General features: G+C 59.4%; 52 protein-coding genes and 1 tRNA gene (1 of these 53 cut by a window edge). 29 read left to right on the top strand and 24 right to left on the bottom strand.

All coding sequences use genetic code 11. The features are described 5' to 3' along the window. A protein-coding gene (locus tag IM313_RS12645; protein WP_192971728.1) for a LysR family transcriptional regulator crosses the window boundary here: on the top strand, positions 1-304 show its 3' end. The gene continues 584 nt to the left of window position 1, outside the view; 304 of the gene's 888 nt are visible here — the last part of the coding sequence; its start codon lies beyond the left edge, outside the window; the stop codon is at positions 302-304. Here IM313_RS12645 and IM313_RS12650 read toward each other — a convergent pair. After that, on the bottom strand, positions 301-708 hold the full coding sequence (locus IM313_RS12650) for a MarR family winged helix-turn-helix transcriptional regulator (protein ID WP_028014232.1): 408 nt from the start codon (positions 706-708) through the stop codon (positions 301-303). The genes IM313_RS12645 and IM313_RS12650 overlap by 4 nt on opposite strands. Before the next feature lie 173 nt (positions 709-881). Here IM313_RS12650 and IM313_RS12655 point away from each other — a divergent pair, with 173 nt between their 5' ends. From IM313_RS12655 to IM313_RS12665, 3 genes are read left to right on the top strand one after another with little or no spacing between them, the layout of a single operon-like run. Continuing rightward, positions 882-1484, top strand: a complete 603-nt coding sequence (locus tag IM313_RS12655) for a non-oxidative hydroxyarylic acid decarboxylases subunit B (RefSeq protein WP_028014231.1) — start codon at positions 882-884, stop codon at positions 1482-1484. Beyond that, the gene (locus tag IM313_RS12660; RefSeq protein ID WP_041908445.1) at positions 1474-2901 is read left to right on the top strand and encodes a non-oxidative hydroxyarylic acid decarboxylases subunit C; all 1428 of its coding nucleotides are present in this window, start codon (positions 1474-1476) and stop codon (positions 2899-2901) included. The genes IM313_RS12655 and IM313_RS12660 overlap by 11 nt, the downstream gene beginning before the upstream one ends. Positions 2902-2911: 10 nt before the next feature. Next, on the top strand, positions 2912-3133 hold the full coding sequence (locus tag IM313_RS12665) for a non-oxidative hydroxyarylic acid decarboxylases subunit D (protein WP_003862116.1): 222 nt from the start codon (positions 2912-2914) through the stop codon (positions 3131-3133). Between the two features lie 93 nt (positions 3134-3226). On the opposite strand, the gene mutS is transcribed toward IM313_RS12665, so the two are convergent. Beyond that, positions 3227-5788 carry a DNA mismatch repair protein MutS gene (gene mutS / locus IM313_RS12670; protein WP_045261242.1) on the bottom strand — a complete coding sequence of 854 codons (2562 nt, stop codon included), beginning with the start codon at positions 5786-5788 and terminating at the stop codon, positions 3227-3229. 113 nt (positions 5789-5901) lie between these two features. Then, entirely contained in the window at positions 5902-6132 is a 231-nt protein-coding gene (locus tag IM313_RS12675) for a SymE family type I addiction module toxin (protein ID WP_028014228.1), read from the bottom strand. Between the two features lie 175 nt (positions 6133-6307). On the opposite strand from IM313_RS12675, the gene IM313_RS12680 reads away from it, so the two are divergent. Continuing rightward, positions 6308-6652: a nitrous oxide-stimulated promoter family protein gene (locus tag IM313_RS12680; protein ID WP_047364429.1), complete on the top strand. Its 345-nt coding sequence runs from the start codon at positions 6308-6310 to the stop codon at positions 6650-6652. A gap of 5 nt (positions 6653-6657) precedes the next feature. Here IM313_RS12680 and IM313_RS12685 read toward each other — a convergent pair whose 3' ends face one another. The 10 genes from IM313_RS12685 to hypA all read right to left on the bottom strand — a co-directional run bounded on the left by IM313_RS12685 (position 6658) and on the right by hypA (position 16591). Then, positions 6658-7878 carry an MFS transporter gene (locus IM313_RS12685; RefSeq protein ID WP_192971679.1) on the bottom strand — a complete coding sequence of 407 codons (1221 nt, stop codon included), beginning with the start codon at positions 7876-7878 and terminating at the stop codon, positions 6658-6660. Positions 7879-7894: 16 nt separating this feature from the next. Further along, on the bottom strand, positions 7895-8656 hold the full coding sequence (locus IM313_RS12690; protein ID WP_048960092.1) for an ABC transporter ATP-binding protein: 762 nt from the start codon (positions 8654-8656) through the stop codon (positions 7895-7897). Then, the gene (locus IM313_RS12695; RefSeq protein WP_028014224.1) at positions 8656-9693 is read right to left on the bottom strand and encodes an iron ABC transporter permease; all 1038 of its coding nucleotides are present in this window, start codon (positions 9691-9693) and stop codon (positions 8656-8658) included. Before IM313_RS12695 ends, IM313_RS12690 begins: the two co-directional genes overlap by 1 nt. Continuing rightward, the gene (locus tag IM313_RS12700; protein WP_028014223.1) at positions 9693-10691 is read right to left on the bottom strand and encodes an ABC transporter substrate-binding protein; all 999 of its coding nucleotides are present in this window, start codon (positions 10689-10691) and stop codon (positions 9693-9695) included. The genes IM313_RS12695 and IM313_RS12700 overlap by 1 nt, the downstream gene beginning before the upstream one ends. A gap of 151 nt (positions 10692-10842) precedes the next feature. Then, positions 10843-12915: a formate hydrogenlyase transcriptional activator FlhA gene (flhA, locus tag IM313_RS12705; protein ID WP_192971680.1), complete on the bottom strand. Its 2073-nt coding sequence runs from the start codon at positions 12913-12915 to the stop codon at positions 10843-10845. A gap of 63 nt (positions 12916-12978) precedes the next feature. Beyond that, entirely contained in the window at positions 12979-13989 is a 1011-nt protein-coding gene (gene hypE, locus IM313_RS12710; RefSeq protein WP_192971681.1) for a hydrogenase expression/formation protein HypE, read from the bottom strand. Further along, positions 13986-15107: a hydrogenase formation protein HypD gene (gene hypD, locus IM313_RS12715; protein WP_192971682.1), complete on the bottom strand. Its 1122-nt coding sequence runs from the start codon at positions 15105-15107 to the stop codon at positions 13986-13988. The genes hypE and hypD overlap by 4 nt, the downstream gene beginning before the upstream one ends. A 3-nt stretch (positions 15108-15110) precedes the next feature. Beyond that, a complete protein-coding gene (locus IM313_RS12720) occupies positions 15111-15383 on the bottom strand; it encodes a HypC/HybG/HupF family hydrogenase formation chaperone (protein WP_100170788.1) in 273 nt (90 codons plus the stop codon). Beyond that, positions 15374-16237 (bottom strand): hydrogenase nickel incorporation protein HypB, encoded by an 864-nt coding sequence (gene hypB, locus IM313_RS12725; protein ID WP_045261247.1) that lies wholly within the window; start codon positions 16235-16237, stop codon positions 15374-15376. The genes IM313_RS12720 and hypB overlap by 10 nt, the downstream gene beginning before the upstream one ends. 3 nt (positions 16238-16240) lie before the next feature. Beyond that, positions 16241-16591 (bottom strand): hydrogenase maturation nickel metallochaperone HypA, encoded by a 351-nt coding sequence (gene hypA / locus IM313_RS12730; protein WP_028014217.1) that lies wholly within the window; start codon positions 16589-16591, stop codon positions 16241-16243. Positions 16592-16802: 211 nt separating this feature from the next. On the opposite strand from hypA, the gene hycA reads away from it, so the two are divergent. The 9 genes from hycA (at position 16803) to hycI (ending at position 24584) form a co-directional block, all read left to right on the top strand. Beyond that, entirely contained in the window at positions 16803-17267 is a 465-nt protein-coding gene (gene hycA / locus IM313_RS12735) for a formate hydrogenlyase regulator HycA (protein ID WP_041908468.1), read from the top strand. 73 nt (positions 17268-17340) lie between these two features. After that, entirely contained in the window at positions 17341-17949 is a 609-nt protein-coding gene (locus tag IM313_RS12740) for a 4Fe-4S dicluster domain-containing protein (protein ID WP_192971683.1), read from the top strand. Then, complete coding sequence (hycC, locus tag IM313_RS12745; RefSeq protein WP_192971684.1) at positions 17946-19760, top strand: formate hydrogenlyase subunit 3; 1815 nt, start codon at positions 17946-17948, stop codon at positions 19758-19760. Before IM313_RS12740 ends, hycC begins: the two co-directional genes overlap by 4 nt. 1 nt (position 19761) lies before the next feature. Next, positions 19762-20685, top strand: coding sequence for a respiratory chain complex I subunit 1 family protein (locus IM313_RS12750; protein ID WP_041908474.1), 924 nt, complete (start codon positions 19762-19764; stop codon positions 20683-20685). 15 nt (positions 20686-20700) lie between these two features. Further along, complete coding sequence (hycE, locus tag IM313_RS12755; protein ID WP_041908476.1) at positions 20701-22410, top strand: formate hydrogenlyase subunit HycE; 1710 nt, start codon at positions 20701-20703, stop codon at positions 22408-22410. 9 nt (positions 22411-22419) lie between these two features. After that, a complete protein-coding gene (locus tag IM313_RS12760; RefSeq protein WP_192971685.1) occupies positions 22420-22962 on the top strand; it encodes a formate hydrogenlyase complex iron-sulfur subunit in 543 nt (180 codons plus the stop codon). Beyond that, on the top strand, positions 22962-23729 hold the full coding sequence (locus IM313_RS12765) for an NADH-quinone oxidoreductase subunit B family protein (protein WP_192971686.1): 768 nt from the start codon (positions 22962-22964) through the stop codon (positions 23727-23729). Before IM313_RS12760 ends, IM313_RS12765 begins: the two co-directional genes overlap by 1 nt. Continuing rightward, on the top strand, positions 23726-24136 hold the full coding sequence (locus IM313_RS12770) for a formate hydrogenlyase maturation HycH family protein (RefSeq protein ID WP_028014209.1): 411 nt from the start codon (positions 23726-23728) through the stop codon (positions 24134-24136). The genes IM313_RS12765 and IM313_RS12770 overlap by 4 nt, the downstream gene beginning before the upstream one ends. Then, on the top strand, positions 24129-24584 hold the full coding sequence (gene hycI / locus IM313_RS12775; RefSeq protein WP_192971687.1) for a hydrogenase maturation peptidase HycI: 456 nt from the start codon (positions 24129-24131) through the stop codon (positions 24582-24584). The genes IM313_RS12770 and hycI overlap by 8 nt, the downstream gene beginning before the upstream one ends. A 79-nt stretch (positions 24585-24663) precedes the next feature. Here hycI and IM313_RS12780 read toward each other — a convergent pair whose 3' ends face one another. Further along, positions 24664-26088: a 6-phospho-beta-glucosidase gene (locus IM313_RS12780; protein WP_192971688.1), complete on the bottom strand. Its 1425-nt coding sequence runs from the start codon at positions 26086-26088 to the stop codon at positions 24664-24666. An 18-nt stretch (positions 26089-26106) separates the two neighbouring features. Then, positions 26107-27558, bottom strand: a complete 1452-nt coding sequence (ascF, locus tag IM313_RS12785) for a PTS cellobiose/arbutin/salicin transporter subunit IIBC (RefSeq protein WP_045261256.1) — start codon at positions 27556-27558, stop codon at positions 26107-26109. A gap of 213 nt (positions 27559-27771) precedes the next feature. On the opposite strand from ascF, the gene IM313_RS12790 reads away from it, so the two are divergent. The 4 genes from IM313_RS12790 to IM313_RS12805 all read left to right on the top strand — a co-directional run bounded on the left by IM313_RS12790 (position 27772) and on the right by IM313_RS12805 (position 32711). Beyond that, a complete protein-coding gene (locus tag IM313_RS12790; RefSeq protein ID WP_192971689.1) occupies positions 27772-28785 on the top strand; it encodes a LacI family DNA-binding transcriptional regulator in 1014 nt (337 codons plus the stop codon). Between the two features lie 133 nt (positions 28786-28918). Further along, positions 28919-29464 (top strand): electron transport protein HydN, encoded by a 546-nt coding sequence (gene hydN / locus IM313_RS12795; RefSeq protein ID WP_008499565.1) that lies wholly within the window; start codon positions 28919-28921, stop codon positions 29462-29464. 6 nt (positions 29465-29470) lie between these two features. Beyond that, the gene (hypF, locus tag IM313_RS12800; RefSeq protein ID WP_192971690.1) at positions 29471-31687 is read left to right on the top strand and encodes a carbamoyltransferase HypF; all 2217 of its coding nucleotides are present in this window, start codon (positions 29471-29473) and stop codon (positions 31685-31687) included. Position 31688: 1 nt separating this feature from the next. Next, positions 31689-32711: a HoxN/HupN/NixA family nickel/cobalt transporter gene (locus IM313_RS12805; protein ID WP_192971691.1), complete on the top strand. Its 1023-nt coding sequence runs from the start codon at positions 31689-31691 to the stop codon at positions 32709-32711. Between the two features lie 90 nt (positions 32712-32801). Here IM313_RS12805 and norW read toward each other — a convergent pair whose 3' ends face one another. Continuing rightward, positions 32802-33935: an NADH:flavorubredoxin reductase NorW gene (gene norW, locus IM313_RS12810; RefSeq protein ID WP_192971692.1), complete on the bottom strand. Its 1134-nt coding sequence runs from the start codon at positions 33933-33935 to the stop codon at positions 32802-32804. After that, entirely contained in the window at positions 33932-35374 is a 1443-nt protein-coding gene (norV, locus tag IM313_RS12815) for an anaerobic nitric oxide reductase flavorubredoxin (RefSeq protein WP_192971693.1), read from the bottom strand. Before norV ends, norW begins: the two co-directional genes overlap by 4 nt. Before the next feature lie 187 nt (positions 35375-35561). On the opposite strand from norV, the gene norR reads away from it, so the two are divergent. After that, a complete protein-coding gene (gene norR / locus IM313_RS12820) occupies positions 35562-37076 on the top strand; it encodes a nitric oxide reductase transcriptional regulator NorR (protein ID WP_048960108.1) in 1515 nt (504 codons plus the stop codon). On the opposite strand, the gene gutQ is transcribed toward norR, so the two are convergent. The 7 genes from gutQ to srlA form a co-directional block, all read right to left on the bottom strand. After that, the gene (gutQ, locus tag IM313_RS12825; protein WP_192971694.1) at positions 37073-38038 is read right to left on the bottom strand and encodes an arabinose-5-phosphate isomerase GutQ; all 966 of its coding nucleotides are present in this window, start codon (positions 38036-38038) and stop codon (positions 37073-37075) included. The genes norR and gutQ overlap by 4 nt on opposite strands. Beyond that, entirely contained in the window at positions 38031-38804 is a 774-nt protein-coding gene (locus tag IM313_RS12830) for a DNA-binding transcriptional repressor (RefSeq protein WP_010434430.1), read from the bottom strand. The genes gutQ and IM313_RS12830 overlap by 8 nt, the downstream gene beginning before the upstream one ends. Positions 38805-38867: 63 nt before the next feature. Further along, positions 38868-39227 carry a transcriptional regulator GutM gene (gene gutM / locus IM313_RS12835; RefSeq protein ID WP_028014197.1) on the bottom strand — a complete coding sequence of 120 codons (360 nt, stop codon included), beginning with the start codon at positions 39225-39227 and terminating at the stop codon, positions 38868-38870. Between the two features lie 67 nt (positions 39228-39294). Next, positions 39295-40074 (bottom strand): sorbitol-6-phosphate dehydrogenase, encoded by a 780-nt coding sequence (srlD, locus tag IM313_RS12840; protein ID WP_023294411.1) that lies wholly within the window; start codon positions 40072-40074, stop codon positions 39295-39297. 14 nt (positions 40075-40088) lie between these two features. Then, positions 40089-40451 (bottom strand): PTS glucitol/sorbitol transporter subunit IIA, encoded by a 363-nt coding sequence (gene srlB / locus IM313_RS12845; RefSeq protein ID WP_041908503.1) that lies wholly within the window; start codon positions 40449-40451, stop codon positions 40089-40091. A 12-nt stretch (positions 40452-40463) separates the two neighbouring features. Beyond that, positions 40464-41423: a PTS glucitol/sorbitol transporter subunit IIB gene (locus IM313_RS12850; protein WP_192971695.1), complete on the bottom strand. Its 960-nt coding sequence runs from the start codon at positions 41421-41423 to the stop codon at positions 40464-40466. Continuing rightward, entirely contained in the window at positions 41420-41983 is a 564-nt protein-coding gene (gene srlA, locus IM313_RS12855; RefSeq protein WP_003862164.1) for a PTS glucitol/sorbitol transporter subunit IIC, read from the bottom strand. Before srlA ends, IM313_RS12850 begins: the two co-directional genes overlap by 4 nt. 253 nt (positions 41984-42236) lie before the next feature. On the opposite strand from srlA, the gene mltB reads away from it, so the two are divergent. The 10 genes from mltB (at position 42237) to IM313_RS12905 (ending at position 51963) form a co-directional block, all read left to right on the top strand. Continuing rightward, positions 42237-43337 (top strand): lytic murein transglycosylase B, encoded by a 1101-nt coding sequence (gene mltB, locus IM313_RS12860; protein ID WP_192971696.1) that lies wholly within the window; start codon positions 42237-42239, stop codon positions 43335-43337. 257 nt (positions 43338-43594) lie between these two features. Further along, positions 43595-44248: a metal ABC transporter ATP-binding protein gene (locus IM313_RS12865; RefSeq protein WP_192971697.1), complete on the top strand. Its 654-nt coding sequence runs from the start codon at positions 43595-43597 to the stop codon at positions 44246-44248. After that, complete coding sequence (locus IM313_RS12870; protein ID WP_028014192.1) at positions 44245-45105, top strand: metal ABC transporter permease; 861 nt, start codon at positions 44245-44247, stop codon at positions 45103-45105. Before IM313_RS12865 ends, IM313_RS12870 begins: the two co-directional genes overlap by 4 nt. A 14-nt stretch (positions 45106-45119) precedes the next feature. Continuing rightward, the gene (locus IM313_RS12875) at positions 45120-45998 is read left to right on the top strand and encodes a metal ABC transporter substrate-binding protein (protein ID WP_028014191.1); all 879 of its coding nucleotides are present in this window, start codon (positions 45120-45122) and stop codon (positions 45996-45998) included. A 129-nt stretch (positions 45999-46127) separates the two neighbouring features. Beyond that, positions 46128-46625, top strand: a complete 498-nt coding sequence (gene pncC / locus IM313_RS12880) for a nicotinamide-nucleotide amidase (protein WP_028014190.1) — start codon at positions 46128-46130, stop codon at positions 46623-46625. Positions 46626-46714: 89 nt separating this feature from the next. Beyond that, positions 46715-47773 (top strand): recombinase RecA, encoded by a 1059-nt coding sequence (recA, locus tag IM313_RS12885; protein WP_028014189.1) that lies wholly within the window; start codon positions 46715-46717, stop codon positions 47771-47773. A gap of 68 nt (positions 47774-47841) precedes the next feature. After that, a complete protein-coding gene (gene recX / locus IM313_RS12890) occupies positions 47842-48342 on the top strand; it encodes a recombination regulator RecX (RefSeq protein WP_192971698.1) in 501 nt (166 codons plus the stop codon). A 131-nt stretch (positions 48343-48473) separates the two neighbouring features. Further along, positions 48474-51101 carry an alanine--tRNA ligase gene (gene alaS / locus IM313_RS12895; RefSeq protein ID WP_192971699.1) on the top strand — a complete coding sequence of 876 codons (2628 nt, stop codon included), beginning with the start codon at positions 48474-48476 and terminating at the stop codon, positions 51099-51101. 241 nt (positions 51102-51342) lie between these two features. Beyond that, the gene (csrA, locus tag IM313_RS12900) at positions 51343-51528 is read left to right on the top strand and encodes a carbon storage regulator CsrA (RefSeq protein ID WP_000906486.1); all 186 of its coding nucleotides are present in this window, start codon (positions 51343-51345) and stop codon (positions 51526-51528) included. Between the two features lie 342 nt (positions 51529-51870). Then, positions 51871-51963, top strand: a tRNA-Ser gene (locus IM313_RS12905). The last annotated feature ends 23 nt before the right edge of the window (positions 51964-51986 follow it).

The raw sequence follows: 51986 nt of genomic DNA on the forward strand, positions 1-51986 counted from the left end.
TTCGCCGCTGCGCTGGCAGGTGAAAGATACCAGCGGTGCGCCTGAAATGCTTGAGATAAAAAAAGCGCCGCGCCTGTTTGCCGACAGCGCGCAGGCGCTTATGGCTTTTGCGCTTGCGGGAAGTGGCGTGGCGTTACTGCCGGAATGGCTGGTGCGCGATGCGCTTGATGCGGGAAAACTGGTCCCGGTTTTACCGGAATATACCTTCGCGCGGCAGGGCATCCACGCGGTTTATCCGGATGCCCGGCACGTGCCTGCGAAAGTGCGCACCTTTATTGATTTTATGCGCGCCAGGGTGAATTAATCGTGCATCATCTTTTTGATGAGCGCAGAGAACTGCTCCCGTTCGGCCTTATTAAGACGCCCTAAAAACGCCTCATCCACCTCGTTGCCGACCGGCTGGCAGTCTGCAAGCAGGGCTTCGCCTTCCGGCGTCAGGAAGACAAACCGGCGGCGCTTGTCTGCGGGATCGTGCTCGCGTTTGACCAGCCCGCGCGCCTCCATTCGGCTGAGCATCTCCGCCAGCGTCGCCTTCGTGCTGACCGCCACTTCGGTCAATGCCACCTGCTCAATGCCCGGGTGCTCGGCAATGGAGCGCATAACCGCATACTGCGGCTTGGTCAGTTCCGGCAGGGAATGTTGCCACTTAGCGGTATGCTGTTGAAAAAGCTGACGTAACAGGTGGAACGCCTCTTGTCTTAGTTCCATGAACACTCCGACAGAAAAAATCACGCCCTATGATAGCCGCTAAAGCCAGGGATGATAACGCGGGATTTTTTAGCAATTAATGTGATCGTGTGCGAACGATCTTGTCAGTAGAGCGATCCGGGAGTAGTTTATCTTTAAATGTTCGTACACGAACAAATTGATTGAGGTGATGAATGAGATTGATCGTGGGAATGACAGGAGCAACGGGGGCTCCGCTGGGCGTGGCGCTGCTGCTGGCGCTGAGGGAAATGCCGGAGGTAGAGACCCATCTGGTCATGTCGAAGTGGGCAAAAACAACCATTGAGCTGGAAACGCCTTACAGCGTGCAGGACGTTGCTGCGCTGGCTGACGTTGTTCACAGCCCGGCTGACCAGGCCGCCACCATCTCCTCCGGCTCGTTTCGCACCGACGGCATGATCGTCATTCCCTGCAGCATGAAAACGCTGGCGGGGATCCGCGCGGGCTACGCCGAAGGGCTGGTGGGCCGTGCGGCAGATGTGGTGCTGAAAGAGGGGCGCAAGCTGGTGCTCGTTCCCCGCGAAACGCCGCTCAGCACCATTCATCTGGAGAACATGCTGGCGCTTTCCCGCATGGGCGTGGCGATGGTGCCGCCCATGCCTGCGTATTACAACCACCCGCAAACCGCCGATGACATCACCCAGCATATCGTGACCCGTGTGCTCGACCAGTTTGGTCTGGAGCACAAAAAGGCGCGCCGATGGAACGGGTTGCGGGAGGCGAAACATTTTTCACAGGAGAACAAAGATGGCATTTGATGATTTGAGAAGCTTCCTGCAGGCGCTCGATGAGCAAGGGCAACTGCTGAAAATTGAGGAAGAGGTGAATGCGGAGCCGGATCTGGCGGCGGCAGCCAACGCCACAGGCCGTATTGGCGACGGCGCGCCCGCGCTGTGGTTCGACAATATTCGTGGCTTTACCGATGCCCGCGTGGTGATGAACACCATCGGCTCGTGGCAAAACCATGCCATATCGATGGGGCTGCCAGCGAATACCCCGGTAAAAAAACAGATCGACGAGTTTATTCGCCGCTGGGACAAATTCCCCGTTACGCCGGAGCGCCGCGCTAACCCGGCCTGGGCACAAAATACGGTCGACGGTGAAGACATTAACCTGTTCGATATCCTGCCGCTGTTTCGCCTGAACGACGGTGACGGCGGTTTTTATCTCGATAAAGCGTGCGTTGTCTCGCGCGATCCGCTCGACCCGGACCATTTCGGCAAGCAGAACGTCGGGATCTACCGCATGGAGGTCAAGGGCAAGCGCAAGCTCGGCCTGCAGCCGGTACCGATGCACGATATCGCCCTCCATCTGCACAAAGCGGAAGAGCGCGGGCAAGATCTGCCGATCGCGATTACTCTCGGCAACGACCCGATCATCACCCTGATGGGCGCCACGCCGCTGAAATACGATCAGTCTGAGTATGAAATGGCCGGCGCGCTGCGCGAAAGCCCGTACCCGATTGCCACCGCGCCGCTGACCGGCTTCGACGTGCCGTGGGGGTCTGAAGTGATCCTGGAAGGGGTGATTGAAGGCCGCAAACGTGAAATCGAAGGGCCGTTCGGCGAGTTTACCGGACACTATTCCGGTGGCCGTAATATGACGGTGGTCCGTATCGACAAAGTTTCTTACCGCACCAAACCGATCTTCGAATCCCTTTACCTCGGCATGCCGTGGACCGAGATTGACTATCTGATGGGACCAGCCACCTGCGTGCCGCTTTACCAGCAGCTGAAGGCGGAATTCCCGGAAGTGCAGGCGGTGAACGCGATGTACACCCACGGTCTGCTGGCAATTATCTCCACCAAAAAACGCTACGGTGGTTTTGCCCGCGCGGTCGGTTTACGCGCCATGACCACGCCGCACGGTCTGGGCTACGTGAAGATGGTGATTATGGTGGATGAGGATGTCGATCCGTTCAACCTCCCGCAGGTGATGTGGGCGCTCTCATCGAAGGTCAATCCGGCAGGGGATCTGGTGCAGCTGCCGAACATGTCAGTGCTTGAACTCGACCCTGGCTCCAGCCCGGCGGGCATTACCGACAAACTGATTATTGATGCCACCACGCCTGTTGCACCGGACACCCGTGGCCACTACAGCCAGCCGGTACAGGATCTGCCTGAAACTAAAGCCTGGGCTGAAAAACTGACCGCGATGCTGGCAGCACGCCAATAAGGAGGAAAAGATGATTTGTCCACGTTGTGCCGATGAGCATATTGAAGTGATGGCGACGTCACCGGTGAAAGGGGTCTGGACCGTTTACCAGTGCCAGCATTGTCTTTATACCTGGCGCGATACCGAACCGCTGCGTCGTACCAGCCGCGAGCATTACCCGGAAGCGTTCCGCATGACGCAGAAGGATATTGATGAAGCACCGCAGGTGCCGACGATCCCGCCGCTGTTGTAAAAATAAGCCCGGTAGCGCTGCGCTTACCGGGCCTACGGGTTTTGTAGGTCGGGTAAGGCGAAGCCGCCACCCGACAAAACAGACCGCAGAAAACTAAACCAGACTCTTCAACCGGTAAATCCACTCCAGCGCCTGACGCGGCGTCAGCGAATCCGGGTCGAGGTTCTCCAGCGCTTCCACCGCAGGCGACGTTTCTTCAGCTGGCGCCAACAGCGACATCTGGGTGCCATCAATCTGCGTCGCCGCCGCATTCGGCGAGAGGCTTTCCAGCTCACGCAGCTTCTGGCGAGCGCGCTTGATCACCTCTTTTGGTACACCTGCCAGCGCCGCAACGGCCAGGCCATAGCTCTTGCTCGCCGCGCCATCCTGCACCGTGTGCATAAAGGCAATGGTATCGCCGTGCTCCAGCGCATCAAGATGAACGTTAGCCACGCCTTCCATTTTCTCCGGCAGTTGCGTCAGCTCGAAGTAGTGGGTGGCGAACAGCGTCATGGCCTTGATTTTATTCGCGAGGCTTTCAGCACAGGCCCAGGCCAGAGACAGGCCGTCATAGGTTGAGGTTCCGCGTCCCACTTCGTCCATCAGCACCAGGCTGTGCTCCGTCGCGTTATGCAGAATATTAGCCGTTTCGGTCATCTCGACCATGAAGGTTGAGCGACCGCTCGCCAGATCGTCCGCTGCCCCAACGCGGGTGAAGATACGATCGATGGGGCCAATCTCCACTTTTTGCGCCGGGACGTAGCTGCCGATATACGCGAGCAAAGCAATCAGCGCCGTCTGGCGCATGTAGGTACTCTTACCGCCCATGTTCGGGCCGGTAATGATCAGCATTCTTCTCTGCGGCGACAGGCTCAGCGGGTTGGCGATGAACGGTTCGTTCAGCACCTGCTCAACGACCGGGTGACGGCCTTCCGTAATGCGAATGCCGGGCTTGTCGGTAAAGGTCGGGCAGGTATAGTTCAGCGTTTCAGCCCGTTCTGCCAGGTTCACCAGCACGTCCAGCTCCGCCAGCGCGCTGGCGCTGAGCTGCAGGTCAGCCAGGTGTGGCATCAGCATGTCGAACAGCTCGTCATACAGCTGTTTTTCCAGCGCCAGGGCTTTACCTTTCGAGGTGAGTACTTTGTCCTCGTACTCTTTCAGCTCGGGAATGATGTAACGCTCGGCGTTTTTCAAGGTCTGACGACGTACGTAGTGAATCGGCGCCAGATGGCTTTGCCCGCGGCTGATCTGAATGTAGTAACCGTGTACCGCGTTATACCCCACTTTCAGCGTGTCGAGCCCAAGACGCTCGCGTTCGCGAATTTCCAGCTTATCGAGATAGTCCGTCGCGCCGTCGGCCAGCGCGCGCCATTCGTCCAGCTCCTCGTTGTAGCCTGGAGCAATCACGCCGCCATCGCGCACCAGAACCGGAGGGGCATCAATAATGGCGCGCTCCAGCAGCTCGCGAAGCTCGGTGAATTCGCCCATCGTTTCACGGAGTTTCTGCACCGGCGCGCTGTCAACGTCGCTCAGCTGCGCACGCAGTTCCGGCAGCTGCTGGAAAGCATGACGCATCCGCGCGAGGTCACGCGGGCGCGCGGTGCGCAATGCCAGACGGGCAAGAATACGTTCCAGATCGCCCACCTGACGCAGGACCGGCTGCAGCTCGGTGTAGCGATCCTGCAACGCAGCAATCGTCTGCTGGCGGCAAACCAGCGTATCGGTATCGCGAATCGGCATATGCAGCCAGCGTTTCAGCATGCGGCTGCCCATCGGCGTCACCGTGCTGTCGAGCACCGACGCGAGCGTGTTTTCAACGCCACCTGCCAGGTTCTGGGTGATCTCCAGGTTACGGCGCGTGGCGGCATCCATGATGATGCTGTCCTGCTGGCGCTCCATGGTGATAGAACGGATATGCGGCAGGGCGGTGCGCTGGGTGTCTTTCACGTACTGCAGCAGGCAACCAGCGGCACACAGCCCGCGCGGAGCATTTTCCACGCCAAAGCCAATCAGATCGCGGGTACCGAACTGCAGGTTCAGCTGCTGGCGCGCGGTATCAATTTCAAATTCCCACAGCGGGCGACGGCGCAATCCGCGACGGCCTTCAATCAGCGCCATTTCGGCGAAGTCTTCGGCGTAGAGCAGCTCTGCCGGGTTGGTGCGCTGCAGTTCGGCAGCCATCGTTTCGCGGTCAGCCGGCTCACTCAGTCGAAAACGTCCGGAGCTGATGTCCAGCGTGGCGTAGCCAAACCCTTTGCCGTCCTGCCACAGCGCTGCCAGCAGGTTATCCTGGCGCTCCTGAAGCAGGGCTTCATCACTGATGGTGCCTGGCGTGACGATGCGCACGACTTTGCGCTCAACCGGGCCTTTCGAGGTTGCCGGATCGCCGATTTGTTCGCAGATGGCAACGGACTCACCCTGATTCACCAGCTTGGCCAAATAGTTTTCAACCGCGTGGTGCGGGATACCGGCCATCGGGATGGGCTCGCCTGCGGATGCGCCACGTTTGGTTAGCGAGATGTCGAGCAACTGCGAGGCACGTTTAGCATCGTCATAAAACAGCTCGTAAAAATCGCCCATGCGGTAAAACAGCAGGATTTCCGGATGCTGTGCCTTCAGCTTCAGGTACTGCTGCATCATCGGCGTATGTGCGTCGAAATTGTCGATTGTGCTCATGGAGTTATGATGTCCATTTCTTTGAAAATAAACCGTTTTGAGCGGCTCAGTGGCCATTTGTTCGTTCTATTGTCGCATGAAAAAAAGGTACGGCGCAGAAAAATGTGGCGGCTTTACGAGGCACCTTCAGACATTAACTCAATGACGATTTTTCCATGCTCAACGTCCACCCTGACCTGGGAGTTGGTGGTAAAGCCCGCCTTTTCAAGCCAGTCTCCTTTTAAGCTCAGCGCCGCATGCACGCTGTATCGCTTTGGTATCTTCGTTTTTCGATCCTCGTGACGTTTTCTGAAATATCCCACTTTTAAATGGCGGTAGGGTTTGCCGATCGCGATCTCTTTCATAGGGTCTCCAGACTATACGGACAACGGTCATTCCTGATGCCTGTATAAAATACCAGTGATTTTCAGGAGGTGCAGGGTTAATAGTGGAATCAGGCTTCAGAAAACGGAATGCAACACCTGAAATCCACAGTTTTAAAGTGTATTATTGATGCATCTTATTATTTGGTAAGTCGCTATGACCGGTAAACGCATATCACGTGAAAAAGAGACCATCGCGAAAATGATCGCGTTGTACGCAAAGCAGTGTCCACAGGCTTCTCAGGAAGCGGGGCATTATCAGGCGCTCAACGCGTATGCTGATAAGCGCCTGGATAAGTGCGTTTTTGGTGAAGAAAAGCCCGCCTGTAAACAATGCCCGGTGCACTGCTACCAGCCTGCCAGACGTGAAGAGATGAAGCAGATTATGCGCTGGGCAGGCCCGCGTATGTTATGGCGTCACCCCATTCTGACCGTCCGCCATCTGATGGATGACCGTCGTCCGGTGCCGGAACTGCCGGAGAAGTATCGCCCGAAAAAGTGAACCGATCAGCTTCGTAGCGGGCGGCAAATCACATTCAGGGCCAGCGCGCTGCAGAGTGGAAAGAGCGCCAGCAGCAGCCACGGGTAAATCGCCTGCGTTGAAGGCACCAGCGCGCGATCCAGCAGGCTGCCAAATAATAAGTTTCCAGCCAGTACTGCAATGCCTCCGGCGGTGGAGAGTGCGCCATAGTGCGCGCCCAGCGTGGATTCATCGGCGAACCGCGGAATGAGATCTTTTGCCGAGGGCACCAGCAGCATCTGCCCCAGCGTCAGCAGCGTGACAAACGAGACCGAGGGCAGAAGCCGCAGCCAGCCCTCAGGCGGTTCTGTTGCCGCAAACATTGCCACGCTCACAAAGGCGGCGGAAAGCAGCAAAAAGCCCACCGGAAGAATGTTCACCGCGCCCACGCGTCGGGCGAAACGCGCCAGCGGCAGCTGTAAGGTAATGATCAGAACGGAGGCCAGCATAAAAAGCGGGCCGAGATCTTTCTCGTTACCGCCGGAGCGCTGGATCTCCACCGGCAGCGCCAGATAGAGCTGGTTATAGCTTAATAGCCAGGAGCTGTAGGCAATGATAAAGGCGACAAAGCGCGGCTGGCGGAACGTCGTCCACCAGGGCACTATTTTTATCTTCTGTGAACGTTGCCCGGCAGCAGGCAGACAGAAGTAAAGCACCACTAGCGCAATGATAAAGACGCCTGCCCCCGCCAGCGCCACCTGGCGGAAGCCAAGCCCCGTTAGCAGAGCGCCAGCAACCGGGCCCAGTACCGCGCCGAGCTCCCCGCAGACGGCAAAGAGCGCAAACCACTCCGCCCGGCTTCGTTTCCCTTTCGCCTCGCTGTGGGTACCCGCTTTCGCCAGCAGAGCCTCAATTGAGGGAGAAAATAGCGCGCCGCCGACGCCCGTCAGACACGCGCCCAGAATAATCGGCCACAGCGATCCCCCGAAGGCCAGCAGCAGATAGCCTGAAACACGAACTATACAGCCGCTGAGGATGATGACTTTCGCGCCAAACCGGTCCGAGAGCGCACCGCCAACGATAAACATCCCCTGCTGCGAGAACGTGCGCAGGCCCAGGATCAGCCCGATGAGCCCGCCGGAGAGCAGCATGTCGTCACGCAGAAATATCGCCAGGAAGGGAACGACGGCGTAAAAACCAATGTTAAAAACAAACTGGCTACCCAGTAAAACGGGCGGCCAGAGAGTGGTGGCGGGGCGAAGGGACATTGTCGATCACTCGTCCCTAAACGATAAAGTGAATGTGCTTTTTGCCATGAAACGGCGAGATCTCAATTTTGGTTTTGACCCGGAAGACATCCCAGAGCAACGACTCGGATAAGATGTCCTGCGGCGTTCCGGTCGCCACAATTTGCCCTTTCTGCATCACAATCAGCGAGTCGCAGAACATTGAAGCGTGGTTGAGATCGTGGATGGCGACGATACTGGTAACGGGTAATTGGCTGATCAACTGCATCAGCTGCATCTGATGATGGATATCCAGGTGGTTGGTCGGTTCATCCAGCAGGATTTCGGTTGGCGTTTGCGCCAGCGCGCGGGCAATATGCACCCGCTGACGCTCGCCGCCGGACAGGCTCAGCCAGCCCTGCTCGCTGCGGTCCAGCATATCGACACGCTGCAGAGCCGCGGTGACGGTGTCGTCATCCTGCGCGCTCCAGTTAGAAAAAGGGGAGTGGTGCGGAATACGTCCAAGTTTGACCACGTCGCGCACGCGCATGTTGGCGTCGGTCATCCCGTGCTGCTCAACGAACGCCACACGGCGGGCAAGCTGCTTTTTGGCGATGCGGGAAATGTCCTGCCCGTCCAGGGTCACGCTGCCCGCATCCGGGCGACGCAGGCCTGCCAGGATACGCAAAAGGGACGATTTGCCGCAGCCGTTAGGACCAAGCAAACCCACCGTTTCGCCGCGTGAAACCTTCAGCGAGACACCATTGACGATAACTTTTTTGCCTACCTTCCAGGTAATATTTTCAGCGCAGATACTCATCACTTATTCCTTGAGCGGTAGATAATCACGGCAAAGAAAGGTACGCCCACCAGCGCGGTGACCACGCCGACGGGCAGGCTCTGCGGCGCAATCAGCATCCGCGAGGCGATATCGGCCAGCACCATCAGGATCGCCCCCGCCAGCGCGCTGGCAATCAGCAGCGTGCGGTGCAGCGGCCCGAACAGGAAGCGCATAACGTGCGGCACCACCAGCCCTACAAAGCCGATTGAGCCCGCCATGCTGACGATGGTCGCGGTGATCAGGGCCGTGGTGGTAAACAGGGCAAGACGCACCCAGGGCACGGCAATGCCTAAAGAGGCAGCCGCGTCATCACCAAAGGTAAAGGCGTCCAGCGCCCGGGAATAGTAGAGGCAGACGGCAAGGCCCGCCAGCACGACAACCAGCGCCAGCTGGAATTCCGGCCAACGCACGCCGCTAAAGCTGCCCAGCAGCCAGAACATCACGTCGCGCGCCTGCTGCGCGCTGGCGGAGGTGCTGATGGTGTAGGCGGTAATGGCGTTGAAAAGCTGAGATGCAGCAACGCCTGCCAGAATGGTGCGTTCATTGCCGCCGCGCGCGCCGTTCGTCAGAAAGGCGACAAACGCAAAGGCGGCGAACGCCCCGGCAAACGCGCCCGCAGAGAGCGACACCGCGCCGGTGCCGATGCCCAGGACGACGACCGACACCGCCCCGGTTGAGGCACCCGCCGACACGCCGAGCACGTAGGGTTCCGCCAGCGCGTTCTTCAGCAGGCTTTGCAGCACGGCCCCGCAGATGGCTAAACCGGCTCCGCAGCAGGCCGCCACCAGCGCGCGGCTCAGGCGAAAGTCCCAGATTACGCTCTCATAGATGCGGTTGAGCGGAACGTCGGTCAGCCCCAGCTTATTACCAATAGCGTAAAAGACGTTGGACAGCGGAATCGACAGCTCGCCGACGCTGACGCCAAGAGCAATCACTAAAAACAGCAGGACAACGGCAAGCAGAGCGGAAGTGGTCAGGATCAGGCCCTGGCGGGCCTGAAGTACGGCTGCCGTCATCAGTTCAGCCCCAGTTTTCTGAGCTGTTCACCCACCTGTTCAGCACCGTAAATCGTACGAATCGTCGGGTTCATCGCCTGACCGTCCATCACCACGATATGGCCTTTTTTGACGGCATCAAGCTGGCTCACGGCAGGATCGCTTTTCAGGAATTTGATTTTCTCATCCGCGTTATCCAGCGCCCAGCGGTTGCGGTCCAGACTGGAGACGACAATCACATCAGGGTTCGCGGCAATAATACTTTCCCAGCCGACGGTCGGCCATTCGGTCTCAGCGGTAATGGCGTTATGGCCACCCAGCACGTTAGCAATAAAACCGGAGGCGCTGTTTTTCCCGCCGACATAGGCATCTGCCGAAGGCGAGGCGCTTGAGAACCAGAAAACAAACGAGAGATCTTTTTTGTTTTTACCAAATTCCTGACGCAGGTCGGCCTCACGTTTTTTGAAATCAGCGATAACGGCCTGGCCGCGCGCTTCAACGTTAAAAATCTTCGCGAAATCTTCAATCTCTTTATAAAGGTACGTCATATCCCACAGCGTCTGGCGGCTGCCGTACATATCGCCTGCCGCTTTTTTGGTGGCGCACATGCCTGGAGATAAATAGCTGTTCACGCCGACGGTAGCCAGATCTTCACGTTTTGCGACCTTACTTTCCGGCCCAAGCAGCAGCGGCAGCTGGGCAGGAACAAAATCGGGGTTTTGCGCAAGGATGGATTCAAGAGTCGGAATTTCGACGGTCAGGGTTTTGATTTTTGCATTCTGCTCAGCCAGCTGCGGCAGCACTTTGGTCGGCCAGAAGGCACTGGCCTTGACCTTATCTTCCAGCCCCAGCAGGAGCAAAATTTCCACGGTGTTCTGACCGAGGGCCACGACGCGTTCCGGCGCTTTAGTGAATGTCTCTTTATAGCCACAGTTTTCAATCGTCAGAGGATATGTGGTTGCCAGAGCAGAACTGACCGACGCAATCGCCAGGCCTAACGCGCAGATGACCTTCTTCATGAAACGCTACCCTTCATTAATATTATTTTTGATGCAAATGAAACGCATTATTAAGGCGGAATTTTATACAGAGGAAAATATATTGTGTCAATGAGGGACAATTGCGCAGGGTGACGAAAAGCGGCGCCATAAGCGGCGCCGGAATGACGGGTTAAAGCAGGCTCTCTTTATCGATTCCCAGACGCTTCATGCGAGAGAGCAGGGTAGTGCGTTTCAGCCCCAGTCGCTGAGCTGCGCCCTTCGGTCCGGCTACCACGCCGTTGGTCTCTTTCAGCACGCGCAATATCAGCTGATATTCATCTTCGCCTTCCTGCGCGACTTCTGCCGAAAGCGTGGGGGCTTCCTGAAGGGAGACTTCAGGCAAAGAGAGCTGAAGGACGTTCCCGCGCGTCAGCAGCACCGCGCGCTCAATGACGTTTTCCAGCTCGCGCACGTTGCCGGGCCACTCCATCGACGAGAGGGTACGTAGCGTTTCGGCGGGAATACTGTCGATATTCCTCCCCATCCGGCGGGCAATCTTCGCGGTAAAGGCCTTCACCAGCAGCGGAATATCTTCCGGGCGCTCGCGTAGCGGCGGCAGGCAGATCGGAAAGACGTTCAGGCGATAGTAGAGATCGCTGCGAAACTCGCGGTCGGCGACCATCTTTTTCAGGTCGCGGTTGGTGGCGGCAATCAGCCGCACGTCGGTCTGGATCAGCTTGTTGCTGCCGAGGCGCTCAAACTCCTGCTCCTGCAAAACGCGCAGCAGCTTGGGCTGCAGCTCCAGCGGCATATCGCCCACTTCGTCGAGGAACAGCGAGCTTTTATCCGCCAGTTCGAAACGGCCAAGCCGCTGGCTGCTGGCGCCGGTAAAGGCGCCGCGCTCGTGGCCGAAGAGGTCGCTTTCCAGCAAGCCAGCTGGCATCGCCGCGCAGTTCATCTTCACCATCCGGCGGCTGTTGCGGTTACTCAGGTTATGGATCGCCCGGGCAATCAGCTCTTTCCCGGTGCCGGTTTCACCGAGGATCAGCACCGTGCTGTCGCTCTGGGCCACCATTTCCACCTGCTTGAGGACGCTGTACATGGCATCGCTGCGCCCGATGATTTCGCCAAACTCGCTGTCCACGTTGTTGAGCTGTTCGGTCAGGGCCAGGTTTTCGTCCACCAGCCGCTCTTTCAGGCGGTGGATCTCCTGATAGGCGAGGGCGTTATCCAGCGCGATGGAAATACGCTCGGCGATCTGGCGCAGCAGCTTCAGGTTGGCGGTGGTAAACACGGCTTCATCGCACTGCGCCAGTTTGAGCACCCCAAGCATGGTACTGCCGGACATCAGCGGCAGCAGGCACAGGGTCTGAATTTTGTTGCCCCAGGTGTTAAACAGCATCCGCTCGTACGGCGCCACCGGGTCCTGCTCGCTAAGATTCAGCAGCAGGATCTCTTTGCTTTTAAATACCCGCTCAGAAAGGGTGCCCGCTTCGTCCACCTCGCTCTGCTCGTGCGCCGGATTGGCCTCATCAAGATAGTGGGTGGAGTAGATGTTCAGCGTGCCTTTGCGGTTCCCGCGTAGCGCGATGCTGATGGCGTCGATCCTGAAATAGTGGTGGATCTCCTTGGCGACTTCGCTGACCAGCTCGTCCATGTCGAGTCTTGAGAGTACGGCGTTGGTGATGGCGACCAGAATGCGGAAGTTATCGCGCTCGCGGCTCAGCAGGTCGTAATCCACGTTATTGGTGACGCGGCTTTGGATCTGCTCCGCGACGACGGCCACAATCTGGGCAAAGGTATGCAGCCGCTCGTACTCCGCCTCGCTCCAGGGCTGGTCGGTATTGCGGATAAACTCGCAGCCGCCAAAAATATGGCCCTCCGCCGCCAGCGGCAGCATGCCGTAATGACCGAAAGGCTGATAGAGATTGCTCTCTGCCAGCCGCGGCCATGCCATCCGAAACTCTTCAAAATTGCAGTGCAGCACTTCAGGCCGGGAGAGAATGCGGCGCACCGGGCCGTGCGCGAGGTACGTTTCGTCTTCGTATTCAAACGTTTTGCCATTCTCGCGCGTGGAATAGTAGCTCGCGCGGTGCGTTCCACTATGCCAGAGCACAATCGCCGCGCTGTCCGCCAGCGCTGATTGCCTGACCAGCCGCGTCAGGGCATCGCTCAGCGCGCCGAGATCGGGCTGTTGTAAAAGTGTGCGCGTGATGTCAAACAGGCCCTGCTGTCCAAGATCGCTCATCGGTGTATACGGCATTATTGCTTTCCAATAGAAACTGGCAAAAAAGAGACTTCACTGCTGACCACTTATGGTGCGGTTCTAGCAAATTCGGGGTAACGGCTCAGCGTGCGGCAGATCCAGCGTGCGCTTCACGCCGTAAAGTCCGGTCAGGCGCACCCCTTTGCGCTCAACCACGTCGCCAATGATGGCCGCGTCTTTCCCTAAGGGATGCGCTCTCAGCTGTTCAAGTACGGCTTCCGCCGCCGAACGTTCCACGCCGATCGCCAGCTTGCCCTCGTTGGCAAAGTTTAGCGGGTCAAGCCCTAAAAGCTCACACAGCCCCCGCACGGCAGGCTTAACGGGCAGGTCGCGCTCGCTCAGTTCAATCCCGCACCCGCTGCTTGCGGCAAACTCGTGGACAACGGCATTCACCCCGCCCCGGGTGGCGTCGCGCAGGGCTTTGACGCCCGGCATGTCGCGCAGCGTCTGGATAAGCGGGGTGAGCACCGCGCAGTCGCTGCGAAGCTCGCCGTCCAGCCCCAGGCCTTCGCGCAGGTTCAGGATGGTTGCCCCGTGGCAGCCCAGCGTGCCGGTTACCAGCAGCACGTCGCCCGCGCTAAGGCGTTGCGCGCCCCAGTGAATGTCGGCAGGGATCGCCCCCATGCCGGCGGTGTTGATGAAGAGCTTATCCGCCGCGCCGCGCTGGACCACTTTGGTATCCCCGGTGACGATAGCGATCCCCGCCTCGCGGGCGGTGTGCGCCATGCTGTTGACCACTGCCGCAAGCGTCTCCATCGGTAATCCTTCTTCGAGGATAAATCCGCAGGAGAGGTAGCGCGGAATGGCGCCGCTGACGGCCACGTCGTTGGCCGTACCGCAGACGGCGAGCTTGCCAATATCGCCGCCCGGGAAGAATAGCGGGTCAATCACGTAGCTGTCGGTGGAGAACGCCAGCCGGTCGCCGTGTGCGGTGAGGGTTGAGAGCGCGATGCGCGCCTGATCCTCCTGCTCGGCGAGCCAGGGGTTATTAAAGGCCTCCATGAACAGCCTGTTAATCAGCTGCTGCATCGCCTGTCCACCGCTTCCGTGCGCCATTTCCACCGTGTTCATGCTTCACACTCCTGGTTGCGATACTGATACCACGCGGCGCATGCCCCTTCAGAGGAGACCATCAGCGCGCCAAACGCGGTTTGCGGGTTACAGGTGTTGCCAAATAGCGGGCAGTGATGAGGTTTGCATTTGCCGGTAAGCACCTCGCCGCAGCGGGCCCGGGGATCGTCGCACACCTGCTGCGGCTGAGGGCGGAAGTGCGCTTCGGCATCAAATTCGCGATAGGCAGGCGTCAGGCGCACGCCGGATTCCGCAATCAGCCCCAGCCCGCGCCACTCGCTGTCGCCCTCAACGCTAAACACGTCAGCTATCGCCTGCTGCGCCCGTTCATTTCCCGCATCGGGCACCACGCGGCGGTACTGGTTTTCGACCGCGCTCAGGGACGCTATTTTCTGCTCAACCAGCATGGCTACGCCTTGCAGTAGATCAAGCGGTTCGAAACCAGCCACCACTAACGGACGATTGTGCTGATCAGCGATAAAACCGTAGGCGTCTGTGCCAATCACCATGCTGACGTGGCCCGGCGCCAGAAACGCGTCGATGCCGTTGTCTGGCTCTTCGAGCAGGCAGCGCAGCGTGGGAATGAGCGTAATATGCTGGCAGAAAAAGAAAAAGTTAGTGACGTTGCGCGCTTTCGCCTGCTGCAGCGTGATGGCCGTAGCGGGCATGGTGGTTTCAAAACCCAGCCCGAAAAAGACGACCTTGCGCTCAGGGTTAGCCTCTGCCAGCGTCAGGGCATCCATCGGCGAGTAAACGATCCGCACGTCCGCGCCGCGCGCCTTCGCCTGCAGCAGCGAGCCGTTTTTCCCCGGCACGCGCATCGCGTCGCCAAACGTGCAGAAAATGACGTCGGGCTGGCCGGCAATTTCGATGCAGCTGTCGATACGCCCCATCGGCAAAACGCACACCGGGCAGCCGGGGCCGTGAATAAACTCGATGTTCTCCGGCAGCAGCTGGTCAAGGCCAAACTTGAAGATGGCGTGCGTGTGCCCGCCGCACACCTCCATGATCCGCAGCGGCCTTTCGTTCGTGTAGTCCAGCAGCGCCGCGCGCGTTTTCAGATGTCCGAGAAGCTGCATCACCTGTTCTGGCGCGCGGTATTCATCAACGTAACGCATAGGCTAGCGCTCCTCGCCGTACAGGAGCGCGCCCACGTCCGGCTCCACGTCAAACATGTTTTGCAGCGCGTCCAGCGTGTCGCGGGCTTCCGCTTCGTTAATCACGCTCATCGCAAACCCCACGTGGACCAGCACCCACTGGCCGAGGCGCGACGCGCCCGTCTCATCCGTGCAGCCCACCAGCGTCAGGTCGACGTCGCGCAGGATGCCGCAAACCTCCACTTTAGCCTGATTGCCGTCGAGGGAATGGATTTGTCCCGGTACGCCTATGCACATCGTTCGCTCTCCAGCCAGTCCAGCCAGGCGTCCATGCCGTCGCCGCGCGTGGCGGAAACCAGCAGGATGTGAATGTCCGGGTTCACCTCGCGGGCATAGGCAAGGCACTTATCCACGTCGAAGTTCAGGTACGGCAGCAGGTCAACTTTGTTCAGCAGCATGAGGGAGGCGGCGGCGAACATGTGCGGGTACTTCAGCGGCTTGTCCTCCCCTTCGGTCACGGAGAGCACAGCCACTTTATGCCGTTCGCCGAGGTCGAAGCTTGCCGGGCATACCAGGTTACCGACGTTTTCGATAAACAGGATGCCGTTATCCGCCAGCGGCAGGCGAGGGGCGGCGTCGGCAATCATCTGCGCATCCAGGTGGCAGCCCTTGCCGGTGTTAACCTGAATGGCGGGCGTCCCGGTTTCGCGGATGCGCGCCGCGTCGTTAACGGTTTGCTGATCGCCTTCGATCACCGCGCAGGAGACGCGTTCGTTCAGGCGCGTGAGCGTTTCGGTCAGCAGCGTGGTTTTGCCGGAGCCGGGGCTGGAGACCAGGTTCAGCACCAGCAGTTGACGCGCGGCAAAGCGGGCGCGGTTGCGGGCGGCGATCTGGTTATTTTTGTCCAGCACGTCGATCTCCACCTCCAGCATCTGGCGCTGGCTTATGCCCGGCGCGTGGGTGCCCGCTTCGCCGTGGCCGTAATGCAGATCGCCCGCGTCGGAACGCTGCGGCGCAAAGGTGATGCCGGTCAGGGCCGCCGCAGGACGCGGGGCAGGGGAAAAGGGCGCGGAGCGAAACGCGGAGTGGGGACGGTGTTCATCCCCTTCTATATACAGGTTGCCTTCGGCGCAACCGCAGGTGCTACACATACATTACTCCTTCTCGATTTCGAGGCGTTGGATCTGCATACCGTCATCCGCCACGATGCGAAGACCCGTGCTCTGACACTGCGGGCAGCGCTGAACCTTTGATGAGAGCAGGGTGACGTACTGCTGGCACTGCTCGCACCAGCACTCCGCCTGCTGCTCGTCGATATGCAGCGCGCAGCCTTCCGCCAGCGTGCCGCGGCACACCAGCTCAAAACAAAAGTTCAGGGCGCTGGTCTCGACGCAGGAAAACGCCCCGACCTTCAGCCAGACGCCGGTGACGCGCTTCGCGTGGTTTTGCACTGCCTGCTGTTCGATAAGTTCCAGAGCCCGCTGGCAGAGGGTGATTTCGTGCATGACGCCTCCTCAATGATTTGCGCCAGTAAATGCAATAACGGTGCCAGCTTGATTTGCGTTACGGCGTGACGATGTCAGCGCTGTCGAAATGACACGTCGACACGGCGGCGTTGACAGTGTGTTTTTTGAAAAAAATAATTAAAATCAATAAATTAAAAACTGGCACGGAATCTGCTTAACAGCCGCTATCTCCATTAACCGGATACCTTCTATGACTATTTGGGAAATTAGCGAAAAAGCGGATTACATCGCGCAGCGCCACCAGCAGCTTCAGGATCAATGGCACCTCTACTGTAACTCTCTGGTTCAGGGGATCACCCTGTCAAAAGCCCGACTGCATCATGCAATGAGCTGTGCGGCGCAGGGGGATATGCGCTTTGTCCTGTTCGGTCATTTCACGGTCTTTGTGACCCTGGCAGACAGCTTTAACAGCCACACCATCGAGTACTACGTTGAGAATAAAGAGGGTGAAAAACAACGTATTGCGCAGGCGCAGCTGATGGCCGACGGCATGGTCGACGGCTACGTCAGCAACCGCGATCGCCAGCAGGTGCTTGAGCACTATCTGGAGAAAATCGCGCCGGTTTACAACGGTCTCTACGCCGCGGTTGAGCACGACTTGCCGGTCGACCTCAAACAGCTCGTCGTGGGAAAGGCCCCCGCAAATCTTGCCTGATAACCGAATGTCGAAAAGTGTCGATGAGACAGTTTTTCGTCGTCAAAAATGACCATCACCAGAGGATTGCCCGGTGAACCGTTTTGTAATTGCTGACTCGACGGTCTGTATTGGCTGTCGGACCTGTGAGGCGGCGTGTTCGGAAACGCACCGCCTGCACGGGCTGCAGTCCATGCCGCGCCTGCGCGTCATGCGTAATGAGAAAGAGTCTGCCCCGCAGCTCTGCCACCACTGTGAAGATGCCCCGTGCGCGGGCGTCTGTCCCGTCAATGCCATCACCCGCGTCGATGGCGCGGTCCAGCTGAACGAAAGCCTGTGCGTGAGCTGCAAGCTGTGCGGCATCGCCTGCCCGTTCGGCGCCATTGAATTCTCCGGCAGCCGCCCGCTGCATATCCCGGCGAACGCCAATACCCCGAAAGCGCCGCCTGCGCCACCGGCTCCGGCACGCGTGAGCACGCTGCTGGACTGGGTGCCCGGCATCCGCGCTATTGCGGTGAAGTGCGACCTGTGCAGCTTTGACGAACAGGGCCCGGCCTGCGTGCGGACCTGCCCGACCAAAGCGCTGATCCTGGTTAACATCCGCGATATCGCCCGCACCAGCAGGCGCAAACGCGAGCTGACCATTAATACCTACGTCGGCGATCTTTCGCTTCTGCAGGCGCTAAACGAGGGGGCGAAATGAACGCGATATTTATGATTAACAGCTGCGTGGCGTACTTTGCCGCTGCCGCCGCGCTGGCGCTGGTGTTCTCTTTCCATAAAACCCTGAGCGGCTGGATAGCCGGTATCGGCGGGGCGGTCGGCAGCCTGATGACGCTGGCGGCGGGCGGTGTCGTCCTGCTCGGCGGACAATCCGTGGAAACACTCATGCCGCTGATTCGCCACACCGTGGCGATAACGCCGCTGAACGCCATCTGGCTGGTGACCTTTGGCCTGTGCGGGCTGTTTATCAGCCTGTTCAATATCGACTGGCACCGCCATCAGCAGACCAAAGCCAACGGCCTGCTGGTCAATCTGCTGATGGCCGCTGCGGTCTGCACGGTTACCGCCAGCAACCTCGGCGCGCTGGTGGTGATGGCCGAAATCATGGCGCTGTGTGGCGTGTTCCTGACCGGCTGCAGCGCCTCCGGCAAGCTGTGGTTTGCGCTCGGACGCCTCGGCACGCTGCTGCTGGCGCTGGTCTGCTGGCTGGTGTGGCAGCGTTTCGGCACCCTGGACTTTGCCGCGCTTAACGGCCAGCCGCTGGGGAACGACGTCTGGCTGCTGGGCGCAGTCGGCTTTGGCCTGCTGGCCGGGATTATCCCGCTGCACGGCTGGGTCCCGCAGGCGCACGCCAATGCCTCTGCGCCCGCCGCCGCGCTGTTTTCGACGGTGGTAATGAAGGTCGGTCTGTTCGGCATTTTGACGCTTACCCTGACGGGCGGTCAGCCGCCGCTGTGGTGGGGGGTAGCGCTGCTGATTGCGGGGATGATCACCGCCTTTGTCGGCGGCCTGTACGCCCTGATGGAGCACAACATCCAGCGTCTGCTGGCCTATCACACCCTGGAAAACATCGGCATCATCCTGCTCGGCATGGGCGCGGGCGTCACCGGGCTGGCGCTCAACCAACCGGCGCTGATTGCCGCCGGGTTTATCGGCGGTCTGTATCACCTCGTCAACCATAGCCTGTTTAAAACCACTCTGTTCCTCGGCGCGGGCAGCGTCTGGTTCCGCACCGGCCATCGCGATATCGAAAAGCTCGGTGGGATTGGCAAAAAGATGCCGATGATTTCACTCGCCATGCTGGTGGGGCTGATGGCGATGGCCGCGCTGCCGCCGCTGAACGGCTTTGCCGGGGAGTGGGTGATCTATCAGTCCTTCTTCGCGCTCGGCCAGAGCGACGCGTTTATCGCGCGGCTGCTCGGCCCGCTGCTGGCGGTGGGCCTGGCGATTACCGGGGCGCTGGCGGTGATGTGCATGGCGAAGGTCTACGGCGTCACCTTCCTCGGCGCGCCGCGTACCCGTGAAGCGGAAAACGCCTGCTGCGCCCCGGTACTGATGGCCACCAGCGTGGTCGCGCTGGCGCTGTGCTGCATTGCGGGTGGGGTTGCCGCGCCGTGGCTGCTGCCGCTGCTGGGCCACGCCGTTCCGCTGCCGCTGGCGACGGCGCATACCGTTGTCTCCCAGCCGATGATTGCGCTGCTGCTGATCGCCGGGCCGCTCCTGCCGTTCGTGCTGATGCTGTTCTTCAGACGCGACCGTCTCGCCTCCCGCTCTCGCGGCGCGGCGTGGGCCTGCGGTTATGAACACGAGCCGTCAATGGTTATCACCGCCCACGGTTTTGCCATGCCGGTGAAGGAGAACTTCGCCGCCGTGCTGAAGCTGCGCCAGTGGCTTAACCCGCAGGGCTGGGTGCCGGGCTGGCAGAGTGCTGCCGTGCCCGTGCTGTTCCGCCGGCTGGCGCTGATCGAGCTGGCGGTGCTGGTGGTGATTGTGATTTCACGAGGAGCCTGACATGAGTCTGTTACTGGCAATTCTTCAGGCGCTGGTGCTGTTCGCCGCCGCGCCGCTGCTGTCGGGCATCACGCGCGTGGCGCGCGCCCGAATGCACAACCGTCGCGGGCCCGGCGTGCTCCAGGAGTACCGCGATCTCTTCAAGCTGCTCTCCCGCCAGAGCGTCGCGCCGGATGCCGCGGGCTGGGTGTTCCGCCTGACGCCGTTCGTGATGGTCGGCGTGATGCTCACCATCGCCACCGCGCTGCCGGTGGTCACGGTAGGCTCGCCGCTGCCGGTGCTCGGCGATCTGATTACGCTCATCTACCTCTTCGCCATCGCGCGCTTCTTCTTTGCGATTGCGGGCCTGGACACCGGCAGCCCGTTTACCGGCATCGGCGCCAGCCGCGAGGCGATGCTCGGCGTGCTGGTTGAGCCGATCCTGCTGCTGGGGCTGTGGGTGGCCGCGCAGGTTGCAGGTTCGACCCACATCAGTTTTATCACCGACACCGTTTACCACTGGCCGGTGGCCCGCTCCATCCCGCTCGTGCTGGCACTCTGCGCCTGCGCGTTCGCCACGTTTATTGAGATGGGCAAGCTGCCGTTCGATCTCGCGGAAGCGGAGCAGGAGCTGCAGGAAGGGCCGCTTACCGAGTACAGCGGCTACGGCTTCGCGGTGCTGAAGTGGGGCATCAGCCTTAAGCAACTGGTGGTGTTGCAGATGTTTGTTGGCGTTTTCTTCCCGTGGGGGCAGATGACGCACTTCTCTGCAGGCGGCCTGCTGCTGGCCGTGGTGGTTGCCGCCCTCAAGCTGCTGGTCGGCGTGCTGGTCATCGCCCTGTTTGAAAACAGCATGGCGCGCCTGCGTTTTGCGGCAACCTCGCGCATCACCTGGGCCGGTTTTGGTTTTGCATTTTTAGCGTTCGTCTCCTTGCTGGTGGCGTGATTAAAGAGAGTGTTTATGTCTGAAGAAAAGAAAGGTCAGCAGTATCTCGCCGCGTTGCATCAGGCTTTCCCCGGCGTGGTGCTGGAGGAGTCCTGGCAAACCAAAGATCAGATCACCATTACCGTGAAGGTGAACTACCTGCCGGAAGTGGTGGAGTTTCTCTATTACCAGCAGGGCGGCTGGCTGTCGGTGCTGTTCGGTAACGACGAGCGCCAGCTGTGCGGCAACTACGCGGTGTACTACGTGATGTCGATGGAGCAGGGCGAGAAGTGCTGGCTCACCGTGCGCGTCGAGGTCGACCCGAATAAGCCGGAATACCCGTCCGTGACGCCGCGCGTTCCTGCCGCCGTCTGGGGTGAGCGCGAGGTGCGTGACATGTACGGCCTGGTGCCGGTCGGCCTGCCGGACGAGCGTCGTCTGGTGCTGCCGGACGACTGGCCGGATGAACTCTATCCGCTGCGTAAGGACAGCATGGATTACCGCCAGCGTCCGGCCCCGACCACCGACAGCGAAACCTACGAGTTCATCAACGAGCTGGGCAGCAAGAAGAACAACGTGGTGCCGATCGGCCCGCTGCACGTCACCTCCGACGAACCGGGCCACTTCCGCCTGTTCGTCGACGGCGAAAATATCATCGACGCCGACTACCGCCTGTTCTACGTCCACCGCGGCATGGAGAAGCTGGCGGAAACCCGCATGGGCTACAACGAGGTCACGTTCCTCTCAGACCGCGTGTGCGGCATCTGCGGCTTCGCCCACAGCACCGCCTACACCACCTCGGTGGAGAACGGCATGGGGATCGTGGTGCCGGAGCGCGCGCAGATGATCCGCGCCATTCTGCTGGAGGTGGAGCGCCTGCACTCGCACCTGCTGAACCTCGGCCTGGCCTGCCACTTCGTCGGCTTTGACTCCGGGTTTATGCAGTTCTTCCGCGTGCGCGAAGCGTCGATGAAGATGGCGGAAATTCTCACCGGGGCGCGTAAAACTTACGGCCTGAATCTGATCGGCGGGATCCGCCGCGACCTGCTGAAAGACGACATGATCAAGACCCGCCAGCTGGCGCAGCAGATGCGTCGGGACGTGCAGGAGCTGGTGGACATGCTGCTCAGCACGCCAAACATCGAGCAGCGCACCGTCGGGATTGGTCGCCTCGATCCGGAAATTGCCCGCGACTTCAGCAATGTCGGCCCGATGGTGCGCGCCAGCGGCCACGCCCGCGACACCCGCGCCGATCACCCGTTCGTCGGCTACGGCCTGCTGCCGATGACCGTGCACAGCGAACAGGGCTGCGATGTTATTTCTCGCCTCAAGGTGCGTATCAACGAGGTCTACACCGCCCTGAACATGATTGACTTTGGCCTCGATAACCTGCCGGGCGGTCCGCTGATGGTGGAGGGCTTCACCTACATTCCAAACCGCTTTGCCCTCGGCTTTGCCGAAGCGCCGCGAGGGGATGATATCCACTGGAGCATGACCGGCGACAATCAGAAGCTCTACCGCTGGCGCTGTCGCGCGGCGACCTACGCCAACTGGCCTACCCTGCGCTATATGCTGCGCGGTAACACGGTCTCTGACGCGCCGCTGATCATCGGCAGCCTCGATCCGTGCTACTCCTGCACCGACCGCATGACGGTGGTGGACGTGCGCAAGAAGAAAAGCCAGGTGGTGCCGTACAAAGAGCTTGAGCGCTACAGCATCGAGCGCAAGAACTCGCCGCTGAAATAAGGACACGCCATGTTTACCTTTTTCAAAAAAGTGATCAAAACCGGCGCGCAGACCAGCAGCTATCCGCTGGAGCCGATCCCGGTGGATAAAAACTTTCGCGGCAAGCCGGAGCACAACCCGCAGCAGTGCATCGGCTGCGCGGCCTGCGTCAACGCCTGCCCGTCGAACGCCTTAACGGTGGAAACGGACCTCAAAACCAGCGAGCTGGCCTGGCAGTTTAACCTCGGGCGCTGCATCTTCTGCGGCCGCTGCGAGGAGGTCTGCCCGACGGTCGCCATTCGACTTTCCCAGGAGTACGAACTGGCGGTGTGGAAAAAAGAGGATTTTCTCCAGCAGTCGCGCTTCGCGCTGTGCAATTGCCGCGTCTGCAAGCGTCCGTTCGCCGTGCAAAAAGAGATCGACTACGCCATCGCGCTGCTGCAGCACAACGGCGACGCCCGCGCAGAGCATCACCGCGAAAGCTTCGAAACCTGCCCGGAGTGTAAGCGCCAGAAATGCCTGTTGCCGTCTGACCGCATTGATATTACCCGCCATATGAGAGAGGCCAGCTGATGGAAAACTTACTCGGCCCGCGCGACGATAACGGCATTCCGGTGCCGCTGACGGTGGAGGAGTCCATCGCCAGCATGAAAGCGTCGCTACTGAAAAAAATCAAACGCTCGGCCTACGTCTACCGCGTGGACTGCGGCGGCTGCAACGGCTGTGAGATCGAGATCTTCGCCACCCTGTCGCCGCTATTTGACGCCGAGCGCTTCGGCATCAAAGTGGTACCGTCCCCGCGTCATGCGGACATTCTGCTGTTTACCGGGGCGGTGACCCGCGCCATGCGATCGCCCGCGCTGCGCGCCTGGCAGTCCGCGCCGGATCCGAAAATCTGCATCTCCTACGGCGCCTGCGGCAACAGCGGCGGCATCTTCCACGATCTTTACTGCGTCTGGGGCGGCACCGACAAAATCGTGCCGGTGGATGTCTTTATTCCGGGCTGCCCGCCGACGCCTGCCGCCACGCTGTACGGCTTTGCGATGGCGCTCGGCCTGCTGGAGCAGAAGATCCACGCCCGCGCACCTGGCGAGATCGACAACCAGCCCGCGGCCATTCTGCATCCGGACATGGTCCAGCCGCTGCGCGTGAAGGTGGACCGCACGGCGCGCAGGCTGGCGGGCTATCGCTACGGTCGCCAGATTGCCGACGATTACCTGCGCCTGCTGAGTCAGGGCGACCATCAGGTGGCGCGCTGGCTGGAGGCGGAAAACGATCCGCGTCTCAATGAGATCGTGGCGAACCTGAACAGCATTGTGGATGAGGCGCGTATCCGATGAGTGAAACGGTGGTGTTCAGCCAGCTGAGCCGTAAGTTTATTGATGAGAACGATGCCACGCCGGATGCGGCGCAGCAGGTGGTCTATTACAGCCTGGCGATTGGGCACCACCTCGGGGTGATCGACTGTCTGGAGGCGGCGCTAACCTGCCCGTGGACGGAATACCTGGCGTGGATCGCCACGCTGGAGGAGGGCAGCACCGCGCGGCGCAAGATGGAGGGCGTGCCGAAGTACGGCGAGATCGTTATCGACGCCAACCATATCACGATGCTCGCCAACGCCTTTGACGCGGCGCTCGGCAGGCAAACCCCGGCGCAGCAGGCGTGGAGCAAAACGCTGCTCGGCATGCTGCACGATATTCATCAGGAGAGCGCCATCTACCTGATGGTGAGGAGATTACGTGACTGACGTTTTACTGTGTGTCGGCAACAGCATGATGGGCGACGACGGCGCGGGCCCGCTTCTGGCGGAGATGTGCGCCGCGAACCCGCAGGGCGATTGGGTGGTAATCGACGGCGGTACCGCGCCGGAAAACGATGTGGTCGCCATTCGCGAGCTGCACCCGGAAAGGCTGCTAATCGTCGATGCCACCGATATGGGGCTCAACCCGGGCGAGATCCGCCTGATTGATCCGGACGACATCGCCGAGATGTTTATGATGACCACCCACAATATGCCGCTGAACTACCTGGTCGATCAGATTAAAGACGACGTGGGCGAGGTGCTGTTTTTGGGTATTCAGCCGGACATTGTCGGCTTTTATTACCCGATGATGCCGCCGGTGAAGGCGGCGGTGGAAGAGGTGTATTCGCGGCTGGCGGGGTGGGTTGGGGATGGAGGGTTTTCTCCGCTCTGAGCAGTGCCGGGTGGCGGCTACGCCTTACCGGGCCTACAAAACCGTAGGCCCGGTAAGCGCAGCGCCACCGGGCAACTGGCTACTCCAGATCCGCCCCGTTACTCGCAATCACCTTCTTATACCACCAGAACGACTTCTTGCGCTTGCGGTCCAGCGTGCCGTTCCCGGCGTCGTCGCGGTCAACGTACACAAACCCGTAGCGCTTGCTCATCTCGCCCGTTGAGGCCGACACCAGGTCGATGCAGCCCCAGGTGGTGTAGCCCATCAGCGGCACGCCGTCCTCAATCGCATCGCCCATCGCGCGGATATGCTCGCGCAGATAGCTGATGCGATAGTCGTCGTTGATCTCGCCGTTTTCATCAACGACGTCCTTCGCTCCCAGGCCGTTTTCCACCAGGAACAGCGGCTTCTGGTAGCGGTCGTACATCATGTTCATGGTGATGCGCAGGCCGAGCGGATCGATGCCCCAGCCCCACTCGCTTACCTGAATATGCGGGTTACGCAGGGACTTCACGATGTTTGCCGCGCTGGTGTTGCCCGCGTTCATGTCCGCCGACGCGCAGCGCGAGGCGTAATAGCTGAACGAGACAAAGTCGACGGTGTTTTTCAGCAGTTCGTCGTCGCCGGGATCTTTCACAATCACCACGCCTTTTTCGCGGAACACGCGGGCAGAGTAGGCCGGATAGCTGCCGCGCGCCTGCACGTCGATAAAGAACAGGTTCTCGCGGTCTTTCTCCAGCGCCATCCACACGTCTTCCGGCTTGCAGGAGTACGGGTAGAAATTTCCGCCTGCCAGCATGCAGCCGACCTGGTTTTCCGGGTTCACCTCGTGGGCAATTTTGGTCGCCAGAGCGCTCGCCACCAGTTCGTGGTGTGCGGCCTGGTATTTCACCTGATCCTCGTTTTCACCTTCCTCAAACACCAGCCCCGCGCCGGAGAACGGGCTGTGCAGCATGATGTTGATTTCGTTGAAGGTCAGCCAGTATTTCACCAGCCCGTTAAATTCCTCGAAGCAGGTGCGGGCGTAGCGGGCGAAGAAATCGACCATCTTACGGTTGCGCCAGGAGCCGTACTCCGTCACCAGGTGCATCGGCACGTCGAAGTGACAGAGCGTCACCAGCGGTTCGATGTTGTACTTTTTGCACTCTTCAAATACCGCCCGGTAGAAGGCGATGCCCTCTTTATTCGGCAGAGGCTCGTCGCCGTTCGGGTAGAGGCGGCTCCAGGCAATCGAGGTGCGGAACACCGTAAAGCCCATCTCCGCCATCAGAGCGATGTCCTCTTTATAGCGATGGTAAAAATCAATCGCCTCGTGGCTCGGGTAGAACTCGTCCTCACGCAGCGAAAAACGCTTTTCCTGACCGACCTTCACCGCCAGGCGATGCGCGCCGTGGGGGATCATATCGACCGTCGTCAGTCCTTTGCCGCCTTCACGGTAAGCACCTTCACTCTGGTTGGCGGCAAGCGCGCCGCCCCATAAAAATCCTTGTGGAAAAACAGACATTCTTACCTCGCTTTCAATTTATGCTTTTGCTGCGTTGTTCTGTACCGGTGCGGTCTGCAGGGCGCGCGCTTTTTCAGCCTCGTCTTCGACCGGGATATCCTCAAACCCTAACAGCAGGGTCAGAACAAATGACAGCACCACGGCCAGCCCCATTACGCCAAACACCCAGACGATGGTCATCGGGTTGGCCGGGTCGAAGAACTGCACGCTGGTAAACAGCCCCGGCGCCGCCATCGAGTGGCTGGCAAGGCCTGCCATACCCGCCACCGCGCCGCAGATAAAGCCGCTGATCAGGCTCGCAATCAGCGGACGCTTCAGGCGTACCGCTACGCCGTACAGGGCCGGTTCAGAGATCCCCGCCATGATGGCGGAGGCCGCCGCGGCCAGCGCCGTCTGGCGCAGTTCCGGGTTTTTCGTTTTCCATGCCACCGCCAGCGACGAGCCGCCGAGCGACAGGTTGGCGCCGATTTCTGACGGCATCACCATTCCTTCTTTGCCCGTTTCGGCAATGGTCTGAATGATGGTCGGCGTAAACACGCGGTGCATCCCGGTCATCACCAGCAGCGGCCACAGTGCGCCCATGATGGCGACGGAGAGCCAGCCCAGGTAGCCGTGAATGGTGTAAACCAGCGCGGAGATGGCGCTACCGATCCAGATCCCCAGCGGGCCAATCAGCACGATGGCGAGCGGGGCGGCAATCAGCACGATCAGCATCGGCTTGAGGAAGTTTTTGGTCACCGCCGGGGTGATGCGATCCACCCAGCGTTCGATATACGACAGGCACCAGGTCATGACCAGCGCCGGGATAACGGTATAGGTGTATTTCACCGCCGTCACCGGAATAAAGGCGAACTCAACGTGCTCGCCCTGCGCGGCTTTCGCCATTAGCTCGATAAAGCTCGGGTGCACCAGCACGCCCGCGATGGCAATCGCCAGCGACATGTTGGTTTTAAACTTCACCGCCGCCGAGGCCGCTACCATCAGCGGCAGGAAGAAGAACGCCCCGTCGCCAATGACCGTCAAAATGGTGAGCGTCGGCGCGCCTTTTTCCAGCACGCCAGTCATTTCGAGGATCATCGCCAGCAGCTTGACCATCGAACCGCCGATGATTGCCGGGATCAGCGGCGACATGGTGCCGATCAGCGCGTCGAGGATCCCGGCACCAATGCGGCGTAACGTCAGCTTCTGCGGGCCTTCCGGTACCACGGGCTGCAGGTCAACGGGCAGCAGGCTCACTACTTCGCGGTACGCCTGTGAAACCGTGTTGCCAATAATCACCTGGCACTGGTTGTCGTTACGCACCACGCCAAGCACGCCGCTGATGCTTTTCAGGCGCGCAACGTCGGTAAGATTTTCGTCTTTCAGAACGAAACGCAGGCGCGTCATGCAGTGGGTGACGGCGACGATGTTCTCTTTGCCGCCCAGCGCGCTGATAACGTCGTTTGCCAGCGCAGCGTAGTTTTTGGCCATCGGATCTGTTCCTGTTATCGTTGTGTGAAATGTAGGAAACCGGTTCCACATAATCATCATGAGTTTCTTTTGTTGAAACAAGACCGCTTTTTGGACATTTTTTCTTTTCGTGATGAAGATCGCAGTGGGGTGTAGAAAGCGTGACGTCGTCGCTGCGACAATTTTTTCGCGGTGCAGTACACTGCCCGCATGAGTTTCGGATGGAAGAACAATATGACCACGATGCTGGAAGTGGCGAAGCGGGCAGGCGTGTCGAAAGCGACGGTTTCCCGGGTGTTGTCGGGCAACGGCTACGTTAGCCAGGAGACCAAAGACCGGGTTTTTCAGGCCATTGAAGAGAGCGGCTATCGCCCGAACTTGCTGGCGCGAAACCTGGCGACCAAACGCACCCAGACGCTTGGGCTGGTAGTGACCAACACCCTGTATCACGGCGTCTACTTTAGCGAGCTGCTGTTTAACGCCGCGCGGATGACGGAAGAAAAAGGGCGGCAGCTGATCCTCGCCGACGGCAAGCACAGCGCCGAAGAAGAGCGCGAGGCGATCCAGTATCTACTGGATATGCGCTGCGATGCGGTAATTATCTACCCGCGTTTTCTGAGCGTGGAAGAGCTGGACGAGCTCGTCGAGAAATGCGAGCAGCCGATTATGGTGCTTAACCGCCGCCTGCGGAAAAACAGCAGCCACAGCGTCTGGTCCGATCATAAAGCCTCGTGTCAGGACGCGGTGTCGCAGCTGATTGCGAAAGGGCACCGGGAGATTGCCTTTATCACCGGTTCGCTGGATTCCCCCACCGGGGTTGAGCGTCTTTCCGGTTACAGGGATGCGCTGGCGCAGCACGGTATTGCAGCGCGTGACGCGCTTATCGCCGAAGGGAAGTGGAGCCCGGCCAGCGGCGCGGCGGCGGTCACTCAACTCCTCTCCCGCGGCGAACCGTTTACCGCGCTGGTGGCGAGCAACGACGATATGGCGATCGGCGCCATCAAGCAGCTGCACGACAGCGGCGTCGCCACCCCGGACGCGGTGTCCGTTATCGGCTTTGACGACGTGGCGATTGCGCCCTACATCGTGCCGTCGCTCTCCAGCGTGCGTATTCCGGTGACGGCGATGATCCAGGAGATCGTCAGTCGCCTGATTTTTATGCTCGACGGCGGAGAGTTCAAATATCAGCAAACCTTTTCTGGCGAGCTTGTCCTGCGCGACTCCGTTACCGATGGTCCGCACCGCTGACGTCGACATCTGTCATCGTCACTAATGACGATGACAGAAACGCTGCGTTTTTATTATTGTTAAAAATCAGTGGGTTAAATATTGGCACGGTTTGTGAATAGCTTCGCGCATAACAGTTATGCCGGAGAAGCAGATGAACCGTTTTATTATGGCCGATGCCAGCAAGTGCATTGGTTGCCGTACCTGTGAAGTGGCGTGCGTGGTTTCCCACCAGGCGGAGCAGGATTGCGCCTCTCTCACTCCCGATACTTTCCTGCCGCGCATTCACGTCATTAAAGGTGTGAATATTTCCACCGCCGCCATCTGTCGCCAGTGCGAAGATGCGCCGTGCGCGAACGTCTGCCCGAACGGGGCGATTAAGCGCGAGAAGGGCTTTGTGCACGTGATGCAGGAGCGCTGCATCGGCTGCAAAACCTGCGTGGTGGCCTGTCCGTATGGCGCGATGGAGGTGGTTGTCCGCCCGGTGGTGCGCAACAGCGGCATGGGGCTGAGCGTGCGGGCAGAGAAAGCCGAAGCCAATAAATGCGATCTTTGCTATCACCGCGAAGCCGGCCCGGCCTGTATGGAGGCCTGCCCGACGCACGCGCTGGTCTGCGTGGATCGTGACAAGCTTGAGCAGATGAGCGCAGAAAAACGCCGTCGCGCGGCGTTCGACACCTCGTCATCGCTGCTGTTTTAAGCTGCGATGAGCGTTAACGGCGTACTGCTTCGGGTGCGCGGCAAAGTGCAGGGCGTGGGGTTTCGGCCCTTCGTCTGGCAGCTGGCGCACCGGCTGAAGCTTGTGGGCGATGTCTGCAACGACGGAGAGGGTGTCCTGGTGCGTCTCGCGGGTAATGGGGGGGACTTTACCGCGAGGCTGCATCAGGACTGCCCACCGCTGGCGCGCATCGATCGCGTTGAAACGCAGCCGTTCACCTGGGCGGACATGCCTGAGGACTTTACCATCCGCCACAGCGAGCGCGGGGCGATGGATACGCAAATCGTGCCGGATGCCGCCACCTGCCCGGCGTGTCTGGCTGAAATGCGCGATCCCCGCGAGCGCCGCTATCGTTACCCGTTTATCAACTGCACCCACTGCGGGCCGCGGTTTACCATTATCCGCGCCATGCCGTACGACCGTCCGGCCACGTCGATGGCCGCATTCCCGCTCTGCGCGCCGTGCGAAACCGAGTACCGCAACCCGGCCGACCGCCGCTTTCACGCCCAGCCGGTGGCCTGCCCGGACTGCGGGCCGCAGCTGGAATGGCAAGCCGGAGACACTATTGCCACTCGCGAATCGGCCTTAAACGCGGCGGTGAAGAGGCTGAAAAACGGCGGGATCGTGGCGGTTAAAGGGCTGGGGGGATTTCATCTGGTCTGCGACGCGCTTAACCCGCAGGCAGTGGCGACGCTGCGGGCACGCAAGCAGCGCCCGACGAAGCCGCTGGCGGTGATGCTACCGGATGCGGACGATCTGCCGGAGACGATACAGACGCTGTTACGCTCGCCAGCGGCACCGATCGTGCTGACGCCGAAAGCTTCGCTTCCCGCGTTTCCCGAGGAAATTGCCCCAGGGCTCGACTGCGTTGGCGTGATGCTGCCCGCGAACCCGCTCCAGCATCTTTTGCTGATGGACTGCCGGCGCCCGCTGGTGATGACCTCCGGCAACCTCAGTGGCAGGCCGCCTGCCGTCACCAACGCGCAGGCGCTGGAGGAGCTCGGCGGCATCGCGGACGGCTTCCTGCTGCACAACCGCGACATCCTGCAGCGCATGGATGATTCGGTGATGGATCGGGATGGCGCTATCCTGCGTCGTGCCCGGGGTTTTGTGCCCGATGCCGTCACGTTGCCCGCGGGTTTTGAGAATATCCCCGCCATGCTGTGCACCGGTGCAGAGATGAAAAACACCTTCTGCCTGGTGCGCGGCAACCAGGCGGTGCTGAGCCAGCACTTTGGCGATCTGAGCGACGAGGGCGTAGAGGCGCAGTGGCGCAGCGCGCTCTCGACGATGCAGGGCATCTACGCTTTCCAGCCTGATAAGCTGGTGTGCGATGCCCATCCGGGGTATCGCGCGCGCCGGTGGGCGCAGGAGCAGGCGCTGCCCGTCGAAACCGTGCTGCATCATCACGCTCACGCGGCGGCGTGCCTGGCGGAGAACGGCTGGCCGCTCGACGACGGAGACGCTATCGCTCTGACGCTGGACGGGATCGGCATGGGCGAGAACGGCGCGCTGTGGGGAGGAGAGTGCCTGCGGGTGAACTATCTCGACTGCGAACGGCTCGGCGGCCTGCCTGCCGTGGCGCTGCCGGGCGGCGATCTGGCGGCAAAGCAGCCGTGGCGTAATCTGCTCGCCCACTGCCTGGCGTTTGTCCCGGACTGGCAACGCTACCCGGAAACGCGAGCGGTTCAGCGCCACAGCTGGCCGCTGCTGGCAACGGCGATCCAGCGTGGCATCAACGCGCCGCAGGCGTCGTCCTGCGGTCGTTTGTTTGACGCGGTCGCCTGCGCGCTGAGCATTGACGCGCAGCGCTACGAAGGCGAGGCAGCGTGCAGGCTGGAGGCGCTGGCATCGCAGTGCGCGGGCGTTGACCATCCGGTGATTCTGAAAGCGAATAACCTTGCGCTGTTCTGGCAGCAGTGGCTGAACTGGCAGGCGGAGCCCTGCGAGCGCGCGTGGGCGTTTCACGACGCGCTGGCAAAAGGGCTGGCTCAGCTCGCCGCGCGCCATGCCCGACGCTTATCGATTTCGACAATCTGCTTCAGCGGCGGCGTGTTGCACAACCGCCTGCTGCGCGCGCGCCTGCGTCATTATCTTCCTGACTTTACGCTTCTTTTTCCTTCGCGCCTGCCCGCAGGTGACGGAGCGATCTCCTTCGGGCAGGCGGTGGTTGCCGCTGCCCGGTCATGTTCAAAAAGGATTTAAAATGTTACGACTGTTACGCAACGAACCTCGCGCCGCGCTTCTGCTGCTGGCTCTGGTAATGGCAAACCTGCTGGCCTGGGGATGGGCATGGCACACTTTTAGCGGCAGCACGGCGCTGATGGCCGCCAGCCTGCTGGCGTGGTGCTACGGGCTGCGCCATGCGGTGGATGCCGACCACATCGCGGCCATTGATACCGTGACGCGTAAGATGATGCAGCAGGGCAAACGCCCGTGCGGGGTGGGGGCGTGGTTCTCGCTGGGGCACTCCACCATCGTGGTGCTGGCCTCCATTGCCATCGCCGCCACCGCCACGGCGTTTCAGAAAAACATGGAATGGTTCCACGAAACCGGCAGCCTGATTGGCACTGCGGTATCCGCCACCTTCCTGCTGGCGATGGCGCTGGTGAATATGGTGATCCTGCGCGGCGTCTGGCGCAGTTTCCAGGCGCTGAAAAAGGGCCAGACGGTGCAGGGTGACGTCACGCTGCCTGCCCAGGGGGGCGTTATGAACTGGCTGTTCGGTAAAACCTTCCGCCTCGTCAATAAAAGCTGGCAGATGTATCTGGTGGGTTTCCTGTTTGGCCTCGGCTTCGATACGGCCACCGAAATTGGCGTGCTGGGGATCTCCGCCGCCAGCGCCTCCAGCGGGATGTCCGTGTGGTCAATCATGATCTTCCCGGCGCTCTTCGCCAGCGGCATGGCGCTGGTGGATACGCTCGATAACCTGCTGATGGTCGGTGCCTACGGCTGGGCGTTTGATAAACCGCAGCGCAAGCTCTACTACAACATGACCATCACCGGCACCTCCGTGGTGGTGGCGCTGTTTATCGGCGGGCTGGAAGCGCTGGGCCTGCTGATGGATAAATTTGCCCTCAGCGGCGGCATCTGGGATCTGATCGGCGCGGTAAATGACAACCTGGGCAACGCCGGGTTTGTGGTGGTCGGGCTGTTCGTTGCCTGCTGGCTCATCTCCATTGCCAACTATCGCTGGCGCGGCTACGACGCGCTGGTGGTGCGCTCCTGAACTCCCCACCCTGTTTTACCCGGCGGCGCTACGCTTGCGCAGGTCTGCATATAGGCCGGGTAAGCGGAGCGCCACCCGGCAATACGAGGGTTAAGCAGGCAGCGATTTCAGCAGCGCGAAAGCCTCCTTCATCCTGTCTTCGCTGACGACAAAGGCGCGTATCTGACCGTCTGCATCGGTGCCGCGCGCCACCATGCCCTTCGGCGAAAGGGCAATCTGCCAGTCCAGATCCCGACGCTGCGTTTCACCTGCAAGATGCAGCGGCAATTCCGGCGTTTTGACCTTTACCAGCATGGCGGGTAATTTCAGCGGCGCGCTGCCGCCGAGCAGGTTTTTTGCCAGATACATGGCGCTTAACTGAATCGGCTGCAGGAAGGGCAGCACCTGGCCGTTAATTTCCGCGCAGTCGCCCAGGGCATAAATATCCGGCCGCGTGGTTTGCAGGTAGCTATTTACCTTCACGCCGCGGTTTATTTCAGCCCCTGCGCGATGCGCCAGCGCGGTTTCCGGGCGCAGACCCGTCGCTGCAACCACCGCATCCACTTCTACGCTGCGGCTTCGGTCGAGCGTGGCACGGATACCGCCTTCGGTTTTGCTCAGGCTTTGTAGCTGCGATTTCAACATCAGATGCACGCCCATATCGGTCAGACGATGCTGTAAGCGACTGCTTACTTCTGCGGGCATCAGCGCCGACAGAATGCTCGCCGCGTGGTCAACCAGGGTCACGGATTTTCCCGCCCGACAGAAGTCCATCGCCAGCTCGGTGCCGATCAGCCCGCCGCCGACAATCATCACTCTGGCGGCATCGCGTAGCCGGGTTTCGCTGGCCTGATACTCCTGCTGGCTGTTGAGGGTAATCATCAGCTCGCGGCCTTCAACCGGCGGCACAAACGCAGATGCCCCGGTCGCCAGCACCAGCCTGTCGTACTGCCAGGTTTTCGCTTTCGCTTTTACCACGTGGGCGTCAGCATCGATATCGGTGACCCAGGTGTACGGAAACAGACGCAGGTTGAACTGCTCCGCGAACTCCCCCGCCGTCTGGCGGGTGAGGTCATCGGCGCGCTGATTCTGGCTAATGACGTGGCTTAAATCAGGCTTGTTGTACTCGTCCATGCTGTCGGCGGCGATCAGCGTCAACGGCACGTTTGCATCCTGTTTGCGGATATTTTTCACCAGCTGGCGGGCAGCAAAGCCCGAGCCGATGATAACGATGCCGTTGCTCAATTTGCCTCCGTTGCCAGTTCATCAAAGACGTCTTTGCCGAGGGAGCATTCCGGGCAGAGGAAGTTGTCCGGCACCTCGCTCCACGGCGTGCCCGGGGCTACATCCTGCAGCGGTTCACCAAGCTCAGGATCGTAGATCCACTGGCAGACGCTGCACTGCATGCGCGGACCGAGATCGGCGCTGGCTTCCGTCGAACAGGTTTGTGGCTGTTCCGCCGGTTTTGCGGTGACTTCAGGAAGCGGGGCGAGCGCCCACTGACGGGCGATGTCGCGGCCATGCTGGCGGCAGATTTCCAGCGCGTCGATATCCGGACGCCATTTCGCCTTCAGGCTAATGGACATCTCAAAACCCGCATCCTGTAAACGGGTGGAAAGACGGTCTACCGCGCCGCCGCTCCAGCCGTGAGAGCCAAAGGCGCTGGCGCGTTTGTTACGAAAGCGCAGGCCGGTCATCTCTTCCACCAGGCCGGCAATCTTCGGCATCATCACGTTATTCATGGTGGAGGTACCCACCAGCACGCCTTTGGAGCGGAAGACGTTGGTCAATACCTCGTTCTTATCGCTGCGCGCCACGTTGAAGATTTTCACCGCCACGTTCGGGTCAACTTCATTGATCCCCTGGGCAATCGCGTCCGCCATCATGCGGGTGTTGTTGGACATGGTGTCGTAGAAGATAGTGATGCGGTCTTCCTGGTAATCCGCGGCCCACTTCAGGTACAGCTCGACGATCTGGGTGGGGTTTTCACGCCACACCACGCCGTGGGAGGTCGCAATCATGTCCACCGGCAGGTTGAAGCCGAGGATCTCGGTAATTTTAGGCGTCACCAGGCGGCTGAACGGAGTCAGGATATTGGCGTAGTAGCGCTGACACTGTTCGAACAGCTCGGTCTGATCCACTTCGTCATTGAACAGGCGTTCGTCGCAGTAGTGCTGGCCGAAGGCGTCGTTGCTGAACAGCACCGCGTCGCCGGTCATGTAGGTCATCATGCTGTCCGGCCAGTGCAGCATCGGGGTTTCGACGAAGATCAGCTGCTTGCCGTTGCCGATATCCAGCGTGTCGCCGGTTTTTACGGTGTGGAAGTTCCACTCCGGATGATGGTGGTGGCCGTTAATTGAATCAATGGCGTTGGTGGTGCAGTAGATTGGGGTATCCGGAATGTGGGACATCAGCTCGGTCAGCGCCCCGGCGTGGTCCTCTTCCGCATGGTTGATGATGATGTAGTCGATGTCATTCAGGTCGATTTCACCGCGCAGGTTCTGCACGAACTCACGGCTGAATTTGTGATCGACGGTATCGATCAGGACGTTTTTACCTTCGCGGATGAGATAGCTGTTGTAGCTGCTGCCGCGCAGCGTTTTGTATTCCGTCCCGTGGAAATCGCGCACTTCCCAGTCACGTTGACCCACCCAATGAATGTTATTTTTAACCAGAATAGACATAGCAACCTCAACTTAATACAGCGTTTTTAAAGAAGATGGTTTGCTTATATCAAGTTGCATGCCAACTTTTTAAACTATTGATATTCAATGGGTTGTGATTTAATGCCCCGTAATGAGTAGTCATTATGACTATCCTAAAAAGAGTCAATATGACATTATGTATTGTCAAAATGACAGTGAGGCAGACATGAGCTTTTCCGTAGACGTCCTGGCGAAGATCGCCATTGAGCTGCAAACCGGTATCGGCCATCAGGACCGCTTTCAGCGCCTGATCTCCACGCTGCGCCACGTGCTGGATTGCGATGCGTCGGCGCTGCTGCGTTACGAAGGGCGGCAGTTTATTCCGCTGGCTATCGACGGCCTGGCGAAGGACGTACTCGGGCGGCGCTTTACGCTGGAGGGCCACCCGCGTCTGGAAACCATTGCCCGCGCGGGCGACGTGGTGCGTTTCCCGGCAGACAGCGATCTGCCCGATCCGTACGACGGCCTGATTCCGGGGCAGGAGAGCCTGAAGGTGCACGCCTGTATTGGCCTGCCGCTGTTCGCCGGGCAGAATTTGATTGGCGCATTAACCCTCGACGGGATGTCGCCGGATCAGTTCGACACCTTCAGCGACGAAGAGCTACGGCTGATTGCCGCGCTGGCCGCCGGGGCGCTGAACAATGCACTGCTGATAGAGCAGCTGGAGAGCCAGAATATTCTTCCCGGTAGCCCGGCGGCGTTTGAGCAGGTGGCGCATACGGAGATGATCGGCCTTTCGCCCGGCATGGCGCAGCTCAAAAAAGAGATTGAGATTGTTGCCGCGTCCGATCTGAACGTGCTGATCTTCGGAGAGACCGGTACCGGTAAGGAGCTGGTGGCGAAGTCCATCCACGAAGCTTCGCCGCGCGCGGTCAACCCGCTGGTGTACCTCAACTGCGCCGCGCTGCCGGAAAGCGTGGCGGAGAGCGAGCTGTTCGGTCACGTCAAAGGGGCGTTTACCGGGGCCATCAGCAACCGCAGCGGCAAGTTTGAAATGGCCGATAACGGCACGCTGTTTCTTGATGAGATTGGCGAGCTTTCCCTTTCACTTCAGGCCAAGCTGCTGCGCGTATTGCAGTACGGCGACATCCAGCGCGTGGGGGATGACCGCAGCCTGCGGGTGGACGTGCGGGTCCTTGCTGCGACCAACCGGGATCTGCGCGAAGCGGTGCTGGCCGGGCAGTTCCGAGCCGACCTGTTCCATCGGCTGAGCGTGTTCCCGCTGTCCGTGCCGCCGCTGCGTGAGCGCGGAGACGACGTGGTGCTGCTGGCGGGTTATTTCTGCGAACAGTGCCGTCTCAAAATGGGGCTGTCCCGCGTGGTGCTTAGCCCGGGGGCGAGAGCGCATCTGCTCAGCTACGGTTGGCCGGGCAACGTGCGCGAGCTGGAGCATGCGATTCACCGCGCGGTGGTGCTGGCGAGGGCGACGCGCTCGGGGGATGAAGTGGTGATTCATGCGCGCCATTTTGCGCTGCATGAGGAAAATGCTCCGACCGTGAAGCCTGCTGTGCCTGAGAGCGCAATCGAAAACCTGCGCGAAGCGACGGAAGAGTTTCAGCGTCAGATGATTACCCGCGCGCTGGAGCAGAATAACCGCAGCTGGGCGGCGTGCGCGCGGGCGCTGGAGATGGACGTCGCCAACCTGCACCGGCTGGCGAAGCGTCTTGGGCTGAAGGGTTAAATAATCCCGGCCTGGTAGAAGTCCTGCAGGTTGATAGCGCCGCACAGCCTGCCGTGCTCGTCCACCACCGGTGCGGCGGTGATTTTGCGCTTCATCAGCACCTCTTTGGCTTCAATGGCGCGGCTGTCGGCGTTGAGCGTCAGCCCGCCTTTGGTCATGGCGTCAGACACGTTTGTTTCCAGCCTGCCGCCGGCCACCAGCCAGCGGCGCAGGTCGCCGTCGGTGAAGACGCCCTTCACGTTTCCGCCGTCATCGCATACCGCCACCAGCCCCAGACCGGTGCGGCTCAGCTCCAGCATCGCGTCCATCACGCTGGTATCGAGTTTGACCTGCGGAATGGCATCGTCAGTGCGCATCAGATGGTGAACCTTGTTGAGCAGTCGCGCGCCGAGCGCACCTGCCGGATGCGAACGGGCAAAATCTTCCTCATTGAATCCGCGCGCCTGCATTACCGCCATCGCCAGCGCGTCGCCCATCATCAGGGTGTTAACGGTGCTGGAGGTCGGGGCGAGGTGCATCGGGCAGGCTTCACGCTCAACGGAAATATCCAGCGTCGCTTTGGCGGCCAGCGCCAGCGGCGAGCGGGGTTTCCCGGTCATCGCCAGCAGGGCGACCGATTTTTCCTGCAGGCGCGGAATAATCAGATCCAGCTCTTTGGCCGAACCGGAGTAAGAGATAAACAGCATCACGTCGCGGCTTTCGATCATCCCGAGATCGCCGTGCAGCGCCTCTGCCGGATGCACGAAGAACGCCGGGGTACCGGTGCTGGCGAGCGTCGCGGCAATCTTCTTGCCGATATGGCCGGATTTACCGATGCCCGCCACAATCACTTTGCCTTCGCAGTGGATAATGGTATTGGCGGCGCGGACAAAATCCTCGCCCAGACGTTCCGGCAGGCGGCTGGCTTCCTGCAGCTCCAGCATCAGCGTCTGGCGGCCCGTTTCTAACAGAAAATCACTCATCTCTTTCTCCGGTTACGATCACGTCGATCCCTTTCTCTTCCAGCGCTTTTTTGAACGCCGGATCGATACCCGCGTCGGTAATCAGCTTATCAACGCTTTCGAGGCTACAGACAATATTGGGGCTTTTGCGGCCAAACTTCGACGAGTCGGCCATTAAAATCACTTCCCGCGCGGCGTTGCACATGGCTTTGCTGACGCTGAACACCTCGTTAAACGTTGTGACGCCTGCGTTAAGGTCGATGCCGTCCGTGCCCATAAACAGTTTATCGAAGCTGAAGTGGTCGAAAGCGTTCTCCGCCAGCTGGCCGTGAAAGGACGCCGATTTTTTGCGGAAGGTGCCGCCGGGCATCAGGATGGTCTGCTCGCTGTCGAACTCGGACAGCGCGTTGACGATGTGCAGGCTGTTGGTCATCACCGTGATGTTGTTAAAGCGGCTGAGCAGGGGGATCATCTGCAGGACGGTACTGCCTGCGTCGAGGATGATGGAATCGCCGTCCTGGATAAATTTGACGGCGGCTTCGGCAATCAGCGCTTTCTGGTGGGTATTGATCAGCGTTTTGTGATCGATTGGCGGGTCCGCTTCGTCCTTGTTGAGCACCACGCCGCCATAGGTGCGAATAACGGCGCCAGAGTTTTCGAGCAATACCAGGTCCTTGCGTATTGTCGTGCCGGTGGTGTCAAAGTAGTGGGCCAGATCCTCTACCGAGCATTTTCCCTGCTTTTGTAGATGCTCGAGAATGGCCGCCTGCCGCTGACGTGGTTTCATAGGCGCTTCGTTCCTTAGGTTGCGAAATGATAATTTCGCAAGTCTATAACTTTCACAACGAAATTATCCATGTTTCAGATTGAGCGCTAATGATAGTGCATTCTGACAGAGTGGATCATGGGGAAAGATCACATCAGGCTGCAATTCCTGTAACAAGAGGCCGTTGATTGCCTGGATTTTGGCCGGACGGGCAAATACCGTCATGCCACGCATGAGGAGGGAATCGCACACCCGGTCGTGCTCGTCCAGTGCTACGGCGACGACCACGCGCGGTTTAAAGCGTCCGCCGGAACGCCCGACGCCGACGCGGCCCTTCTGACACAGCGCATCAAACGCGCGGTTAAACTGGTGGATCTGCCAGCCGCCAAACGCCATCTGGCACAGCCAGGCGAGGGCGGCGACGGTGATGAGTGCGGTTACCATATCGACTCCTTGTTTTGTTCCCTCTCCCGGTGGGAGAGGGTTAGGGTGAGGGCATCAGGCCGCTCGATCAGAACATCACCTGCCCACCGGTCACGTTAATCGACTGCCCGGTGCAGTACGACGCTTTCGGACTGGCGTAAAACAGCAGCATGTTCAGCACGTCCTGATAGTCACACCCGCGCTTCAGCGGCACTTTATCGATGTAGTACTGCTCCACTTCCTCAGCCTTGATGCCGAGCTTGGTGGCGTACTGCGGCAGCAGGGACTGGAACATCGGCGATTTCAGCAGGTTGCCCAGCATCAGCGAGTGCACGGTAATCCCGTATTCGGCCAGATCCAACGCCAGGGACTGCGTCAGCCCCACGCCGCCAAACTTCGCCGCGCTGTACCCGGAGTTGTGCTTGCTGCCCACTTTCCCGGATTTTGAGTTGATCTGAATGATGCGTCCCTGAATGCCGTCGCGGATCATCAGGCGGGAAAACTCGCGGGCGCAAAGGAAATAGCCCACCAGATTCACCTGCAGCGAACGGTCAAAATCCCCCAGCTCGAAATCGCTGATAAACGCCGCTTTCGCAATTCCCGCGCTGTAGACCAGCAGATCGGTGCGCCCAAAAATCTCGTCCACGCCGCGGGCCAGCGCCATCACGCTCTGCTCGCTGGTGGCGTCGGCACCAAACCCGTATGCCATCCCTTCGCCAAACTCGGTGTTAATGGTGTCCGCCACGCGGGCGGCTTTTTCACTCTGAATGTCCACTACCGCCACGCGGTAGCCCTCTGCGGCAAGCCCACGGCAGAGGAACTCGCCTAAGGTTTGTCCCCCACCAATGACAACGGCAACCTGACTCATGTGACTCTCCTTAATTACGCAACAAATTTTAACGTGCAGCCTGGGGTGACAGACTGCGGAACCGGGCCATCCACGTGAACCGTACCGGGGTATTCCGCCTGCGGCTGGCCGTCGAAGCGCAGGGTGATGTGGCCGAGCTCGCGCAGGTTTTGCTCCGCCACGTCGCCGACGGCGGTGACGGCATAGCGCGCCTCGCCCAGCTCCAGCTGGCTTCCGGCCTTCAGCTCGCCGTTCAGTTCGCCGTGGCAGTGGATAAAGCAAAACTCTTCGATATCCGCCGGAGCGCCTTCGCGGAAGGTGATCAGCATCTGGTCGCTCAGCGCGTCTGCTGCGCTCTGGCCGATGCGGGTAATGGTGGTCTGGTAAATGACGTTCATTGCAGGAACCTCTTATTGATAGATAAAGCCGGAGACAAACCAGGCAATCAGCACCGTCGGCGCGCCCGTCAGGAAGCGGCTCACCAGCACGGACGGCACGCCCACGCGCACGGTGTCCTGGCGCGCTTCGGCCAGCGACAGCCCCACGGGGATGAAGTCGCACGCCGCCTGGGCGTTAATGGCAAACAGGGCGGGCAGGGCGAGGTGCGGGGGAATGTTGCCCAGACCAATCTGCACCCCTATCAGTACGCCGATGACCTGGGCAATCACCGCGCCCGGACCGAGGAACGGCGACAGCAGCGGGAAGGAGCAGATCAGCGCCAGCGTCACCAGCCCGAGCGGGTGGCTGGCGAGCGGGGCGAGGCCGTGGGCAATCCAGTCGCCCAGGCCGGACGCCATGATGATGCCGATCAGCGCCGAGACGAACGCCATAAACGGCAGAATCGTTTTCAGCACCGTGTCGATAGTGTCGCGCCCGGACTGGAACAGCACCGCCACGGCGGAGCCCATCCCCATCCCGACCTTCGCCAGCAGGCCGTCGCTCTGCTCGGTGATCTTCTTGCTGGTGTCGTACTCGCGCGGGGCTGCTTTTTGCGGCGCGGCAGTGCCATTCATCAGAGTGATGTTGTCCTCCTTCACGCCCGAGACATAAATGTCCTCAAGGATGTACTGCGCCAGCGGACCGGATTTCCCGGTGGAGTGAATATTCACCGTCGGAATGCGGCGCTTCGGATAGATGCCGCAGCGCAGCGTGCCGCCGCAGTCAATCACCGCCACGCCGATGTCCGCTTCCGGCGGCTCGCCCTCTTTAAAGCCGTCAACCGCTTCCCATCCGGTCAGCTCGCGCAGCTTGTCAACAATCGCCGGGCGCGTGCCCGCGGTGATGTAGACGATCTTTTTGCCTTCGGTGGCGTCGAACTCCAGCGGGCCGCCCCAGCCGCCCGTGCCTTTCTCAATGCGGATCCGGTTCATGCTGTCGCTCCTGAAAGATGGACCTTCTGTTCAAGCTGGATGCCCATTTTTTTCTCGAAAATAGCGGTGGTGAGGTCAGTCACCCAGCCGCGGAAGAAGTTGGTCACCAGGCCCACCAGCAGGTAGCTCACCGCCAGCGGGCCGAGCGGCAGGCCAAGCGTGGTCAGGCCGCTGGCGATCCCGAGGTAGACAAACAGCTCTCCGGGGTTGATGTGCGGGAACAGGCCGTTCATCGAGTGGCAGCTGTAGGAGGCGGCGGCGTAGTAGCTCGGCTTGTACTTTTCCGGCATAAAGCGGCCGAGGCTTAAGGTCATCGGGTTACAGAAAACAAAGGTGCCGATGAATGGCAATATCAGGTAGCGGGACAGCGGGTTACCGGCGCAGCGCTGGGCAAAGCGTTCGATGCGCTGCTGGCCGATAAAGTTGATCAGCGCGTTCATGATCACCAGCAGACTGATCAGCAGGGGCAGGATCCCGGTCACCATGCCGGTGAACACTTCTCCGCCTTTCTGAAACAGCCCGATGAACCACTCGGCGCCGTGGGTGATGGTCTCTATCATTCTTCTCTCCTGTGGGGCTTTTTTGTTTTTGTATAACTGCGGCTAATAATAATCACTTTGAAAGGTTTTAAAGTGTTAGTTAGATCTCACAATGAAAGAAAAATGTATTATTTTGAAAGTTAATTGATGAGGTGAATGATTTTCGGTGGAAAAAAGCGCGGATTTGCGTTGTGGAGGCGCGTACCGCTTCCTTGAGGTGTTGCGGATGCTTTACCATACTGGGTTCTTATCGAACCCGTTAAATGGATGTCTCATGTTCAAGCGTCGTTATGCAGCGCTGTTGCCTGCGCTTATCCTGCTGTCTGCCTGTAGCAGCAAACCTAAGACCGAAGCCGTTCAGCAAACGGCGGGCGCGCCTTCCGGGGGATTCCTGCTGGAGCCGCAGCACAATATGATGCAGATGGGAGGCGACTTCGCGAATAACCCGGCGGCCGAGCAGTTCATTGATAAAATGGTGAGCAAACACGGTTTCGACCGCCAGCAGCTGCATGAAATTTTGTCTCAGGCGAAGCGTCTGGACTACGTTATGCGCCTGATGGACAGGCAGGCACCATCCGCCCAGGTGCCGAGCGGGCCGAACGGCGCGTGGCTGCGCTACCGCAAACAGTTTATTACCCCGGACAACGTGCAAAACGGCGTGGCGTTCTGGAACCAGTATGAAGATGCGCTCAACCGCGCGTGGCAGGTTTACGGCGTGCCGCCGGAAATCATCGTCGGGATTATCGGCGTAGAGACTCGCTGGGGGCGCGTGATGGGCAAAACCCGCATCCTCGACGCACTGGCGACGCTCTCCTTTAACTACCCGCGCCGCGCGGAGTATTTCTCTTCCGAGCTGGAAACCTTCCTGCTGATGGCGCGCAACGAGCAGGACGATCCGCTCGATCTGAAAGGGTCATTTGCCGGCGCGATGGGCTACGGCCAGTTTATGCCGTCCTCCTATAAGCAGTATGCCGTCGACTTTAACGGGGATGGTCACATTAACCTGTGGGATCCGGTGGATGCCATCGGCAGCGTGGCGAACTACTTCAAAGCGCACGGCTGGACGCCGGGCGGCCAGGTTGCCGTGCAGGCGAACGGCGAAGCGTTTGGTCTGGAAAACGGCTTTAAAACCAAATACAGCGTTGCACAGCTGACGGCGGCAGGCTTAACGCCAACCCAGCCGCTGGGCAATGTTGACCAGGTGAGCCTGCTGCGTCTGGACGTGGGAACTGGCTACCAGTACTGGTACGGCATGCCGAACTTCTACACCATCACCCGCTACAACCATAGCACCCACTATGCGATGGCGGTGTGGCAACTGGGGCTGGCGGTATCGCAGGCCCGCGTCCCGGCGGCGTCGCCGTTTAGTCAGTAACTCGCCTTATTCCGCCCTCTCCCTGTGGGAGAGGGCGCCCGCGCGCACCTCTTTCCCGCAGAAACATTTCGCCACACTCCCATTTCATTCCCGCCGTTTACATCTTCATTGTCTTTCATTATTGTTATGTTATAACATTGTTTTTGAGTTGAAATATCCATGTCCCTGTTTTCTCTCTCATCCCCGGTTCGGCTGCTGCTGGCGATGGTGCTCATTCTTTTTCTCGGGCTGGCCGTGCGCTGGGCGGTGGCGCTGCCATGATCGTGATGAACGCACTGGTTGCGGGCTACGACCGCCAGCCCGTCACGCGTCCGCTTTCGGGCTTGATTGAACGCGGCAGCATGACCGCCATTATCGGCGCCAACGGCTGCGGCAAATCCACGCTGCTGAAAACCCTCGCCGGATTTATTCCGCCCGTCAGCGGCAGATTTCACTGGCAGGGTAGACGACCGGTAATCGGATGGTTGGCGCAGCGTCACGCGCTGGAAGCGCAGTTTCCGCTGACCGTGCAGGACGTGGTGAGCATGGGCTGCTGGCCCGGAATTTCGCTTTTCGCCGGTTTTCGTCGCGAAGCGCGTCTGCGCATTAGTGGTGCGCTTGAGCGCGTGGGGCTGGAGTCGATGGCGCTCTCCACCATTGATGAACTCTCCGGCGGCCAGTTTCAGCGCATGCTTTTTGCCCGCGTGTTAGTACAGCAGGCGCCGCTGGTGATGCTCGACGAGCCCTTCACCGGCGTTGATGAAGCGACCTGCAACGTGCTGATGGACCTGATGCTGGAGATGTATATGCAGGGGCAAACGCTGCTCGCGGTACTGCACGACAGCGAGCGCGTGGCGCGCCACTTCCCGCAGACGCTGCGGCTGGATGCTGACGCCCCCCAGTGGAAAACCGAACGGGTGAGGGTGGCATGATCTGGTACACATTCTTCCAGCCGTTTATCGAATTCGGTTTTATGCGCCGCGCGCTGGTGGTTTGCCTGGCGCTCTCCGTCAGCACCACCGCGCTCGGCGTGTTTCTTCAGTTGCGCCGGATGAGCCTGATGGGCGATGCGCTTTCTCACGCCATTTTGCCCGGCGTCGCCGTGGGGTATTTGCTCAGCGGGATGTCGCTGTTGGCTATGACCGTCGGCGGGTTTATCGCCGGGATTGCCGTTGCGCTGGTGGCCGGGCTGGTCAGCCGCCGCACCCCGCTGAAAGAGGATGCCAGCTTTGCCGGTTTTTACCTGGGGTCACTGGCGCTGGGCGTCACGCTGGTATCTCTGCGCGGCTCGAATGTCGATTTGCTGCATCTGCTGTTTGGCTCAATCCTCGCGGTGGACAACGACGCCGCGCTGTTTGTGACCGGCGTGTGCATCTTCACCCTTATCATGCTGGCCCTTTTTTACCGCGGGCTGGTGACGGAGGCGTTTGACACCGCCTGGCTGCAGGTGAATGCCCGCTGGCTACCAGGCTTATTGCACGGTCTGTTTCTGGCGCTGCTGGTCCTGAACCTGGTGGCCGGTTTTCAGGTGCTCGGCACGCTGATGGCCGTCGGGCTGATGATGCTCCCGGCGGTGGCGGCGCGCTGTTGGGTCCGCACCTTACCCGGATTACTCCTGATGGCTGGTATCAGCGGTATTTTCTGCGCGTGGCTGGGGCTAAGCCTCTCCTGGGCGGCAAGTTTACCCGCGGGGCCATCTATTGTGCTGACCGCCAGCGCGCTGTTTTTTATTTCCGTTTTATTTGGCACGCGCAGCAGGCTGGCTGGCAGCCTGCGGGCGCTTTTTTAACGCAAGGGGAAACGATGAAAAGTACAGGATTAATCATGGCGCTAGCGCTGGGGATGATGTCGCATAGCGTGATGGCGAAAACGCTGAATGTGGTCACCAGCTTTTCGATACTGGGGGATATCGCGCAGGAGGTGGGGGGCGATCGTGTAAATGTGACGACGCTGGTGGGGCCGGACGGCGATCCCCATACCTTCGAACCGTCGCCTAAGGACAGCGCGGCGCTGAGCAAGGCTGACGTGGTCGTGGTCAACGGTTTAGGGCTGGAAGGCTGGCTCGACCGCCTGGTGAAAGCCTCCGGGTTCAAAGGCCAGCTGGTCGTTGCCTCAAACGGGGTGAAAACCCACACGCTTGAGGAAGATGGAAAGACCGTGACCGATCCGCACGCATGGAACAGCGCGGCGAACGGTGCGCTGTATGCGCAAAATATTCTGAACGGGCTGGTGAAAGCCGATCCGGAAGACAAAGCGGCGCTGGAGGCTTCAGGAAAACCATACATTGCGCAACTGACCCAACTGGACAGCTGGGCCAAAACGCGCTTTAGCCAGATCCCGCAGGAAAAGCGCAAAGTGCTGACCAGCCATGACGCGTTTGGTTATTTTGGCCGCGCTTACGGCGTAACCTTCATGGCACCTCAAGGACTCTCTTCAGAGAGCGAGGCCAGCGCGTCGCAGGTGGCGGAGATTATCAAGCAGATTAAAGCCGACGGCGTGAAAACGTGGTTTATGGAAAACCAGCTCGACCCGCGTCTGGTGAAGCAGATTGCGTCGGCGACGGGCGCACAGCCGGGCGGCGAACTTTACCCGGAAGCCTTGTCGGCAAAAGGTGGAGCAGCAGACACCTACGTTAAGGCGTTTCGCCATAATGTCGATACGCTTGCGAACAGCATGAAATAATATTTCTACAGCCGGTGCGCCCGCACCGGCTTTTTTCTGAAGCCCCCTCGTAAAACCTGAAGCGCATCCCCATATCTGACGAGAAAGTGCTATCTTGTGCTGCACGTTTTTCTCAAGCCTGGAGCAAGAATGACTGACCATGAATTGATGCAGCTAAGCGAGATCGTTGGCCTTGCCCTGAAGCAGCGTGGCGCGACTATTACCACCGCGGAATCCTGTACCGGCGGCTGGGTGGCGAAAGCGATTACCGATATCGCCGGCAGTTCCGCCTGGTTTGAACGTGGCTTTGTGACCTACAGTAACGAAGCTAAGGCGCAGATGATTGGCGTGCGCGAAGCCACGCTGGAACAGCATGGCGCGGTCAGCGAACCGGTTGTCATTGAAATGGCCATTGGCGCGCTGAAAGAGGCGCGGGCAGATTACGCCATTTCCATCAGCGGCATCGCTGGGCCGGACGGCGGCAGCGACGTGAAGCCTGTCGGCACCGTCTGGTTCGGGTTTGCCACGTCCAAAGGGGAAGGGATCACCCGCCGGGAGTGCTTCAGCGGCGATCGCGAAAGCGTGCGTCGTCAGGCTACCGTTTATGCGTTAAAAACGCTCTGGCAACAATTTCTACAAAATACTTGATACTGTATGACTATACAGTATAATTGCACCAACAGAACAGAAGTCCATGGTGAAGCGCAGTTGCTTCTCCCGGCATGACAGGAGTAATAATGGCTATCGACGAAAACAAACAGAAAGCGTTGGCGGCAGCACTGGGCCAGATCGAAAAGCAATTCGGTAAAGGCTCCATCATGCGCCTGGGTGAAGACCGTTCCATGGATGTGGAAACTATCTCCACCGGTTCGCTTTCTCTGGATATCGCACTGGGCGCGGGCGGTTTGCCGATGGGGCGTATCGTAGAAATCTACGGTCCGGAATCCTCAGGTAAAACGACGCTGACCCTGCAGGTTGTTGCAGCGGCGCAGCGCGAAGGTAAAACCTGTGCGTTTATCGATGCCGAGCACGCGCTGGACCCGGTCTATGCCCGTAAGCTGGGCGTTGATATCGACAACCTGCTGTGTTCCCAGCCGGACACCGGCGAGCAGGCGCTGGAAATTTGTGACGCGCTGGCACGCTCCGGTGCGGTTGACGTGATCATCGTCGACTCCGTTGCGGCGCTGACGCCAAAAGCGGAAATCGAAGGTGAAATCGGTGACTCTCACATGGGCCTCGCGGCACGTATGATGAGCCAGGCGATGCGTAAGCTGGCCGGTAACCTGAAGCAGTCCAATACGTTGCTGATCTTCATCAACCAGATCCGTATGAAAATTGGTGTGATGTTCGGTAACCCGGAAACCACCACCGGTGGTAACGCCCTGAAATTCTACGCCTCTGTCCGTCTGGATATCCGCCGTATCGGCGCGGTGAAAGAGGGCGAGAACGTGGTGGGTAGCGAAACCCGCGTGAAGGTTGTGAAGAACAAAATCGCAGCACCGTTCAAACAGGCTGAATTCCAGATCCTCTACGGCGAAGGTATCAACTTCCTCGGCGAGCTGGTTGACCTGGGCGTGAAAGAGAAGCTGATTGAAAAAGCGGGCGCCTGGTACAGCTACAACGGTGACAAGATTGGTCAGGGTAAAGCGAATGCTATCTCCTGGCTGAAAGAGAACCCGGCTGCGGCGAAAGAGATTGAGAAGAAGGTGCGTGAGCTTCTGCTGAACAACCAGGACTCCAAACCTGATTTCGTGGTGGATGCCGCGGATGCTGAAGAAACCAACGAAGACTTTTAAGTCTCTCGTGTAAAAATGAAGGGCTGCTGACGCGGCCCTTTTTGCATTTCTGATTCTGCAGGTTTTTTATGAGTGAACCGACATCACGCCGACCCGCCTACGCGCGCTTGCTGGATCGTGCGGTACGCATTCTCGCCGTGCGCGACCACAGTGAACAGGAGCTGCGGCGGAAGCTGTCAGCGCCCGTCATGAGCAAAAACGGGCCGGAGGAGATTGATGCCACTGCGGAAGACTACGACCGCGTGGTGGCCTGGTGCTATGAGCATCATTACCTGGACGATGACCGGTTTGCCTCGCGTTTTCTCGCCAGCCGTGGTCGCAAAGGGTATGGGCCCGCGCGCATCCGCCAGGAGCTGAACCAGAAAGGGGTAGCCAGGGAGTCCATCGAAAAAGCGATGCGCAAAAGCGACATCGACTGGTGCGAACTGGCAAAAGAGCAGGCGATTCGTAAGTACGGCGAACCGCTGCCGCGTGAATTTTCAGAAAAAGTCAAAATCCAGCGCTTTTTGCTCTACCGCGGCTTTCTGATGGAAGATATTCAGGATATCTGGCGTAATTTTGCCGATTGAACGCATGCGGGATTTTACTTCCCACTAAAGAAAACTTATCTTATTCCCACTTTTTCCAGTAGCTGGTCCGTCCAACGGTTTACCGATACAGGCTGGCTACGACATTTCGTTAGCTTGATTTCAGGATAATTATGAGCAAGAGCACCGCTGAGATCCGTCAGGCGTTTCTCGATTTTTTCCATAGTAAGGGACACCAGGTTGTTGCCAGCAGCTCCCTGGTACCGAACAACGATCCGACTCTGCTGTTTACCAACGCCGGGATGAACCAGTTCAAGGATGTGTTCCTTGGTCTCGACAAGCGTAATTATTCCCGCGCCACAACCTCACAGCGTTGCGTGCGTGCGGGCGGTAAACACAACGACCTGGAAAACGTCGGTTACACCGCGCGCCACCACACCTTCTTCGAAATGCTGGGTAACTTCAGCTTCGGCGACTACTTCAAACATGATGCCATTCAATACGCATGGGAGCTGCTGACCGGTGAAAACTGGTTCAACCTGCCGAAAGAGCGTCTGTGGGTGACCGTCTACGAAACCGATGACGAAGCGTTCGAAATCTGGGAAAAAGAAGTGGGTATCCCGCGCGAGCGTATTATTCGCATCGGTGATAACAAAGGCGCGCCATATGCGTCTGATAACTTCTGGCAGATGGGCGACACCGGTCCTTGCGGTCCGTGCACCGAGATCTTCTACGATCACGGCGACCATATCTGGGGCGGCCCTCCAGGCAGCCCGGAAGAAGACGGCGATCGCTATATTGAGATCTGGAACATCGTCTTCATGCAGTTCAACCGCCAGGCTGACGGCACCATGGAGCCGCTGCCGAAGCCGTCCGTTGATACCGGTATGGGCCTGGAGCGTATCGCCGCGGTTCTGCAGCACGTTAACTCCAACTACGAGATTGACCTGTTCAGCACTCTGATCAAAGCCGTTGCGAACGTTACCGGCGCGACCGATCTGAACAACAAATCGCTGCGCGTTATCGCAGACCATATTCGTTCCTGTGCGTTCCTGATTGCCGACGGCGTTATTCCGTCGAATGAAAACCGTGGCTACGTGCTGCGTCGCATCATTCGCCGTGCGATCCGTCACGGCAACATGCTGGGCGCGAAGGACACCTTCTTCTATAAACTCGTTGGGCCACTGATTGGCGTTATGGGGTCAGCCGGCGACGAGCTGAAACGCCAGCAGGCGCAGGTTGAGCAGGTTCTGAAAACCGAAGAAGAGCAGTTCGCTCGTACGCTGGAGCGCGGTCTGGCGCTGCTGGACGAAGAACTGGCGAAGCTTAAGGGCGACACGCTGGATGGCGAAACCGCTTTCCGCCTGTACGACACCTACGGCTTCCCGGTTGACCTGACGGCGGACGTTTGCCGCGAGCGCAACATCAAAGTTGATGAAGCAGGCTTTGAAGCCGCGATGGAAGCGCAGCGTCGTCGTGCGCGTGAGTCCAGCGGTTTCGGTGCAGACTACAACGCGATGATCCGCGTTGATAGCGCGTCTGAATTCAAAGGTTATGAAGCGCTGGAACTGACCGGCAAAGTGACCGCTCTGTTTGTTGACGGTAAAGCCGTAGACAGCATCAGCGCGGGTCAGGAAGCCGTTGTCATTCTGGACAAAACGCCGTTCTATGCGGAATCCGGCGGCCAGGTTGGCGATAAAGGCGAACTGAAAGGCAACGGTTTTAGCTTCAGCGTCAGCGACACCCAGAAATACGGTCAGGCGATCGGTCACCAGGGCAAACTGGTATCCGGTTCTCTCAAAGTGGGCGAGGGCGTACAGGCTAACGTTGATGAAGCACGTCGTGCGCGCATTCGTCTGAACCACTCTGCAACCCACCTGATGCACGCAGCCCTGCGCGACGTGCTGGGTACCCACGTTGCACAGAAAGGTTCTCTGGTAAACGATAAAGTGCTGCGCTTCGACTTCTCGCATTTTGAAGCGATGAAGCCGTCTGAAATTCGCGCGGTGGAAGACCTGGTGAACGCGCAGATCCGTCGTAACCTGCCAATTGAGACCCACATCATGGATCTTGAGGACGCGAAGAAAAAAGGTGCGATGGCGCTGTTTGGCGAGAAATATGACGAGCGCGTTCGCGTGCTGAGCATGGGCGACTTCTCTACCGAACTGTGCGGCGGTACTCACGCCTCGCGCACCGGTGACATCGGCCTGTTCCGCATTGTTTCCGAATCCGGTACGGCTGCAGGTGTGCGTCGTATTGAAGCGGTGACCGGTGAAGGCGCAATCGCCAGCCTGCATGCGCAGAGCGATCAGCTGCACGACATCGCGCAGCTGCTGAAAGGCGATAGCCAGAATCTGGGCGAGAAAGTGCGCGTTGCGCTGGATCGCACGCGTCAGCTGGAAAAAGAGCTGCAGCAGCTGAAAGAGCAGGCTGCGGCGCAGGAGAGTGCAAACCTCTCCAGCAAGGCTGTAGACATTAAGGGCGTCAAACTGCTGGTCAGCGATCTGGCGGGCGTTGAGCCTAAGATGCTGCGTACTATGGTCGACGATCTCAAGAACCAGCTTGGTTCTACCGTTATCGTGCTGGCGACGGTGGCAGAAGGTAAGGTTTCTCTGATTGCGGGCGTCTCTAAGGATGTGACCGACCGCGTTAAAGCAGGGGAACTGATTGGTATGGTCGCTCAGCAGGTGGGCGGCAAGGGTGGCGGTCGTCCGGACATGGCGCAAGCCGGTGGTACGGATGCGGCGGCACTTCCTGCGGCATTAGCCAGCGTTGAAAGCTGGGTAAGCGCGAAACTGTAATAACTACAAAGCACAAGCAGACGCCATAGCGGCAACGTTATGGCGTCTTGTTCACTGTGCTATCGATAACGATAAAGTCAGGTTGAGTTTGTGTATATCGGCTAAACTTACGTTTAACAGAATGTGATGCCGTGACTGCTTACACTTTACGTGTTTGTCATCGCTTACTTTTTGGCGTTATATGATGGATAATGCCGGGATACAAGAGACCCGACTCTTTTAATCTTTCAAGGAGCAAAGAATGCTGATTCTGACTCGTCGAGTTGGTGAGACCCTCATGATTGGGGATGAGGTCACCGTGACAGTTTTAGGGGTAAAGGGTAACCAGGTACGTATTGGTGTTAACGCTCCTAAAGAAGTATCTGTCCACCGTGAAGAGATCTACCAGCGTATCCAGGCTGAAAAATCCCAGCAGTCCAGTTACTGATATTGTCGCGTCTCGCTGTCGGGCGAGACGCAACCCTCCCGCTATTTTTCCTGCTCAAAGTTACCGTTTAATTTCAGTCGCTCTCTTTTTAACCACTCCGTTACCCTTAACTCGTCTCAATACCGCCATTTCGGCAGATGTTTTCTGTGGCGTTGCCTGCAAAATCCGCTTATAAAACACCCTCTTTGCGGCTTTTACATGCGAATTGCGTGTGATTTGTGCAAACGATAAAAGCTTTTGGAAAATTGTTTGACTTATAAGTCCCAGAAAGTAATATATGCGCCACGCAGCGACGAGAAGCTCTTAACGAGTCACTCGAAGCACTCGAAAGAGGCGTTGTGTGGTGAGGTGGCCGAGAGGCTGAAGGCGCTCCCCTGCTAAGGGAGTATGCGGTCAAAAGCTGCATCCGGGGTTCGAATCCCCGCCTCACCGCCATTTTGCATCCGTAGCTCAGCTGG

Origin of the sequence: Enterobacter cloacae complex sp. P2B, assembly GCF_014895985.1 — a bacterium.
In the GTDB taxonomy this organism is placed as follows: domain Bacteria; phylum Pseudomonadota; class Gammaproteobacteria; order Enterobacterales; family Enterobacteriaceae; genus Enterobacter; species Enterobacter bugandensis.

Coding starts and splice junctions, on each gene's coding strand:
- IM313_RS12650 (WP_028014232.1), bottom strand. CDS start 708: ATGGAACTAAGACAAGAGGCGTTCCACCTGTTACGTCAGCTTTTTCAA.
- IM313_RS12655 (WP_028014231.1), top strand. CDS start 882: ATGAGATTGATCGTGGGAATGACAGGAGCAACGGGGGCTCCGCTGGGC.
- IM313_RS12660 (WP_041908445.1), top strand. CDS start 1,474: ATGGCATTTGATGATTTGAGAAGCTTCCTGCAGGCGCTCGATGAGCAA.
- IM313_RS12665 (WP_003862116.1), top strand. CDS start 2,912: ATGATTTGTCCACGTTGTGCCGATGAGCATATTGAAGTGATGGCGACG.
- mutS (WP_045261242.1), bottom strand. CDS start 5,788: ATGAGCACAATCGACAATTTCGACGCACATACGCCGATGATGCAGCAG.
- IM313_RS12675 (WP_028014228.1), bottom strand. CDS start 6,132: ATGAAAGAGATCGCGATCGGCAAACCCTACCGCCATTTAAAAGTGGGA.
- IM313_RS12680 (WP_047364429.1), top strand. CDS start 6,308: ATGACCGGTAAACGCATATCACGTGAAAAAGAGACCATCGCGAAAATG.
- IM313_RS12685 (WP_192971679.1), bottom strand. CDS start 7,878: ATGTCCCTTCGCCCCGCCACCACTCTCTGGCCGCCCGTTTTACTGGGT.
- IM313_RS12690 (WP_048960092.1), bottom strand. CDS start 8,656: ATGAGTATCTGCGCTGAAAATATTACCTGGAAGGTAGGCAAAAAAGTT.
- IM313_RS12695 (WP_028014224.1), bottom strand. CDS start 9,693: ATGACGGCAGCCGTACTTCAGGCCCGCCAGGGCCTGATCCTGACCACT.
- IM313_RS12700 (WP_028014223.1), bottom strand. CDS start 10,691: ATGAAGAAGGTCATCTGCGCGTTAGGCCTGGCGATTGCGTCGGTCAGT.
- flhA (WP_192971680.1), bottom strand. CDS start 12,915: ATGCCGTATACACCGATGAGCGATCTTGGACAGCAGGGCCTGTTTGAC.
- hypE (WP_192971681.1), bottom strand. CDS start 13,989: ATGAACACGGTGGAAATGGCGCACGGAAGCGGTGGACAGGCGATGCAG.
- hypD (WP_192971682.1), bottom strand. CDS start 15,107: ATGCGTTACGTTGATGAATACCGCGCGCCAGAACAGGTGATGCAGCTT.
- IM313_RS12720 (WP_100170788.1), bottom strand. CDS start 15,383: ATGTGCATAGGCGTACCGGGACAAATCCATTCCCTCGACGGCAATCAG.
- hypB (WP_045261247.1), bottom strand. CDS start 16,237: ATGTGTAGCACCTGCGGTTGCGCCGAAGGCAACCTGTATATAGAAGGG.
- hypA (WP_028014217.1), bottom strand. CDS start 16,591: ATGCACGAAATCACCCTCTGCCAGCGGGCTCTGGAACTTATCGAACAG.
- hycA (WP_041908468.1), top strand. CDS start 16,803: ATGACTATTTGGGAAATTAGCGAAAAAGCGGATTACATCGCGCAGCGC.
- hycC (WP_192971684.1), top strand. CDS start 17,946: ATGAACGCGATATTTATGATTAACAGCTGCGTGGCGTACTTTGCCGCT.
- IM313_RS12750 (WP_041908474.1), top strand. CDS start 19,762: ATGAGTCTGTTACTGGCAATTCTTCAGGCGCTGGTGCTGTTCGCCGCC.
- hycE (WP_041908476.1), top strand. CDS start 20,701: ATGTCTGAAGAAAAGAAAGGTCAGCAGTATCTCGCCGCGTTGCATCAG.
- IM313_RS12760 (WP_192971685.1), top strand. CDS start 22,420: ATGTTTACCTTTTTCAAAAAAGTGATCAAAACCGGCGCGCAGACCAGC.
- IM313_RS12765 (WP_192971686.1), top strand. CDS start 22,962: ATGGAAAACTTACTCGGCCCGCGCGACGATAACGGCATTCCGGTGCCG.
- IM313_RS12770 (WP_028014209.1), top strand. CDS start 23,726: ATGAGTGAAACGGTGGTGTTCAGCCAGCTGAGCCGTAAGTTTATTGAT.
- IM313_RS12780 (WP_192971688.1), bottom strand. CDS start 26,088: ATGTCTGTTTTTCCACAAGGATTTTTATGGGGCGGCGCGCTTGCCGCC.
- ascF (WP_045261256.1), bottom strand. CDS start 27,558: ATGGCCAAAAACTACGCTGCGCTGGCAAACGACGTTATCAGCGCGCTG.
- IM313_RS12790 (WP_192971689.1), top strand. CDS start 27,772: ATGACCACGATGCTGGAAGTGGCGAAGCGGGCAGGCGTGTCGAAAGCG.
- hydN (WP_008499565.1), top strand. CDS start 28,919: ATGAACCGTTTTATTATGGCCGATGCCAGCAAGTGCATTGGTTGCCGT.
- hypF (WP_192971690.1), top strand. CDS start 29,471: ATGAGCGTTAACGGCGTACTGCTTCGGGTGCGCGGCAAAGTGCAGGGC.
- IM313_RS12805 (WP_192971691.1), top strand. CDS start 31,689: ATGTTACGACTGTTACGCAACGAACCTCGCGCCGCGCTTCTGCTGCTG.
- norV (WP_192971693.1), bottom strand. CDS start 35,374: ATGTCTATTCTGGTTAAAAATAACATTCATTGGGTGGGTCAACGTGAC.
- norR (WP_048960108.1), top strand. CDS start 35,562: ATGAGCTTTTCCGTAGACGTCCTGGCGAAGATCGCCATTGAGCTGCAA.
- gutQ (WP_192971694.1), bottom strand. CDS start 38,038: ATGAGTGATTTTCTGTTAGAAACGGGCCGCCAGACGCTGATGCTGGAG.
- IM313_RS12830 (WP_010434430.1), bottom strand. CDS start 38,804: ATGAAACCACGTCAGCGGCAGGCGGCCATTCTCGAGCATCTACAAAAG.
- gutM (WP_028014197.1), bottom strand. CDS start 39,227: ATGGTAACCGCACTCATCACCGTCGCCGCCCTCGCCTGGCTGTGCCAG.
- srlD (WP_023294411.1), bottom strand. CDS start 40,074: ATGAGTCAGGTTGCCGTTGTCATTGGTGGGGGACAAACCTTAGGCGAG.
- srlB (WP_041908503.1), bottom strand. CDS start 40,451: ATGAACGTCATTTACCAGACCACCATTACCCGCATCGGCCAGAGCGCA.
- IM313_RS12850 (WP_192971695.1), bottom strand. CDS start 41,423: ATGAACCGGATCCGCATTGAGAAAGGCACGGGCGGCTGGGGCGGCCCG.
- srlA (WP_003862164.1), bottom strand. CDS start 41,983: ATGATAGAGACCATCACCCACGGCGCCGAGTGGTTCATCGGGCTGTTT.
- mltB (WP_192971696.1), top strand. CDS start 42,237: ATGTTCAAGCGTCGTTATGCAGCGCTGTTGCCTGCGCTTATCCTGCTG.
- IM313_RS12865 (WP_192971697.1), top strand. CDS start 43,595: ATGATCGTGATGAACGCACTGGTTGCGGGCTACGACCGCCAGCCCGTC.
- IM313_RS12870 (WP_028014192.1), top strand. CDS start 44,245: ATGATCTGGTACACATTCTTCCAGCCGTTTATCGAATTCGGTTTTATG.
- IM313_RS12875 (WP_028014191.1), top strand. CDS start 45,120: ATGAAAAGTACAGGATTAATCATGGCGCTAGCGCTGGGGATGATGTCG.
- pncC (WP_028014190.1), top strand. CDS start 46,128: ATGACTGACCATGAATTGATGCAGCTAAGCGAGATCGTTGGCCTTGCC.
- recA (WP_028014189.1), top strand. CDS start 46,715: ATGGCTATCGACGAAAACAAACAGAAAGCGTTGGCGGCAGCACTGGGC.
- recX (WP_192971698.1), top strand. CDS start 47,842: ATGAGTGAACCGACATCACGCCGACCCGCCTACGCGCGCTTGCTGGAT.
- alaS (WP_192971699.1), top strand. CDS start 48,474: ATGAGCAAGAGCACCGCTGAGATCCGTCAGGCGTTTCTCGATTTTTTC.
- csrA (WP_000906486.1), top strand. CDS start 51,343: ATGCTGATTCTGACTCGTCGAGTTGGTGAGACCCTCATGATTGGGGAT.